The 57,523-nt window shown below is 72.7% G+C and carries 50 protein-coding genes (2 of these 50 only partly in view); 32 read left to right on the plus strand and 18 right to left on the minus strand.

Annotated elements, in window-relative coordinates; translation table 11 throughout:
- The 4 genes in view from alr to rimI are tightly spaced (at most 3 nt apart) and all read left to right on the plus strand, a layout consistent with a single transcriptional unit that may run on beyond the window.
- Positions 1-386: the end of an alanine racemase gene (alr, locus tag ACIB24_RS13930; RefSeq protein WP_398281233.1), read on the plus strand. The gene continues 817 nt to the left of window position 1, outside the view; 386 of the gene's 1,203 nt are visible here — the last part of the coding sequence; its start codon lies beyond the left edge, outside the window; its stop codon occupies positions 384-386.
- The gene (locus tag ACIB24_RS13935; RefSeq protein ID WP_398281236.1) at positions 383-1,687 is read left to right on the plus strand and encodes an alpha/beta fold hydrolase; all 1,305 of its coding nucleotides are present in this window, start codon (positions 383-385) and stop codon (positions 1,685-1,687) included. The genes alr and ACIB24_RS13935 overlap by 4 nt, the downstream gene beginning before the upstream one ends.
- Complete coding sequence (gene tsaE / locus ACIB24_RS13940) at positions 1,684-2,262, plus strand: tRNA (adenosine(37)-N6)-threonylcarbamoyltransferase complex ATPase subunit type 1 TsaE (RefSeq protein WP_398281239.1); 579 nt, start codon at positions 1,684-1,686, stop codon at positions 2,260-2,262. Before ACIB24_RS13935 ends, tsaE begins: the two co-directional genes overlap by 4 nt.
- A gap of 3 nt (positions 2,263-2,265) precedes the next feature.
- Positions 2,266-2,727: a ribosomal protein S18-alanine N-acetyltransferase gene (gene rimI / locus ACIB24_RS13945; RefSeq protein ID WP_398281242.1), complete on the plus strand. Its 462-nt coding sequence runs from the start codon at positions 2,266-2,268 to the stop codon at positions 2,725-2,727.
- A 54-nt stretch (positions 2,728-2,781) separates the two neighbouring features.
- On the opposite strand, the gene ACIB24_RS13950 is transcribed toward rimI, so the two are convergent.
- Entirely contained in the window at positions 2,782-4,143 is a 1,362-nt protein-coding gene (locus ACIB24_RS13950) for a trypsin-like peptidase domain-containing protein (protein ID WP_398281245.1), read from the minus strand.
- Between the two features lie 53 nt (positions 4,144-4,196).
- Complete coding sequence (locus tag ACIB24_RS13955; RefSeq protein WP_398281248.1) at positions 4,197-5,399, minus strand: THUMP-like domain-containing protein; 1,203 nt, start codon at positions 5,397-5,399, stop codon at positions 4,197-4,199.
- Positions 5,400-5,639: 240 nt separating this feature from the next.
- Between ACIB24_RS13955 and groES the strand changes: the two genes are divergently transcribed.
- Positions 5,640-5,939, plus strand: a complete 300-nt coding sequence (groES, locus tag ACIB24_RS13960) for a co-chaperone GroES (protein ID WP_398281894.1) — start codon at positions 5,640-5,642, stop codon at positions 5,937-5,939.
- An 83-nt stretch (positions 5,940-6,022) separates the two neighbouring features.
- The gene (gene groL / locus ACIB24_RS13965) at positions 6,023-7,648 is read left to right on the plus strand and encodes a chaperonin GroEL (protein ID WP_398281251.1); all 1,626 of its coding nucleotides are present in this window, start codon (positions 6,023-6,025) and stop codon (positions 7,646-7,648) included.
- A 169-nt stretch (positions 7,649-7,817) separates the two neighbouring features.
- On the opposite strand, the gene ACIB24_RS13970 is transcribed toward groL, so the two are convergent.
- Positions 7,818-8,126, minus strand: a complete 309-nt coding sequence (locus ACIB24_RS13970) for a WhiB family transcriptional regulator (RefSeq protein WP_398281254.1) — start codon at positions 8,124-8,126, stop codon at positions 7,818-7,820.
- Positions 8,127-8,477: 351 nt separating this feature from the next.
- Between ACIB24_RS13970 and ACIB24_RS13975 the strand changes: the two genes are divergently transcribed.
- From ACIB24_RS13975 to guaB, 5 genes are all read left to right on the plus strand, one after another.
- Positions 8,478-9,701 (plus strand): MerR family transcriptional regulator, encoded by a 1,224-nt coding sequence (locus tag ACIB24_RS13975; RefSeq protein WP_398281257.1) that lies wholly within the window; start codon positions 8,478-8,480, stop codon positions 9,699-9,701.
- A gap of 146 nt (positions 9,702-9,847) precedes the next feature.
- Positions 9,848-10,456, plus strand: coding sequence for a response regulator transcription factor (locus tag ACIB24_RS13980; protein WP_398281260.1), 609 nt, complete (start codon positions 9,848-9,850; stop codon positions 10,454-10,456).
- Positions 10,457-10,520: 64 nt separating this feature from the next.
- Positions 10,521-11,102 (plus strand): RNA polymerase sigma factor ShbA, encoded by a 582-nt coding sequence (gene shbA / locus ACIB24_RS13985; RefSeq protein WP_398281263.1) that lies wholly within the window; start codon positions 10,521-10,523, stop codon positions 11,100-11,102.
- The gene (locus tag ACIB24_RS13990; protein WP_398281266.1) at positions 11,099-12,058 is read left to right on the plus strand and encodes a hypothetical protein; all 960 of its coding nucleotides are present in this window, start codon (positions 11,099-11,101) and stop codon (positions 12,056-12,058) included. Before shbA ends, ACIB24_RS13990 begins: the two co-directional genes overlap by 4 nt.
- A 55-nt stretch (positions 12,059-12,113) precedes the next feature.
- Positions 12,114-13,640, plus strand: a complete 1,527-nt coding sequence (gene guaB, locus ACIB24_RS13995; protein WP_398281896.1) for an IMP dehydrogenase — start codon at positions 12,114-12,116, stop codon at positions 13,638-13,640.
- Here the strand turns inward: guaB and ACIB24_RS14000 are convergent, their stop codons facing one another.
- On the minus strand, positions 13,641-14,555 hold the full coding sequence (locus tag ACIB24_RS14000) for a DUF559 domain-containing protein (protein ID WP_398281269.1): 915 nt from the start codon (positions 14,553-14,555) through the stop codon (positions 13,641-13,643).
- A gap of 211 nt (positions 14,556-14,766) precedes the next feature.
- On the opposite strand from ACIB24_RS14000, the gene ACIB24_RS14005 reads away from it, so the two are divergent.
- A complete protein-coding gene (locus ACIB24_RS14005; protein ID WP_398281272.1) occupies positions 14,767-15,891 on the plus strand; it encodes a GuaB3 family IMP dehydrogenase-related protein in 1,125 nt (374 codons plus the stop codon).
- 7 nt (positions 15,892-15,898) lie between these two features.
- Here ACIB24_RS14005 and ACIB24_RS14010 read toward each other — a convergent pair whose 3' ends face one another.
- Positions 15,899-16,852 (minus strand): cutinase family protein, encoded by a 954-nt coding sequence (locus ACIB24_RS14010; RefSeq protein ID WP_398281275.1) that lies wholly within the window; start codon positions 16,850-16,852, stop codon positions 15,899-15,901.
- Between the two features lie 57 nt (positions 16,853-16,909).
- A complete protein-coding gene (locus tag ACIB24_RS14015) occupies positions 16,910-17,740 on the minus strand; it encodes a cutinase family protein (protein WP_398281278.1) in 831 nt (276 codons plus the stop codon).
- Between the two features lie 183 nt (positions 17,741-17,923).
- Here ACIB24_RS14015 and ACIB24_RS14020 point away from each other — a divergent pair, with 183 nt between their 5' ends.
- The 7 genes from ACIB24_RS14020 (at position 17,924) to ACIB24_RS14050 (ending at position 25,899) form a co-directional block, all read left to right on the plus strand.
- On the plus strand, positions 17,924-19,552 hold the full coding sequence (locus tag ACIB24_RS14020) for a succinic semialdehyde dehydrogenase (RefSeq protein ID WP_398281281.1): 1,629 nt from the start codon (positions 17,924-17,926) through the stop codon (positions 19,550-19,552).
- Between the two features lie 172 nt (positions 19,553-19,724).
- Positions 19,725-20,414 carry an alpha/beta hydrolase gene (locus tag ACIB24_RS14025; protein WP_398281284.1) on the plus strand — a complete coding sequence of 230 codons (690 nt, stop codon included), beginning with the start codon at positions 19,725-19,727 and terminating at the stop codon, positions 20,412-20,414.
- A complete protein-coding gene (locus tag ACIB24_RS14030; RefSeq protein WP_398281287.1) occupies positions 20,411-21,667 on the plus strand; it encodes an NAD(P)/FAD-dependent oxidoreductase in 1,257 nt (418 codons plus the stop codon). The genes ACIB24_RS14025 and ACIB24_RS14030 overlap by 4 nt, the downstream gene beginning before the upstream one ends.
- Complete coding sequence (locus ACIB24_RS14035) at positions 21,664-22,449, plus strand: DUF1365 domain-containing protein (protein WP_398281290.1); 786 nt, start codon at positions 21,664-21,666, stop codon at positions 22,447-22,449. The genes ACIB24_RS14030 and ACIB24_RS14035 overlap by 4 nt, the downstream gene beginning before the upstream one ends.
- Positions 22,446-23,771 carry a class I SAM-dependent methyltransferase gene (locus tag ACIB24_RS14040; protein ID WP_449619056.1) on the plus strand — a complete coding sequence of 442 codons (1,326 nt, stop codon included), beginning with the start codon at positions 22,446-22,448 and terminating at the stop codon, positions 23,769-23,771. The genes ACIB24_RS14035 and ACIB24_RS14040 overlap by 4 nt, the downstream gene beginning before the upstream one ends.
- Positions 23,768-25,084 carry a class I SAM-dependent methyltransferase gene (locus ACIB24_RS14045; protein ID WP_398281292.1) on the plus strand — a complete coding sequence of 439 codons (1,317 nt, stop codon included), beginning with the start codon at positions 23,768-23,770 and terminating at the stop codon, positions 25,082-25,084. Before ACIB24_RS14040 ends, ACIB24_RS14045 begins: the two co-directional genes overlap by 4 nt.
- Complete coding sequence (locus ACIB24_RS14050) at positions 25,081-25,899, plus strand: DUF1295 domain-containing protein (protein ID WP_398281295.1); 819 nt, start codon at positions 25,081-25,083, stop codon at positions 25,897-25,899. The genes ACIB24_RS14045 and ACIB24_RS14050 overlap by 4 nt, the downstream gene beginning before the upstream one ends.
- 49 nt (positions 25,900-25,948) lie before the next feature.
- Here the strand turns inward: ACIB24_RS14050 and ACIB24_RS14055 are convergent, their stop codons facing one another.
- The 4 genes from ACIB24_RS14055 to ACIB24_RS14070 form a co-directional block, all read right to left on the minus strand.
- Entirely contained in the window at positions 25,949-27,706 is a 1,758-nt protein-coding gene (locus ACIB24_RS14055) for an ABC transporter ATP-binding protein (protein ID WP_398281298.1), read from the minus strand.
- The gene (locus tag ACIB24_RS14060; RefSeq protein WP_398281301.1) at positions 27,703-29,442 is read right to left on the minus strand and encodes an ABC transporter transmembrane domain-containing protein; all 1,740 of its coding nucleotides are present in this window, start codon (positions 29,440-29,442) and stop codon (positions 27,703-27,705) included. The genes ACIB24_RS14055 and ACIB24_RS14060 overlap by 4 nt, the downstream gene beginning before the upstream one ends.
- A 101-nt stretch (positions 29,443-29,543) precedes the next feature.
- Positions 29,544-29,831, minus strand: coding sequence for a hypothetical protein (locus ACIB24_RS14065; protein WP_398281304.1), 288 nt, complete (start codon positions 29,829-29,831; stop codon positions 29,544-29,546).
- A gap of 51 nt (positions 29,832-29,882) precedes the next feature.
- On the minus strand, positions 29,883-30,527 hold the full coding sequence (locus tag ACIB24_RS14070; RefSeq protein ID WP_398281307.1) for a hypothetical protein: 645 nt from the start codon (positions 30,525-30,527) through the stop codon (positions 29,883-29,885).
- A gap of 213 nt (positions 30,528-30,740) precedes the next feature.
- Between ACIB24_RS14070 and ACIB24_RS14075 the strand changes: the two genes are divergently transcribed.
- From ACIB24_RS14075 to guaA, 4 genes are read left to right on the plus strand one after another with little or no spacing between them, the layout of a single operon-like run.
- Positions 30,741-31,586, plus strand: a complete 846-nt coding sequence (locus ACIB24_RS14075) for a heme-dependent oxidative N-demethylase family protein (protein ID WP_398281310.1) — start codon at positions 30,741-30,743, stop codon at positions 31,584-31,586.
- Positions 31,587-31,590: 4 nt separating this feature from the next.
- Positions 31,591-32,361, plus strand: coding sequence for an SURF1 family protein (locus tag ACIB24_RS14080; RefSeq protein ID WP_398281313.1), 771 nt, complete (start codon positions 31,591-31,593; stop codon positions 32,359-32,361).
- Positions 32,358-32,756, plus strand: coding sequence for a DUF3817 domain-containing protein (locus ACIB24_RS14085; protein WP_398281316.1), 399 nt, complete (start codon positions 32,358-32,360; stop codon positions 32,754-32,756). The genes ACIB24_RS14080 and ACIB24_RS14085 overlap by 4 nt, the downstream gene beginning before the upstream one ends.
- 19 nt (positions 32,757-32,775) lie before the next feature.
- Positions 32,776-34,386: a glutamine-hydrolyzing GMP synthase gene (gene guaA / locus ACIB24_RS14090; protein ID WP_398281318.1), complete on the plus strand. Its 1,611-nt coding sequence runs from the start codon at positions 32,776-32,778 to the stop codon at positions 34,384-34,386.
- Between the two features lie 510 nt (positions 34,387-34,896).
- Here the strand turns inward: guaA and ACIB24_RS14095 are convergent.
- Positions 34,897-35,784 carry an NAD-dependent epimerase/dehydratase family protein gene (locus ACIB24_RS14095; RefSeq protein WP_398281321.1) on the minus strand — a complete coding sequence of 296 codons (888 nt, stop codon included), beginning with the start codon at positions 35,782-35,784 and terminating at the stop codon, positions 34,897-34,899.
- 101 nt (positions 35,785-35,885) lie between these two features.
- Between ACIB24_RS14095 and ACIB24_RS14100 the strand changes: the two genes are divergently transcribed.
- Positions 35,886-37,943, plus strand: coding sequence for an acyltransferase family protein (locus tag ACIB24_RS14100; protein WP_398281324.1), 2,058 nt, complete (start codon positions 35,886-35,888; stop codon positions 37,941-37,943).
- On the plus strand, positions 37,940-38,626 hold the full coding sequence (locus tag ACIB24_RS14105) for a carbon-nitrogen hydrolase family protein (protein WP_398281327.1): 687 nt from the start codon (positions 37,940-37,942) through the stop codon (positions 38,624-38,626). The genes ACIB24_RS14100 and ACIB24_RS14105 overlap by 4 nt, the downstream gene beginning before the upstream one ends.
- On the opposite strand, the gene ACIB24_RS14110 is transcribed toward ACIB24_RS14105, so the two are convergent.
- Complete coding sequence (locus ACIB24_RS14110) at positions 38,623-39,051, minus strand: DUF2000 family protein (RefSeq protein WP_398281330.1); 429 nt, start codon at positions 39,049-39,051, stop codon at positions 38,623-38,625. The two genes, ACIB24_RS14105 and ACIB24_RS14110, sit on opposite strands and share 4 nt — an antisense overlap.
- Before the next feature lie 19 nt (positions 39,052-39,070).
- On the minus strand, positions 39,071-39,889 hold the full coding sequence (locus tag ACIB24_RS14115; RefSeq protein WP_398281333.1) for an AraC family transcriptional regulator: 819 nt from the start codon (positions 39,887-39,889) through the stop codon (positions 39,071-39,073).
- 130 nt (positions 39,890-40,019) lie between these two features.
- On the opposite strand from ACIB24_RS14115, the gene ACIB24_RS14120 reads away from it, so the two are divergent.
- Both ACIB24_RS14120 and ACIB24_RS14125 read left to right on the plus strand, forming a co-directional pair.
- The gene (locus tag ACIB24_RS14120) at positions 40,020-46,415 is read left to right on the plus strand and encodes a polymorphic toxin-type HINT domain-containing protein (protein ID WP_398281336.1); all 6,396 of its coding nucleotides are present in this window, start codon (positions 40,020-40,022) and stop codon (positions 46,413-46,415) included.
- A gap of 11 nt (positions 46,416-46,426) precedes the next feature.
- Positions 46,427-47,188 (plus strand): hypothetical protein, encoded by a 762-nt coding sequence (locus ACIB24_RS14125; protein WP_398281339.1) that lies wholly within the window; start codon positions 46,427-46,429, stop codon positions 47,186-47,188.
- 70 nt (positions 47,189-47,258) lie between these two features.
- On the opposite strand, the gene ACIB24_RS14130 is transcribed toward ACIB24_RS14125, so the two are convergent.
- Both ACIB24_RS14130 and ACIB24_RS14135 read right to left on the minus strand, forming a co-directional pair.
- Positions 47,259-48,041 (minus strand): sugar phosphate nucleotidyltransferase, encoded by a 783-nt coding sequence (locus ACIB24_RS14130; protein WP_398281342.1) that lies wholly within the window; start codon positions 48,039-48,041, stop codon positions 47,259-47,261.
- A complete protein-coding gene (locus ACIB24_RS14135) occupies positions 48,038-48,568 on the minus strand; it encodes an NUDIX hydrolase (RefSeq protein ID WP_398281345.1) in 531 nt (176 codons plus the stop codon). Before ACIB24_RS14135 ends, ACIB24_RS14130 begins: the two co-directional genes overlap by 4 nt.
- Before the next feature lie 54 nt (positions 48,569-48,622).
- Between ACIB24_RS14135 and ACIB24_RS14140 the strand changes: the two genes are divergently transcribed.
- The 3 genes from ACIB24_RS14140 to ACIB24_RS14150 all read left to right on the plus strand — a co-directional run bounded on the left by ACIB24_RS14140 (position 48,623) and on the right by ACIB24_RS14150 (position 52,818).
- Complete coding sequence (locus tag ACIB24_RS14140; protein ID WP_398281348.1) at positions 48,623-49,621, plus strand: NUDIX hydrolase; 999 nt, start codon at positions 48,623-48,625, stop codon at positions 49,619-49,621.
- Entirely contained in the window at positions 49,603-51,726 is a 2,124-nt protein-coding gene (locus ACIB24_RS14145; RefSeq protein WP_398281351.1) for an N-6 DNA methylase, read from the plus strand. The genes ACIB24_RS14140 and ACIB24_RS14145 overlap by 19 nt, the downstream gene beginning before the upstream one ends.
- Positions 51,727-51,801: 75 nt before the next feature.
- The gene (locus ACIB24_RS14150) at positions 51,802-52,818 is read left to right on the plus strand and encodes a glycerophosphodiester phosphodiesterase family protein (protein WP_398281354.1); all 1,017 of its coding nucleotides are present in this window, start codon (positions 51,802-51,804) and stop codon (positions 52,816-52,818) included.
- Between the two features lie 2 nt (positions 52,819-52,820).
- Here the strand turns inward: ACIB24_RS14150 and ACIB24_RS14155 are convergent, their stop codons facing one another.
- Together ACIB24_RS14155 and ACIB24_RS14160 are read right to left on the minus strand one after the other, a co-directional pair.
- A complete protein-coding gene (locus ACIB24_RS14155) occupies positions 52,821-53,123 on the minus strand; it encodes a hypothetical protein (protein ID WP_398281357.1) in 303 nt (100 codons plus the stop codon).
- Positions 53,120-54,655 (minus strand): PspC domain-containing protein, encoded by a 1,536-nt coding sequence (locus ACIB24_RS14160; protein ID WP_398281360.1) that lies wholly within the window; start codon positions 54,653-54,655, stop codon positions 53,120-53,122. The genes ACIB24_RS14155 and ACIB24_RS14160 overlap by 4 nt, the downstream gene beginning before the upstream one ends.
- 124 nt (positions 54,656-54,779) lie before the next feature.
- Here ACIB24_RS14160 and ACIB24_RS14165 point away from each other — a divergent pair, with 124 nt between their 5' ends.
- Positions 54,780-56,165, plus strand: a complete 1,386-nt coding sequence (locus tag ACIB24_RS14165; protein WP_398281363.1) for an ATP-binding protein — start codon at positions 54,780-54,782, stop codon at positions 56,163-56,165.
- Positions 56,162-56,854: a LuxR C-terminal-related transcriptional regulator gene (locus tag ACIB24_RS14170; protein WP_398281366.1), complete on the plus strand. Its 693-nt coding sequence runs from the start codon at positions 56,162-56,164 to the stop codon at positions 56,852-56,854. The genes ACIB24_RS14165 and ACIB24_RS14170 overlap by 4 nt, the downstream gene beginning before the upstream one ends.
- A 43-nt stretch (positions 56,855-56,897) precedes the next feature.
- Here ACIB24_RS14170 and ACIB24_RS14175 read toward each other — a convergent pair whose 3' ends face one another.
- Positions 56,898-57,523, minus strand: partial view of a hypothetical protein gene (locus ACIB24_RS14175; RefSeq protein ID WP_398281932.1) — the 3' portion only. Its footprint extends 25 nt past the window's final position; the window shows 626 of its 651 coding nt (coding positions 26-651); the start codon falls outside the window, past its right edge; its stop codon occupies positions 56,898-56,900.

Raw genomic sequence — 57,523 nt, forward strand, 5'->3', positions numbered from 1 at the left:
TCGCGGCCGGCGAGGGCATCTCGTACGGGCACGCCTACACGACCACGGCCGACACCCGCGCCGCCCTGCTGCCGGTCGGGTACGCCGACGGGCTGCCCCGGCACGCGGTCAACGAGGGCCCGGCCTGGCTGGGCGGGCGGCGGTACCGGATCGCCGGGCGGGTCTGCATGGACCAGGTCGTGCTCGATCTGGGCCGCGACCATGCCGATACAGCCGAGGTGAGCGTGGGCGACGTGGCGATCCTGTTCGGGGACGGACCCTCCGACGGCACCGGCGTGCCCACCGCCCAGGACTGGGCCGAGGTCTGCGGCACCATCAACTACGAGATCGTCACCCGGATCGGAGCCCGGGTCCCGCGCCTCTACCTGAACGAGGGGGCGAGGTGAGCCACCCGGCGAGCGGAGCGAGTGCTGATCGGCAGCAGCCCGACCCGGCTCCCGTCGTCCGGCCCGTGTCCTCCTGGCGCCCGGACGACGGGCTGGTCGCCCTGGGCGTCGGGATCGCCGCCACCGGGCTCGGCGCCGTGCTCGGCCTGGCCGCCGAGCGGGCCGCGATGGGCCGCACCCGGGCCCCGGCGGTCGACCCGGACGGTGACGGCCGCGGCGGCCCCGCGCTCGGTTCGGTCCATGGCGAGGCCCGCATCGTGATCAGCGACGGTGTGCCGCTGCACGTGGAGGTCGACGAACCGGACGACGCCGTGCACGGCCCCGACGAGAGCCTCGCCGAGGCGCTGGTCGAGAGGCTCGGCAACCTGACCAGGAACCGGCGCCGCCCGACGATCGTGATGAGCCACGGGTACGCGCTGACCCTCGACTCGTGGCACTACCAGCGGCTCGCGCTGCGCGGCCGGTTCCGGCTGGTGCTGTGGGACCAGCGCGGGCACGGGCGGTCCGGTACCGGGCCGGCGGGCGCCTCGACGATCGACCAGATCGGCCGCGACCTGGCCGCCGTCATCGACGCGGTCGAACCGAAGGGCCCGCTGGTCCTGCTCGGGCACTCGATGGGCGGCATGACGGTGATGTCGCTGGCCGCCCAGCGCCCCGACCTGTTCCGCAAGCGGGTCCGTGGCGTCGCGCTGCTGTCCACCAGCGCCGGCGGCCTCGACAAGATGGACCTCGGGCTGGCCGGTTTCGGGCGGTTGGCGATGCGGGCCGCGCCGACCGCGGTGAAGGTGCTGGCCCGCCGGCCGGGGCTGGTCGCGCGCAGCCGCAAGCTCGGTAACGACCTCGAGACGCTGCTGGTGCGGCGCTACTCGTTCGGTTCGACGGTGCCGCCGCAGCTGGTCGCGTTCGCGGCCCGGATGATCGCCGAGACCCGGGTCGAGGTGATCTCCGACTTCCTGCCCACGTTCAGCACCCACGACAAGCGCGAGGCGCTCAGCGCGATGCGCGAGATCGAGGGCCTGGTCATGGTCGGCGACCGCGACCTGCTGATCCCGGCCGAGCAGGGCCGCGAGATCGCCGACCGGCTGCCCGAGGCGGAGTTCGTGCTGGTCCCGGAAGCCGGGCACCTCCTGCCCCTGGAGTATCCGGGACTGGTCAACGGTCACATCGAGGGCCTGCTCGAACGGGCCGGGACCGGCCGTTCGGCGCGCCGTCGGGCCCGGACCCGGCGTACGGTGGCCCCGGCCCCGAGGGGGGCGTCGTTGAAACGGCCCACGAAGCTGACCGGAGGGAAGGCGTCATGACCGGCCGGTTGGACCCGGCGCACCGGCTCGATCCGCTGACCAGCGAGATCCCGGTGCTCGACGCGGGCCTCGTCGTCCCGACCACCGCAGCCATGCAGGAGCTGGGCTTCCGGCTGGCCGCCCGGCTGGGCGCGGGTGACCTGGTGATCCTGTCCGGTGACCTGGGCGCCGGGAAGACGACGCTGTCGCGCGGGATCGGCGCCGGCCTGCACGTGCGCGGTGAGGTGACCAGCCCGACGTTCGAGATCGCCCGGGTGCACCCGCCGCTGCCGCGCCCCGACGGGACGCTCGGCCCGGCGCTCGTGCACGTCGACGCGTACCGGCTGGAGACCCTGGCCGAGGTCGACGACCTGGACCTCGACGCCTCGCTGGCCGAGTCGGTCACCGTCGTCGAATGGGGGGAGGGGCTGGTCGAGGGGCTGGCCACCGACCGCCTGCAGGTCACGGTGCGGCGCCCGTTCGGCGACCTGGGCCCCGACGCGCCCCGGCCCGAGCTCGACGAGGAACGCACCGTGCTGATGACCGGGTACGGCGACCGCTGGGCCGGGGTCGCCCTGCCCCTCGAGTTGGGCTAGGGCGTGGGCCTGGCGCTGCGGCCCATGCGCTGGTGGGACGTGTCGTCGCTGCTGGCCGCCGAGCAGGAGCTGTTCGGGGCCACCGCGTGGAGCGCGGAGACGTTCTGGGGCGAGCTGGCCCATCCCGAGACCCGGCACTACGTGGTCGCCGAGGGGCCGGACGGCGAACTGCTGGGGTACGCGGGCCTGCTGCGACCCGGGCCCGAGGCCGACGTCCAGACCGTCGCCGTGCTGCCCGCCGCGCAGGGTCGGGGCGTCGGGAAAGCCTTACTGGCCGAACTGGTCTCGCAGGCCGCGGCCGGGGGTGCGAACACCCTGATGCTCGAGGTCCGGGCCGACAACGAGCCCGCCGTCGCGCTGTACACGGGCGCCGGTTTCGAGCGGATCGCGGTGCGGCGCAGGTACTACCAGCCGGGCGACCACGACGCCTGGGTGATGCGCCTGCGCCCGCTCCCGCAAAGCTGACCAAGATCACCGTCTGGGTGCGGTGATCGGCGGTGAAACTCCGAATCTCTGCACTCAGTCGGTGATCTTGGCGCCGCACGTCCCGCAGAACGCCTGACCGGCCGGGACCTCGTGACCATTGGGGCACGTGACGGTGGCCGGCGCCTCGGCGGGCATCGGCTGCGTCGGCGTGCTGGCCGGGACCGCTTGCGTCGCAACGGGTTCCGGTTCGGCGATCGGCGCCGGGACGACGGGCGCCGGGGCGGGCGCCGGAGGCGTGACGGGCGTACCGGCGTCCGGCAGCGTGATCACCGCGGGGCCGCCGGGGGCCGCTGCGGCGGGAGCCGGCTTGGCCCGGGTCACCGCGACGACGAGCGCGATCAGCCCGGCCAGCACCACGAGGCCGCCCGCGATCAGCCCGAGCGCGACCCCGGTGGACAGCCCGTCGTCCGAGGCCGTCGACGGCAACCGGGTGGCGGCCGGCGCCACCGCGGCGGGCGGGGTCTTCACGGCGACCAGGGTCAGGTTCTTCGACTGCAGCCAGTCGCGCAGGTCGGTCGTGTCGGTGATGAAGTTGAAGTTCTGGTCCTCGCCGACGATCTTGAACGAGTTGACGCCGAGCACGTTGCCCAGCGGGTCGATGGTCGGGCCGCCGGACATCCCGGGGCTGATGTCGGCGTTCACCTCGGTCTGCGGCACCCCGCCCTCGCTGACCTGCTGGCTGGACGCCGTCCCGCTCTTGAACGAGGCCCGCAGCCGCTCGACGTCCACCACCTTGCCGACGGAGCCCGGGAAGCCGATCGCGGTCAGTTCGCTGCCGGTCTTCGGGTCGACGGTGGCGACGGGCAGCGCGGGGGTGTCCGTGGCCTCGATCTTGAGCAGCGCGGTGTCGCCCTCGTCGAACGGCTTGGTGTCGAGCACCCGGGCGGTCTCGGAGTCGTCGGCCAGCGGCGCCCCGGCCAGCCCCTTCGGCTGGTAGGCGACAACCTTCCGCTCGATCGCCGAACCGTTCTCCAGGCCCTCGGCCTTCCAGTTGATGAGCGCGCCGTCGAGCAGGTCGGCCGCCTCGGAGGAGGTGATCAGCCCCTGGTCGACCTGGTCGCTCAGGAACGTCTCGATCAGCGCCTCGCGCCCGAACTTGCGCTCCACGCAGTGCCCGGCCGTGGTGATGTGCCCGTCGGTCGTGACGAAGAAGCCGGTGCAGCCCGCGTAGGCGGTGACCACGTCCTGCGTCCAGACGTAGCCGTCGACGGTCTCGTAGTAGATGTAGCCCCGCCACCGGATCGCCAGCTGCACGATGCTCGGCTCCGTGGCCGCGTTGACCTCCACGGCCGTGGGGGCCGACGGCGCGGGCGTCGCCGCGAGCGCGGGCGAACCGAGCGCCCCGACGGCGAGCAGGGCGGCTACGGCGAGCAGGCGGCGAACGGTGACAGACATGCGCCGGAAGGTACAGGGGGGTTCACAGACTTAGGAAGCGGCTGTGCCGAAGCTCAGGCGGGCACGCCGGCCCCCGCCCGCCGAAGGGGCCGGACGACGAGCACGGACTGCCGCCCCGACACCCGGGTCAGGATGATGGTCGCCTCGTTGTCGCCCTGCAGCCGCAGCTGCTTGCGCAGCTGGTCGGGGTCGACGGCGGTGCCGCGCTTCTTGATGGTCAGGCGCCCGACGCCGCGGTCGCGCAGCCAGGTGCGCAGCGACTTCAGGCCGAACGGGAAGACCTCCTCGACCGCGAAGCAGGTGGCCAGCGGGGTCTCGACGTACCGGTCGGCGGTCACGAACGCGATCGAGCGGTCCAGCAGCCGGCCCTGCACCTGCACGGCGACCTGCGCGACCAGCCCGGCCCGGATCACCGCGCCGTCGGGTTCGTAGACGTAGGCGCCGACCTCTCCGGGGACGGCGACCGGCATGTCGGCGTCCGTGACCTCGGCGGCCCCGGCGTCCGACAGCACGAGGGCGCAGCGGCGCACGCCCGGGCGGGCGGCCAGCCCGAACCACAGGCCCGCCTCCACCACGTCCCCGTCCACCGAGATCCACTGCGCCTCGCAGCCGTCGGGCAGCAGGTGGTGCGGGATGCCGGGGGCGGTCTTCACGCCGACGGCCGCCATCGTCGCGGCGAGCTCGAGCGCGAAGGACAGGGGCGGCGACCCGGCCCGCGGGTCGAGCAGGCGCTTGCCGGACGACGTGCGCCGGGCCGGGTCGAGGAACGCGGCCTGCAGGTCGCCCAGGTCGGTCGTGGTGGCGTCGCCGTGCCGGACCTCCGCCTCGGCCCAGTGCCGCAGGTTCACGGTGGCCACGGCCGCGGTCAGCTCGTCCCGCTCGACGGCCAGGACGCCCAGTTCGAGCCCGGCCAGGGCCATCGCGTCACCGCCGATGCCACAGCCCAGATCGGCCACCCGGGTGGCCCCGGCGGTCGCGAACCGGGCCGCGTGCCGGGCGGCGACGGGCAACCGGGTGGCCTGTTCCAGGCCCGCGGGGGTGAACAGCATGCCCGCCGCGAACGGCCCGAACTTGCGCTCCCCGGCGGCCCGCAGCCGCGACTGGGTGAGGGCGGCGGAGACCAGCTCGGGGGCGTGCCCGGCCCTGCGCAGCTGCTCGCCGAGGGCCATGGCGCCGTGCTCGTCGTAGGGCGGCAGGGACTCCAGCAGGGCCCACCCCTCCGGGGTGAGCAGTGTCGCGACGGCCTGCTGGTCCACGTCCCCGATCCTGCCACTCCCGACCGGTCCCCGGAGGCTGGCACTCGAGTTGACCGAGTGCTAAAACCCGTTCTAGGGTTCCAGAGGAACTGGCACTCTCCCTGGGAGTCTGCCAGCTCGATGTTCCACCGCCCGGGCTGCGTCCGGCACCGCGACGACGGGTGCGACCTCGGCGGGCAGTTCCAGCAGTACCCGTCCCGCAAGTTCATCTTCGACGTTCCCGAAGGGGAGGTCACCAACGTGTCGGTCTCCATCAAGCCGCTCGAGGACCGCATCGTCGTCAAGCAGCTCGACGCTGAGCAGACGACGGCCTCCGGCCTGGTCATCCCGGACACCGCCAAGGAGAAGCCCCAGGAGGGCCAGGTCCTCGCGGTCGGCCCGGGGCGCTTCGACGACCAGGGCGCCAAGCGGATCCCGCTCGACGTCAAGGTCGGCGACACCGTGCTCTACAGCAAGTACGGCGGCACCGAGGTCAAGTACTCCGGCGAGGAGTACCTGATCCTGTCGGCCCGCGACGTGCTGGCGATCATCGAGAAGTAAGGGGCTCAGGCCCACCGACCCGCCCCGGACGACGACCTCGTTCGGGGCGTGCGTCGTTCTGCACCCAGATACAGAGGGAAGACATGCCGAAGATCCTCTCGTTCGACGAGAACGCCCGCCGGTCGCTGGAGCGGGGCGTCGACGCCCTGGCCAACGCGGTCAAGGTGACGCTCGGCCCCAAGGGCCGCAACGTCGTCATCGACAAGAAGTGGGGCGCGCCGACCATCACCAACGACGGCGTGACCATCGCCAAGGAGGTGGAGCTGGACGACCCGTACGAGAACCTCGGGGCCCAGCTCGCCAAGGAGGTCGCCACCAAGACCAACGACGTCGCGGGGGACGGCACCACCACCGCGACCGTCCTGGCCCAGGCCATGGTCAAGGAGGGCCTGCGCAACGTGGCCGCCGGGGCGGCGCCGTCCGCGCTCAAGCGGGGCATCGACCTGGCCGTCGACGCGGTCAGCGACCAGCTGCTGAAGACGGCCCGCGAGGTCGAGGGCAAGACGGAGATCGCTCACGTCGCCACCATCTCGGCGCAGGACGCGGGCGTCGGTGGCCTGATCGCCGAGGCGTTCGACAAGGTCGGCAAGGACGGCGTGATCACGGTCGAGGAGAGCTCGTCCACCGCCCTGGAGCTCGACTTCTCCGAGGGCATGCAGTTCGACAAGGGTTACCTGTCGCCGTACTTCGTGACCGACCCGGAGCGGATGGAGGCCGTCCTGGAGGACGCCTACATCCTGATCCACCAGAACAAGATCTCCTCGGTCTCGGAGATCCTGCCGCTGCTGGAGAAGGTGCTGCAGGCCGGCAAGCAGCTGTTCATCGTCGCCGAGGACATCGACGGGGAGGCGCTGTCGACCCTGGTCGTGAACAAGATCCGCGGCACGTTCGTCACGGTGGCCGTCAAGGCCCCGGGCTTCGGCGACCGCCGCAAGGCGATCCTGCAGGACCTGGCCACCCTGACCGGCGGCCAGGTGGTCAGCCCCGAGGTCGGGCTGAAGCTCGACCAGGTCGGCCTCGAGGTGCTGGGCCAGGCCCGGCGCATCGTCGTCACCAAGGACGACACCACCGTGGTCGACGGCGCCGGCGAGGCCTCCGAGGTCGCGGCCCGGGTCGCGCAGCTGCGCGGCGAGATCGAGAACACCGACTCCGACTGGGACCGCGAGAAGCTGCAGGAGCGGCTCGCGAAGCTGGCCGGCGGGGTCTGCGTCATCAAGGTCGGCGCGCACACGGAGGTCGAGCTCAAGGAGAAGAAGCACCGCATCGAGGACGCCGTCTCCGCGACGCGCGCCGCGATCGAGGAGGGCATCGTCTCCGGCGGCGGCTCCGCGCTGATCCACGCCGTCTCGGTGCTCGACGGCGGGCTGTCGCTGTCCGGCGACGAGGCGACGGGCGTCGAGATCGTCCGCAAGGCGGCCTCCGAGCCGCTGCGCTGGATCGCCGAGAACGCGGGCCTCGAGGGCTACGTCGTCGTGGACAAGGTGCGCCAGCAGCCGGTCGGCTCCGGGTTCGACGCGGCGGCCGGGGAGTACACCGACCTGGTCGCCAAGGGCATCATCGACCCGGTCAAGGTGACCCGTTCCGCGCTGCGCAACGCGGCCTCCATCGCCTCCATGGTGCTCACCACCGAGACCCTGGTGGTGGACAAGAAGGAGGAGGAGCCGGCGGAGACGACCGGCCACGGGCACGGCCACGGGCACGGCCACTGACCGACCCGCACCCGGCCTACGAACCGGGCATACGAAAGGGCCCCCACCCGAGTGATCGGGTGGGGGCCCTTCCGGCTGTCCGCGACTCCGCAACCGCGGACAGCTTCCCTGGGAGCGGTCGGCCGGGGGAACCGACGCGCGTGAACGTCTGAACGTGTGACGGGAACGTCTAACTGGCCCGGCGGTAGACCTCGTCCTGGGGGCGGGCGCCGACGTAGCGGGCCTGGCGGTCGTCCTCGCTCAGGCCGCCCCAGACCCCGTAGGGCTCCCGGACGGCGAGCGCGTGCTCACGGCACTGGTCCATCACGGGGCACGACGCGCAGACCGCCTTGGCCGCCAGGTCCCGCTCTCTGCGGGCCGGACCGCGCTCACCCTCGGGGTGGAAGAACAGCCGGGGGTCGCTGTCCCGGCAGGCACCCTCGAACTGCCATTCCCACAGGTCGGCCACCGGACCCGGGAGGCGTGAGATCTCGGCCATCGTGAATCAGTCCCAACGTGTGGCGCCGACAGGGGCGCTTTCAGGCAATTGGTCAGGCAATCTGCTGGTGGGCCCACCTCTCGCCGGTTCAGTCGAACCATGCGTGAAGCGATGTCTTCGACACTACACATCGTTTCGAGGGTTGTTCAAGACACCGTTGCAAAACCGATTCATGTGTTGGTCGCCGCAGGACGATGTACCTCATGATCCTTCCGTCGCTACGCTGGCGAAACGCTTGAGGAGTAACGCCCGTGCAGGGTCGGCGCGATTGACGGTCAGGGGGAGTCTGCCGAGGACGCCATGGCGGGCTGGAAGTGCTCGTTCACGGGACGCGACGGAGAATCTGGGGTCATGAGTACTGCGGACGGGTCGGAGGAGGTCGTCGACATCCCTGCGCCGCCTGCACCTGCTCCGAACCTGACCGTGGCCGCTGTCGCCCGCCGGTTGGGCGTGGCGCCGCCGACCCTGCGGACGTGGGACCGCCGTTACGGGCTGGGCCCCTCCGAGCACACCGCCGGCGCCCACCGCCGCTACTCCCCGGGTGACGTGGCCCGCCTGATGGTCATGCGCCGCCTCACGCTGCAGGGCGTGGCCCCGGCCGACGCCGCCAAGATCGCCCTGGCCGCCTCCGTGCCGGGGGCCGCGGCACCCGCGGCCGCGGACGGCGTCCAGCAGGTCGCCGGGCCCGACGGCTCGAACCCCCCGCTCGCCGAGGGCCCCATCACCCCCCGGTCGGGCCTGTCCGAGGCCGAGCAGGAACTCCAGCTCGCCGACGCCGACGACCCCTTCGCCGAGGCCGACCTGTGGTCGGCCCGCCGGGCCGACGAGTCCGACCCGGACGACGGCCTGGGGGTCGCCGAGCCCTGGCGCGAGGAGGGCGGCGAGATCGAGACCGCCTGGCTCGGCGTGCTGCGCCGGGGCGGACGGCGGGCGAGCGGCGGTGGGCGCGTGGTCGCCATGCCCGACGGGACGCCGCGCAGCCGCGGCCTGGCCCGCGCCGCGATGAGCCTGGACACCCCCGCGACCTACCGGATGCTCGCCGAGGCGGTCCGCGCCGACGGCGTGGTCGTGACCTGGAACGACATGATCATGCCCGTGCTGCGGGCCCTGGGGGAGCGCACCAACGCCACGGGCGACGGCATCGACGTCGAGCATGCCTTCAGCGAGGTCGTGCTGAGCGTGTTCCGGGGGCCGGGCGCCTACCTGCCGAACCCGCGCAACCACAGCCCGGTGCTGCTGGCCTGCGCCGACCGCGACTACCACTCGCTGCCCATGCACGCGCTGGCCGCGGCCCTGGCCGAGCGGCAGATCGGCACCCGGTTGCTCGGCACCGGGCTGCCGCCCACCGCGCTGTCCGCGTCCGTGCGCCGCACGGGGCCCTCGGTCGTCGTCCTGTTCGCGCGGATGCCCGGGGCCGACGCCTCCACCACGGAGCAGATGCGTCGCCAGCGGCCGGCGCCCGCCGTCCTGCTGGCCGGGCCGGGCTGGGACCCGGAGACGGTCCCCGCCTTCGCGCTGCGGGCCAACTCCCTGCAGGAGGCCTGCGAGATCGTCCTGCAGGCCGCCCTGACCTGATTGCTGCACCCGGCCCAACGGGGCTGCTCCACGTGGCCCAGCGGTGCACCGAAATCCCAACCGGGAGTTCAGGTTCCCCCGGCCTCGGTCGATACCTCGCACTGGACGCCCTCCATGGATGGGGGGCCGATGTGCAGAGGTGAGCAGTGGCGACCGTTCTCGTGTGTGACGACTCGGCCCTGGTGCGGGAGAACTTCCACCGCGCCCTGTCGGCCGTGCCGGGCATCACCCGGATCGTTGACGCGTCCTCCGGTGAGGAGGCGCTCGCCCGGTGGTCGGTCGAGAGACCGTCCCTGGTGCTGATGGACGTCCGCATGCCCGGCATCGGCGGCGTGGAGGCATCCCGACGGCTGCTGTCCCGCCATCCCGAGGCGATCGTCGTCATGGTGACCGTTGCCGAGGACGCCGAAGGTGTTGCACGATCGGTGGCCGGAGGGGCCAGGGGTTACCTGGTCAAGGACGCGACGCGCGAGGAGGTGGCCGCGACCGTGGTGTACGCCCTGTCCGACGGCCTGTCCCGGCGCGCCGTGCCGGCCCCGCGCAGCGTGGAGGCGTCCGCCCCCACGCTGACCGAGCGCGAGATGCAGGTCCTCACCGGCATGAGCCGGGGGCGCTCGAACGCGGAGATCGGCAAGGAGCTCTACCTGTCCGAGGACACCGTGAAGACCCACGCGAGGCGCCTGTTCCGCAAGCTGGGAGCAGCCGACCGCGCCCAGGCGGTGGCCATCGGCTTCAGGTGGGGTTTGGTACGGTAACGCCGTGGCCGTTCGGGGCGGCAGTGCAGATGTCGCCGGTGTAACGCCAGGGGGCAATCGGGCGATGTCCGGTAACGACGGCATGGACGACATCCAGGCCCTGTCGTCCCGCGCCGCCCAAGGGGACGCCGCGGCCACCGAACGACTGCTGAGGCTGCTTCACCCGATGATTCGCCGCTACTGCCGTGCACGGCTCGGCCGTTTCGCCGGAGCGGACCACACTGCGGACGACGTCGCGCAGGAGGTCTGCCTGGCGGTGCTGTCCGCGCTCGGCCGGTACCGCGACGAGGGGCGTCCCTTCGAGTCGTTCGTCTACCGCATCGCGGCGAACAAGGTGGCCGACGCCCAGCGGGCCGCCTACCGGGCCGCCATCCCGCAGGCCGAGCTGCCCGAGGTGGTCAGCACCGACCGCGGCCCGGAGGAGCACGCCGAGGCGGCCAGCGACGCCGACCAGCTGCGTGAGCTGCTGCTCCAGCTGCCCCCGGCCCAGCGTGAGCTGCTGCTGCTGCGGGTCGCCGCCGGCCTGTCGGCCGAGGAGACCGGGCGCGCCCTGGGGATGACCGCGGGCGCCGTGCGCGTCGCCCAGCACCGGGCCATGCAGAAGCTCCGGGCGCTCCTGCCCGCGACGGCGGTGGGCACGGCATGAGCACCCCGATCGACCCCGCGGACATCGCCGCCGTCCAGGCCACCGACGCCCTGCTCGACCGCCTGGGGCTCGGCACCACCACGTCCGAGGACCGCCAGGACGCACTCGTCGGGGCCCTCGTCGCGCTGCGCACCGACCTCGAGGAGCCGGGCGGCGACCCCGGCGTCGACATGGCGCGCCTGCTCGAGGTGCTCGGCGAGCGCCCGCTCTACCTGGTCGACGGCGAGGAGGCCGACGAGGCCACCGAGCTGCCGATCCACCTGGGCCGCGGCGCCGAGACCGACGGCCGGCTCGTCGTCGACCTGACCGCGCTGGCGGCGTCCAGCCCCGACGGGTTGCCCGAGTCGAACATCGAACCCGTCCCCGAGCCGGTCGGCCTGGCCGCCTTCACCGCCCGGGCCGCCCGGGTGGCCGACCAGCTGCGCGAGAAGGCGCCCGGTCACGCCCTGCTGCCCGCGGCCTCGGTGGTCGCGCTCCTGGTGCTGGGGCTGAGCTCCGGCGTCAGCGGCGTCGTCACGGGCGACCCCATGGCCCCGGTCTCCGGGGTCGGTCGCGTGCTGTCCGCGCTGCCGGGGGTCTCGAGCGACCGCTCCGATGTCCAGGCCTTCCAGGACAAGCTCTCCCAGGCCAAGGACCTCGCGGCCAAGCAGCAGCAGGATGAGGCCAAGACGGTCCTCGACCAGGCTGAGCAGAAGATCGACGAGCTGCCGGCGGCGAAGCAGAGCGATGCGGCCGTCGCTCTCCAGCAGGCCCGGCAGGAGCTCGGCGTCCAGAACCCGACGGCCAGCGCCACCCCGGCGCCGTCGGTCGGGCCCTCCGTGACGACCGACGCCTCACCGACGCCCACCCCGACCGCCCCGAGCGACTCGCCGTCCGCGAGCGTCACGCCCACGCCGTCGGCTCCCGCGACCACCGACTCGTCCGGCTCGGGCTCCTCGTCCGACGCGACATCCTGACGGTGGTACAGGCGACCCGTTCGGGCGCAGTACGATTCGCTGGGTGAGCGACGTCCTGAACTCCGCGCCGTCCCCCTCCGACTTCACCTCCGCCGCGCGTGAGCACGAGCTCCCGCTCGGCCTCACCTACGACGACGTCCTGCTGCTGCCCGGCGAGACGGACGTCAATCCCTCCGCCGCCGACACCGGCTCGTGGGTGTCCCGCCGTATCCGGGTCGCCGTCCCGCTGCTGTCCGCGGCCATGGACACGGTGACCGAGGGGCGGATGGCGATCGCCATGGCCCGCCAGGGCGGTCTGGGCGTCCTGCACCGCAACCTGTCGATCGAGGACCAGGCCCAGCAGGTCGACCTGGTGAAGCGGTCCGAGGCGGGGATGGTCTCGCACCCGGTCACCACGACCGCCGACGCGACGCTCGGCGAGGTGGACGCCCTGTGCGGCCGGTACCGCATCTCGGGGCTGCCCGTGGTGGACGACGAGAACCGGCTGATCGGGATCGTCACCAACCGCGACCTGCGGTTCGAGACCGACATGGACCGCCGGGTCGCCGAGGTGATGACCAGGATGCCGCTGGTCACCGGCCCGGTCGGGATCAGCGCCGACGACGCGATGGCCCTGCTCGCCCAGCACAAGGTCGAGAAGCTGCCGCTGGTCGACGACGCCGGGCGGCTGCGCGGGTTGATCACCGTCAAGGACTTCACCAAGAGCGAGAAATACCCGCTGGCCACCAAGGACGACGCGGGCCGACTGCGGGTCGCCGCCGCGATCGGGTTCTTCGACGACGCCTGGAAGCGCGCGATGGCGCTGGTCGAGGCCGGGGTCGACGCGATCGTCGTCGACACGGCCAACGGGCACGCGCGCGGCGTGCTGGAGATGGTGGCCCGGCTGAAGGCCGATCCGGTGTGCGCGCACGTCGACGTGATCGGCGGCAACGTCGCCACCCGAGCCGGGGCCCAGTCGCTGGTCGAGGCCGGCGCGGACGGCGTGAAGGTCGGCGTCGGGCCGGGGTCGATCTGCACCACCCGGGTCGTGGCCGGAGTCGGCGTCCCGCAGGTCAGCGCCATCATGGAGGCCGCCCGGGCGTGCAAGCCCGCGGGCGTGCCGGTGATCGGCGACGGCGGCCTGCAGTACTCCGGCGACATCGCGAAAGCCCTTGTTGCGGGAGCGGACACGGTGATGCTGGGCTCGCTGCTGGCCGGTTGCGAGGAGAGCCCCGGCGACCTCGTGTTCATCAACGGCAAGCAGTTCAAGCAGTACCGCGGGATGGGTTCGCTGGGTGCCGCGCAGTCGCGGGGCAAGGCGCGCTCGTACTCGAAGGACCGCTACTTCCAGGGTGACGTGTCCGACGACAAGTTCGTCCCCGAGGGCGTCGAGGGTCAGGTGCCCTACCGCGGGCCACTCTCGGCCGTCGCGTACCAGCTGGTCGGGGGCCTGCGGCAGTCGATGTTCTACGTCGGGGCGGCGACCGTGCCGCAGTTGCAGGACAAGGGCCAGTTCGTCCGGATCACCGCGGCGGGGCTGAAGGAGAGCCACCCGCACGACATCCAGATGACCGTCGAGGCGCCGAACTACAGCTCGAAGTGATCACCACGGCTGCCGGGTTCGACCGAGTGAAACTCGCTGGAACCCGGCAGCGGCCGTGATCTCGGCCAGGACTTCGCGGGGTCGGTTCACCAGGTCGTCCCAGGTGAAGCGCAGGACGCGGTAACCGGCGTTCATCAACAGGTTCTGGCGCCGCCGGTCGTTCACGAACGCCTCGCGGCTCCCGTGGGCGGCCCACCCGTCGACCTCGACGACCAGCCGGGCCGCGGCGAACAGGACGTCGGCCACCGCCACGATCACCCCGTTCACCCGGACCGGGACATTGGCCTCCCATCCGGTGATGCGGCCCCGGCGCAGGATGTCGTGCAGTCGGCGTTCGGCCACGCTCGCCGCTCCCGTGCCGCTCAACCCGAGGATCGCCAGGAGGTTGGGCGTACCAGGTCGTCCGAACCGGGCCCTGGCCTCCTGCGCCAAGCGGCTCCGGTCGAGGACGGCACGACTGGACAGCCACCCCCACAACGAGACCGCCCGATCGCGAGGGAGTACGACCAGGCAGTCGAGTGCCGTGTCGAGACGACCGGTGAGGGGTAGCCCCGCGAACCGCACCGTGGGCCGGGGTTGAATCACCCGGTGCCGCACCACGCCGGGCACCGCCGTGCCGACGTCCGTCAGCACGTGTCCGGCCGTTCCGGCGGCCAACTGTTCATGGACGACCGAGGCCAACGGGAACCCGTACAACCAGCCCGCCGTCGTGTGGCTGATCACGCCGCGGGGGTGGCTGAGATGAGTGGCCCAGGCGACCGCGAGTGGCGTCACCGGCGTAGAGCCGCCGACCAACCCCCGCCCGAGCAGCTGCCGCCAGCTCCCGTCGTCCAACCGGCGCCTGATCCGGTAGTCGGACCAGCCCGCCGCGTGGGCCTGGGCTCTCGTGAACACGCCGCTCTGACGCGAGCTCACGGGCGGGGGATCCGAGTGCATGGTCGGAGCCTGGCGTGGCCCGCGCGGCCGCCGGCGCTCGTCGTCCGTGCCCTGTGCACAAACCCCGACTCCTGCCTGCTGTGGACGACAGGACCCTCGCCCGTGATCACCGTCGCTGCCGGATTCGGCCGAGCGAAACTCGCTGAGACCCGGCGCGCACGGTGATCTTGCCGGGTATCGGTAGCCTGACGTGGTGAGCGAGATCGAGATCGGCCGGGGAAAGCGCGGCCGCCGGGCCTACACCTTCGACGACGTGGCGATCGTGCCCAGCCGGCGCACCCGCGACCCGGAAGAGGTGTCCACCGCCTGGCAGATCGACGCGTACCGGTTCGAGCTGCCGATCGTCGCGGCGCCGATGGACTCGGTGATGTCGCCGGCCACCGCGATCGTCCTCGGCGAGCTCGGCGGTCTGGGCGTGCTCGACCTCGAGGGCCTCTGGACCCGCTACGAGGACCCGGAGCCCCTGCTGGCCGAGATCGCCGGCCTCGAACCGGCCGTCGCGACCCGGCGGATGCAGGAGATCTACGCCGAGGAGATCAAGCCGGACCTGGTCGGGCAGCGGATCAAGCAGATCCGCGAGGCCGGGGTCACCGTCGCGGGGGCCCTCACCCCGCAGCGCACCCAGCAGCTGTGGAAGCACGTCGTCGACGCCGGGGTCGACCTCTTCGTGATCCGCGGGACGACGGTCAGCGCCGAGCACGTCTCGGGCAACCAGGAGCCGCTGAACCTGAAGCGGTTCATCTACGAGCTCGACGTCCCGGTGATCGTCGGCGGCTGCGCCACGTACACCGCCGCCCTGCACCTGATGCGCACCGGCGCCGCCGGCGTCCTGGTCGGGTTCGGCGGGGGAGCGACCCACACGACCCGGCAGACGCTGGGCATCCACGCGCCGATGGCCACCGCCATCGCCGACGTCGCGGCCGCCCGCCGCGACTACATGGACGAGTCCGGCGGCCGGTACGTGCACGTGATCGCCGACGGTGGGATGGGCCGCTCCGGCGAGGTGGTCAAGGCCGTCGCGTGCGGGGCGGACGCCGTCATGCTCGGTGCCGCGCTCGCGCGGGCCAGCGATGCGCCGGGTCGCGGCTACCACTGGGGCCCGGAGGCGCACCACCCGCTGGTGCCGCGGGGCACCCGGGCCCACGTGGGCACGGTCGGCACGCTCGAGCAGATCCTGCACGGGCCGGGGCACGTCGCCGACGGCACGAGCAACCTGATCGGGGCGTTGCGCCGGTCGATGGCCACGACGGGTTACTCCGACCTCAAGGAGTTCCAGCGGGTCGAGGTCGTGGTGTCCCCGTACCAGCCCAGCTGAGACGCGGCTAGTCCCAGAACACCAGCACGTCCCACCACGGCTTGCGGGGCGTGGGCGCCGGGTAGTTCGGGGCCGCGCCCTCGCGCCCGGTCACCCAGGCCGCACCGGCGGGCACGGCGCCGGGCAGGGCCGCGGGCGCCGGGATCGTCGAGGGTGTCGGGACGGGCGTGGCGGACGCCGAGGCGCTGGCCCCGGGCTCGGTCCCGGTCGCCGAACTCGGGCCGGACGACGTCCCGCCGGTTCCGGCGCTCGACCTCAGTTGGGCCAGAACGAATGTCGAGGCCGCTGAGGTCTTGTTCCGGCCGTAGAGGTTGTGTGCGTTGCCGTCGGCGCCGTTCTGGCAGACCCAGTCGCCCGTGTCGCAGTACGAGCGGACGCGCGAGGCGTACCTGCCCAGCGCGCCGGTGGCCCGCGGGTACAGCCCGTCGACGCCGGCCCGGAACGAACCCCGGTCGTAGGACTCGGCCGCGTTGAACCGGGGGTCGCCGTAGAGGACGACCGCGGCCACCCGGCGGCCCGCCGCGTTCAGGTTCGGGGAGTCCAGGGCGTCGCCCACGACCCACGCTCCCTGCGAGTACCCGATCAGCACCAGCCGCTGCCTCGGGCAGTCGGCGACGGCCTTCGTGGCCCGCTTCGTCAGCCGGGAGACGCCGTCGGGGACGCTGGTGTCGAAGTCGGTGCTCGCCGGGTAGGGCACCCCGTAGGCGGCCACCTTCTTCGACGTCCCGTTCTGGATTGCCGAGACCAGCCCGCTCAGGCCGGCGCCGACGTTCCCGGGCTCACCCGTGCCGCGGGCGGCGATGATCAGCACGTCGGCGCACCCGGACGACGACGCCTGGACGGCGTGGGCGGGCGCGGCGCCCAGGCCCGTCGCCAGCGCCGCCGCCAGCACCGTCACCAGCGCCGCCGTCGCCCGCGCGAGGAGCCGGGCGGTCGGCCCGAGCGGGCGGCGGGAAGTCACCGCAGAATCCTGGCCCGTCGGACAAATGATGACAACCGGTGCCGCCCCCGGCGTGCCTCAGCCGAAGAGGTTCCACAACCACTGCAGGAGGGTCAACCAGGACGGCGGCTGCGCGGCCTGGTCGGCGACGGGGGCGGCCGGGGCGGCGGCCTCGGCGGGCGCGGCGGCCTCGGCGGGCGCGGCGGGCGCGGTGAGGGGAGCGGCCAGTCGGCCCAGGACGAACTTCGCGGCGGGCGCCGTCTTCCGCGCGCCGTAGCCGACGTGGGCGTCCCCGCTGCTGCCGTTCTGGCAGACCACGTCCCCGGCGTCGCAGTACGAGCGCGTCCGCGAGGAGTACGGGGCCAGCTCGCCGGCGGATCGTGGGATGACGCCGTTCGTCCCGGTGCTGAACGACCCCGCGTCGAAGGACTCCGAGCCGTTGAACCGGGGGTCGCCGAAGAGCACGACGGCGGCCACGCGCGACCCCGAGGAGCCCAGCCCGGCGCCGGCCAGCGCGTCGCCGACGACCCAGGCCCCCTGCGAGTACCCGGCCAGCACCACCTGCTGGCGCGGGCAGTCCCGGGCTTGCTCGGTGACCTTGGCCCGCAGCAGGGAGACGCCCTGCGCGACGCTGTCGAAGAAGTCGTACGTGGCCGGGTAGGGGAGGCTGTAGCCGGCGACGGTCTTCGACGTCCCGTCCCGCACGGCCGAGACCAGGCCGTTCAGCCCGCCGCCGTCCGCCGGTTCGCCCGTGCCGCGGGCGGTGATCACCAGGACGTCGGAGCAGCCCGTCGGCGGGGCGGGGGCGGCGGCCGCGCCCCCGGCCGGCAGGGTCACCACGGCCGCCCCGAGGAGGGTGGCCAGGGTCAGGGACAGGCGGTGCCGGTGCGGTGCACGATGACTCGTCACGCACGGCATGTTCCCCGCTACGTGGTGTCACCGACAAGGCTTGAAATGTCCACGGAACTGTGCTTAACGCCCAGATGACGCATTTCCGCTCAAGCGGGACCGATCGGGAGGGGGAACCCGGCGGGAGGGTCATTCGTTACCTGTGGGTAGCCAGGGGGTGTCCTGCGTTCTACCCTCACAGCCATGACGGCTGATCCGCTCGCCCTGCACGAGCACCCCCTCGACGTTGAGGACCGCCCCGTGGTCGCGCCCGGTCGCCCCGTCCCGTGGGCGCTCGACCACAAGCTGGCCCGCAAGCTCGCCGCCTACGTGGTGGCCTCTCCCGGCGCGGAGCAGGTGCCCATCCACACGCCGCTGACCGGTGCCGTCGTCGCCGAGCTGCCTCGCTCGACGCCCGCGGACGTCGAGCGCGCCTTCGCCATCGCGCGCGCCGCCCAGAAGCAGTGGGCCAAGCGGTCGGCGCGCGAGCGGGCCAAGGTCTTCAAGCGGGTCGCCAAGATCGTCCTGGCCCGCCAGGACGAGGGGCTGGACATCATCCAGCTGGAGAACGGCAAGGCCCGCATCCATGCGTTCGACGAGATCTCCGACGCGGCGATCAACGCCGCCTGGTGCGCCCGCAAGGGGCCGGGCATCCTCGGCGAGAGCCGGCACGTCGGCCTGGTCCCGATCCTCACCAAGGTGCGGGAGGTGCACCACCCCAAGGGCGTCGTCGGCATGATCTCGCCCTGGAACTACCCGCTGGTGCTCACCATCTCCGATGCGGTGCCCGCCCTCCTGGCCGGCAACGCGGTGGTGCTGAAGCCCGACAGCCAGACCCCGTTCACCGCGCTGTGGGCGGCCGACGTGCTGGCCGAGGCCGGGCTGCCGGAGGGCCTGTTCACGATCGTGTACGGCCAGGGCCGGATCGTCGGCACGGAGATCATCAATCGGGCCGACCACGTCTGCTTCACCGGGTCGACCGCGACCGGCACTAGGGTGGCCCAGCAGGCGGCGGCCCGTCTGGTGTCGAGCTCGCTGGAGCTGGGCGGCAAGAACCCGGTCTACGTCGCGGACGACGCGAACCTGAACCGGGCGGCCGAGGGCATCATCCGCGACACGTTCTCCAACTCCGGGCACGCCTGCGTGTCGATGGAGCGGCTCTACGTGCACGACAAGATCGCGGAGAAGTTCCTCGACACGTTCCTCACGAAGGTCAAGGAGATGAAGCTCGGCTCCGGCCTCGACTACAACTCCGACTTCGGCAGCATCGCCAGCCAGTCGCAGCTCGACCTCGTCGAGGCGCACGTGAACGACGCGATCGAGAAGGGGGCCATCGTGCTGGCCGGCGGCAAGGCCCGCCCCGACATCGGCCCGCTGTTCTACGAGCCGACCGTCCTGGCCAACGTCCCGGAGACCGCGACCTGCTTCGCGGAGGAGACGTTCGGCCCGGTCCTGTCGGTCTACCGGGTGGCCAGCGACCAGGAGGCCATCGACGCCTGCAACGACACCGACTACGGCCTGAACGCCTCCGTCTGGGCCACCCGCCGGCGCGGGGCACGCATCGCCCGCGGCATCGAGGCCGGCACGGTCGTGGTGAACGAGGCCTACACCGTCGGCTGGGCCAGCGTCGCCTCGCCCATGGGGGGCCGCAAGCAGTCCGGCATGGGTCGTCGGCACGGTTCGGCGGGCATCCTGCGGTTCACCGAGAGCCAGTCGGTGGCCGTCCAGGCGGTGGGCCTGCGGGTCCTGCTGTTCCGCGGGGGCGACTTCTACAGCAAGGCCTTCACCTTCCTGTTGAGGCTCAGCCGGGCCACACGCTTCCCCTGGCCGTAAGGGCGAAGCCGCGCGATCCGCGCCTGCATCCGTCTCTCGCAGCGCGTTTCGGCGTGCTGATCCGTCCCGCCCGTGATCTTCTCGTGCCGGGGTGGCGCCGCGTCTGCATCCAGTTCACAGCCGACCCCATCCGATCGGGGATCGGCGACGAACGACAGATGTGGACGTGGTCATGCGCACCAGGCATATCGGTAACCCCAGCCCCGGCCGGCCGGTCGGCGACGAGGCGGGCGAATCCGCCCCTGCTCCGCGGCTGAGCGTCGCCCGCCGGTCCGGCCCGGCCCCGGTCGCCGCCGCGCTGGTCCTGCACGGCGGTCGCTCGGACTCGTTCGCGCCCGTGCGACCCACCCAGCTCGCGGTCCTGCGGGTCCGGCTGCTGGCCGCGGCCCTGTACCGCCGGGTCGGCGGTGCGGGGACGGCGGTCTACCGGCTGGAGTTCGCCGTCCGCGGCTGGAACGGCGAGGTGGCCTCGCCGGTGGCCGACGCCCGCTGGGCGCTCGAGCGCATCCGGGCCGACCTCGGCGACGTGCCCGTCGTCCTCGTCGGGCACTCCATGGGCGGCCGGACGGCTTTGCGGGTGGCCGGAGCCCCCCAGGTGCGCGGGGTGGTCGCCCTCGCTCCGTGGACGCCGCCGGGTGAGCCGGTCGCGCAGCTCGCCGGCCGCCGGGTGCTGGTCGCGCACGGCACGGCCGACCGGATCACCTCACCGGCCCAGTCCCGGGAGTTCACTCGCCGCGCGGCCGCGGCGGGGGCCGACGTCGAGTACGTCGCGGTCCCGGGGGAGACGCATGCGCTGCTGCGCCGACCGCGCACCTGGAACGGGCTGGTGGCGCGCGGGGTCGCCGAGGGACTGAACCGGTGAGGCGGGTCGCCGTGGTCGGAGCCGGGGTCTCCGGGCTCACGGCCGCCTACGTGCTGCGCCGCTCGCGCGACGTCACCCTGTACGAGGCGGACGCCCGGCTCGGCGGGCACGCCCACACCCACGACGTGCTCGACCCGACCGCCGGGTCCATCCCGGTCGACACCGGGTTCATCGTGCACAACGGGGTCACCTACCCGACGCTGCTGCGGCTGTTCGGCGAGCTCGGCGTGCAGACCCGGGAGACCGACATGTCGATGTCGGTCTCGTGCTCCGGTTGCGGGCTGGAGTACTCGGGCGGGCAGGGCGCGCGCGGCATCGTGGCCCGGGCCCGGTTCCTCGGCCGGCCGCGGTTCGTCCGGATGCTGACCGAGGTCACCCGCTTCCACCGGGCCGCCCGGGCGCTGCTGTCCGGGGCGGGGACGACGCCGGACGACGTCACGCTCGCCGAGTTCCTCGACGCCGGTGGGTATTCCGCGTACTTCCGCACGCACTTCATGACGCCGCTGGTGGCCGCCGTCTGGTCGAGTGCCCCGGCGACGGCGCTGCAGTACCCGGCCCGCTACCTGTTCGCCTTCCTGGAGAACCACGGGATGCTCTCGGTCGGAGGCTCCCTGCGCTGGCGCACCGTCGTGGGCGGCTCGCGCACGTACGTCGAGGCGGCGGTGAAGGAGCTGGCCCAGGTGCGCACCGGCGTCGGAGTCCGCGCGGTCACCCGCCACGCCGACGGCGTCGAGGTGGTCGACGACGCCGGGGAGGTGGCGCGCTACGACCAGGTCGTCGTGGCCACCCACCCCGACCAGGCCCTGCGGCTGCTCGCCGACGCCACCGCCGACGAACGGCGCGTGCTCGGAACCTTCCGGTACACGCCGAACCCGGCTGTGCTGCACACGGATTCGCGCGTCCTGCCCCGGGCCCCGCGGGCGCATGCCGCGTGGAACTACCGGATGACCTCGTGCACCGCCCCCGCCGAGGCCGTGCAGGTGAGCTACGACCTGACCCGGCTGCAGGGGTTGCCCGGCGGGCGCCGGTACTTCGCCTCGCTCAACACCGGAGTCGACGAGGCGACCGTGATCGCGCGGATGCCGTACGAGCACCCCGCCTACACGCCCGAGTCCGTGGCCGCCCAGGCCGACCTCCCCGCGCTGAACGACGGCCGGACGGCCTTCGCGGGCGCGTACCACGGCTGGGGTTTCCACGAGGACGGCGCCCGCTCCGGCCTGGCCGCGGCCCGCTCGCTCGGGGGCGACTGGTGAACCCCTTCGACCCGCAACCCGCCGCCCTGTACTCCGTCGAGATCGCCCACGCGCGGACCGCCCCGCTGCGCAACGTGTTCCGCTACCGCAGCTACCTGTGGCTGGTCGACCTCGACGCCCTGCCCGTGCTGCCCCGGGCCCTGCGGCCCCTGGCCCGGTTCCGGGCCGCCGACCACTTCGAGGGGGCCGGGACGACGATCCGGGCCCGGCTCGACGCCTACCTCGCGACGCAGGGCGTCGACCTGCGCGGTGGGCGCGTGCTGATGGCCGCGTCGGCCCGGGTGCTGGGGTACGTGTTCAACCCGCTGTCGGTGTTCTGGTGCCACGACCCGTCGGGCGACCTGGTCTGCGTCGTGGCTGAGGTGCACAACACCTACGGCCAGTGTCACCCCTACCTGGTCCGCACCGACGCGCGCGGCGGCGCCGAGACGCCGAAGGCCTTCTACGTATCGCCTTTCGAGCCGGTCGAGGGCACCTACCGGATGTCCCTGCCCGAACCCGGCGAGACCCTCGAGCTCGTCGTCACCCTGCACCGGCCGTCGCCGCCGGACGGCGGTCCGCCCGCGCCGCCGTTCGTCGCCACCGTGCGCGGCCGGCGCCGTCCGGCCACCGCGGGCACTCTGCTGGCGCTCGCCGTCCGGTCGCCGCTGGCGCCGCTCGTGGGCGCCCTGCGCATCCGCCGCCAGGGCATCGCGTTGTGGCTGCGGGGCCTGCCCGTCGTCCCCAGACCCGGGACCACCCGACCCGACCCTTCCGCCGAACGACAGGAGGCCGTCCGTTGACCTCGCTCTCCGAACCCGTCACGCCCGACACCCCCGAGACCCAAGCCCTGACCCAGGCAGACCTGGCCGCCCGCTGGCCCGACGTCGTCCGGGTGCCCAAGGCCCGGCTGCGCGCCGCCGTGACCCGGAAACTGTTGATGGCGGCCACCAACCGGCTGCCGATCCGGGTCGAGCTGCACGACCGGGGCGGGATCGTCCTGAAGGGGGCCGGCGGTCCGGCCGACCCGCTCATGCGGGTGCTGCGGCCCGAGGACTTCTTCGCCCGGGTCGCCACGGGTGGGTTGATCGGCATCGGCGAGGCCTACCTGGCCGGCGACTGGGAGCCGGGACCCTCGACCACCGGGCAGCGCGACGGGCTGGTGGACGTCCTCACCGTGTACGCGGCCGAGCTGCCCCGGCTCATCCCGCAGCGGCTGCAGAAGCTGCGCCGCTTCGCCGTCCGGCGCCAGCCGCACGCCGAACGGAACACCCCGGACGGCGCGCGCAGCAACATCTCCCGGCACTACGACCTGTCGAACGACATGTTCGAGACGTTCCTCGACGAGACGCTGACGTACTCGGCGGCGATGTTCGACCCGGCCAAGCTGGCCCCGGCCTGGGCGGACCTGCCGGCCGCGCAGGGACGCAAGATCGAGCGGCTGCTGGACGCGTGCCGGGTCGGGTCGGGCAGCCGGGTGCTCGAGATCGGCACGGGGTGGGGCGAACTGGCGCTCCGGGCGGCCCGCCGCGGTGCGACCGTGCACTCGATCACGCTGTCCGAGGAGCAGCTGAAGCTGGCCCGCGAGCGGGTGGCCGAGGCCGGGTTCGCCGACGCCGTGACGATCGAGCTGTGCGACTACCGGATGGTCGAGGGCGAGTACGACGCCGTGCTGAGCGTCGAGATGATCGAGGCCGTCGGCGAGCAGTACTGGCCCGTGTACTTCGGCAAGCTGAGCGACGTGCTGGCTCCCGGCGGCCGGGTCGGGCTGCAGGCCATCACCATGCCGCACGACCGGATGGTCGCCTCCCGCACCACGTACACGTGGATCCACAAGTACGTGTTCCCGGGCGGGTTGATCCCGTCGGTGCGCGCCATCCGGGAGGCCGGGGCCGCTGTGGGGCTGGCCGTGGTGGACGACGTCGCGTTCGCCGACGGGTACGCCGAGACACTGCGGCTGTGGCGGGAACGGTTCAACGACCGGGCGGACGACGTCGCGCGGCTGGGCTTCGACCCCCTGTTCCGCCGGATGTGGAACTTCTACCTCGCCTATTCCGAGGCCGGCTTCCGGTCCCGCTACCTCGACGTGCACCAGTTCGTGCTGACCGCGGGCGCCGGGCGATGACGGTCCTCGAGGCCCCCACCGGGACGGGTGTCGCCGCCGAGCTCGCCGCCCTCGCCGAACGCCTGCTCGGCGGCCCGCTGCCCGTCGGCCTCAAGGCCTGGGACGGCAGCCGGGTCGACCCCGTCGACCCGGCCGCGCCCACCCTCGTGATCGCGTCGCCCGACGCGCTGCGCCGGCTGCTGTGGCACCCCGGTGAACTCGGCCTCGCGCAGGCGTACGTCACGGGTGAACTGGACGTCGAGGGCGACCTGGCCGCCGGCTTCCGCACGGTCCGGCGCCTCGACGCCCGGATGCCCGGCCCTCGCGAGCTGGCCGCCCTGGCCCCGCGGCTGTTCGGCACGGTGCGCCGCAGCGGCGCCCTGAGCCGCCTGGTCGCGCTCCCGCCGGCCCCGCCCGACAGCCAGGCCCGACTGCGCGGCCGCCTGCACTCGGGCCGTCGCGACCGGGCCGCGATCGCCCACCACTACGACCTCAGCAACGACTTCTACGCGTTGATCCTCGACGAGCACATGGCCTACTCGTCGGCGTACTTCACCGAACCCGACCAGTCGCTCGAGGCGGCCCAGGCCGCCAAGCTGGCGCTCGTCGTCCGCAAGCTCGGGCTGCAACCCGGTGACACCCTGCTGGACGTCGGGTGCGGGTGGGGTTCGCTCAGCGTCTTCGCCGGGCGCCTCGGGCTGCGGGTCACGGGCATCACGCTGTCGCAGCAACAAGCGGAGTTCGCCCGGGCCCGCGTCGAGCGCGAGGGCCTGACCGGCCGCGTGCAGATCCGGCTGCAGGACTACCGGGAACTCGAATCCTCCGCAGCCGTGGGCTGTTTCGACGGTGTCGCGTCGCTGGAGATGGGCGAGCACGTCGGGCAGGGCAACTATCCGACGTACGCGGGCATCCTGGGCGCGATGGTCAGGCCCGGGGGCCGCGTGCTGGTGCAGCAGATGTCCCGTGGGCTCGGCGCTCCCAACCGCCACCCCGGCGGCGGCCCGTTCATCGAGGCGTACATCGCCCCCGACATGTTCATGCGCCCGGTGGGGGAGACGGTCGCCTTCCTGGAGCGGGCCGGCCTGGAGGTCCGCGACGTGCACGCGCTGCGCGAGCACTACGTGCGTACCGTCGAGCACTGGTACGCGACGTTCGAGCAGAACTGGGACCGGGCGGTGGCGATGGTCGGCGAGGAGGTCGCGCGGGTCTGGCGGCTGTACCTGGTCGGCGGAGGGCTGGCGTTCGAGGAGGGCCGGATGGGCGTCGACCAGATCCTCGCGGTGCGGTCCGGACCGCACGGGTTCAGCGGAATGCCGGAGGTGCGTACCTGGTGAGCGTTCTCGTCGTCCTGCTGGTGACCGCGCTCGCCGCGGTCCTCGTCCAGCTGCTCACCTGGCTCGTCGCGCTGCGCCTCGGCCGGGTGAGCGTGGTGGACGTGACCTGGGGGCCCACCTTCGCGGTGATCGCCCTGGTCGCCTTCCTGGCCACCCCCGACGACGGCGACCCGGCCCGGCGCGTGGCCCTCGTCGTCCTCACCACGGTGTGGGGGTTGCGGCTGGGCACGCACATCGGCCTGCGCCAGCGGGGCGTGCCGCGCGGCCAGGACGGCGAGGACCCGCGCTACACGGAGATGCTGGGCCGGTCGAAGCTGCCGCCGAAGCTCGCGGCGCTGGTGATGGTCTTCCTGCTCCAGGCGGCCAGCGCGTGGTTCATCTCGCTGCCGGTGCAGGTCGGCCTGATCAGCGACGGCAGCCTGATCGGGCCGGCCGGGTTCGGTGTGCTGGCCTGGCTGGGCGTCGCCGTGTGGTCCGTCGGGTTCTTCTTCGAGACGGTCGGCGACTGGCAGCTGCAGCGGTTCCGCGACGACCCGTCGTCGAAGGGCCAGGTGCTGAACACCGGGTTGTGGCGCTACACCCGCCACCCCAACTACTTCGGGGACGCCGCCGTCTGGTGGGGCCTGTTCCTGATCGCCGGGGACGCCGGCTGGCCGCTGCTGGTCTTCCCCGCGACCGCCTTCATGACCTGGCTCCTGGCCGCGAAGACGGGTAAACCGCTGATGGAGAAGGCGCTGTCGAGTTCCCGTCCCGGCTACGCCGAGTACGTCGAGCGCACCAGCGGGTTCATCCCGCTCCCGCCGAAGCGGCGATGATGCGTTTGCGCATGATCACCACGTACTCCGTCGATCATGCGCAAACGCATCATCCGCCGGCGTTCTCGCCGTGCCACGAGCGCCACAGCGCGGCGTAGCGGCCACCCGCGGCGACCAGCTCGTCGTGCGTGCCGAGTTCGGTGATCCGACCCGCCTCGACCACCGCCACCCGGTCGGCGTCGTGCGCGGTGTGCAGCCGGTGCGCCACCGCCACCACGGTGCGCCCGGACAGCACGGCCGACAGCGACCGCTCCAGGTGCCGGGCCGAGCGCGGGTCGAGCAGCGACGTCGCCTCGTCCAGCACCAGCGTGTGCGGACCGGCCAGCACCAACCGGGCCAGGGCCACCTGTTGCGCCTGGGCCGGGGTCAGCGCGTGCCCGCCCGACCCCACGACCGTGTCCAGGCCGGCCGGCAGGGCGGCCGTCCAACGGTCGGCGTCCACCGCCACCAGGGCCGCGACCAGCTCCTCGTCCGACGCGGAAGCTGAAGCCAGCCGTAGGTTCTCGGCCAGCGTCCCGACGAACACGTGGTGCTCCTGGGTGACCAGCAGCACCTCACCGCGCAGGTCGTCGACCGGGAGCCGGGTCAGCGGCACACCGCCGACGCTGACGTCGCCCACCCGCGGCGGGTGGATGCCGGCCAGCAGCCGACCCAGCGTCGACTTGCCCGCCCCCGACGGACCGACCACGGCCAGCCGCTCCCCGGGCCGCAACGCCAGGTCGACGCCGTGCAGCACGTCGCGCTCACCGCGGTAGGCGTAGCGCAAGCCGCGCGCGACGATCTGCTCGCCGTCCGGCGCGTCCGCCCCGGCCGAGCGGTCGGGCGGCACCTCGCCGATGCCGATGATCCGGCCCAGCGCCGCGGCCCCCAGCTGCAGCTGGTCGATCCATTCCAGCAGTTCGCCCAGCGGGTAGGAGATCTGGACGGCCAGCAGCGCCACCGCCGTCACCTGCCCGGCGCTCACGTGCCCGTTCAGGGCCAGCCAGCCGCCCCAGCCGGCGATGACCGCCACCGGCAGCACGAAGTGGAACTCCTGCACCGGGTACCAGACGGAACGCAGCCACAGCGTGTACCGCTCGGTCCGCCACACCTCGGCGAGCGCGGCGTCCATCTCCGCGGCCCGACGAGCCTGCAGGTTCTGGGCCGTGACCGTGCCTGCCGCGTCGATCGTCTCGCTGATCACGCCGTTCATCCGCGCCCAGGCGGCCATCTCGGCCAGGTACCCCGCGCGGGCCCGGCGCAGGTACCAGACCGCCGACACGTACGGCCCCGGCACCGCGACCAGCCACGCGACCGCCACCACCGGTGAGGCCAGCAGCATCGCCCCCGCCGTGATCAGCATCGTCGCGCTCGCCACGATGACCGACGGGACGGCGTAGCGCACGGACTCGCTGATCGTCTCCACGTCGTTGGTGGTCCGCGAGATCAGGTCACCGCTGCCGGCCCGCTCCACCGTGGAGAGGGGAAGCCGGGTGACCTGGTCGACGAAACGTTCACGCAGCCGGGCGAAGACGCGCTCCCCGAGCAGGCCGGCCCGCCGGTTGCCGCGCCAGGTGAGGAGCGCCTGCAGTCCGAGTGCGCTGGCTGAGCCGAGCGCCACCTCGACCAGCGTCGTCCGGGTCGCCGTGCCGTCCTGCAGCGCGTCGACCAGGCGGCCGAGGAGGAACGGCGCGACCAGCCCGGCCAGGGCCACCCCGGCCTGCAGGGTCAGCATCCAGGCCAGCTCGAGCCGGTGCGTGACGAGCAGGTCGACCGTCTCCCGGCGCACGCGGTCGGGGCTGGCGACCGGAAGCGTCTGCGTGCTCACGATCCCTCTCCCTCCTCGGGCTGTGCCTCCAGGTCCCGGACGACGAGTGCCCGGTAGGCGGGGTCCCGCGCCAGCAGCTCGGCGTGGGTCCCGGTCGCGGCCACCCGGGCCGCGCCCAGCCGCACCACCCGGTCGCACCGCTCCAGGACGAGCGGGCTGCCGGTCATGACCAGCGTCGTGCGCCCACCCCGCGCCGCGGCCAGCCGGTCGGCGATCCGGTCCTCGGTGTGGGCGTCGACCGCCGACGTCGGCTCGACCAGGACCAGGACCTCGGGGTCGCGCAGGACGACCCGGGCTAGGGCCAGGCGCTGCCGCTGGCCGCCGGAGAGGCCCCGGCCACGTTCCTCGACGGGGGCGGCCAGGCCCTCGTCGTCCAGGTCGAGCACGTCGAGTGCGTCGGCCGTCTCCAGCGCGGCCAGCACCTCGGCGTCGGTGTGTCGGGCCCACGGGTCGACCGCGGTGCGCACGGTCCCGGTGAACAGGCGCGGTTCGGCCTCGGCCACCAGAACCCGGTCGCGGTAGGCGGCCGGGTCGAGCCGGTCCGCGGACGTCCCGCCCAGGCGCGGCGCCTCGGTTCCGGCGGCACCGGGCAAGCGGGCCAGGCGCTCGGCCAGCGCGACGGCGTCGTCCGGGTCGTCGGTGACCAGGCCGGTCAGCAGCCGCGGGGTGACGGTCAGGCCGCTGGCCGGATCGTGCAGCGGGGCGAAGGCGGCCGGGAGCGCGGCCTTCTCGCTCGGGCCGGGGTCGACCTTGCGGGCCAGCACGGAGAGCACCCGCTGGGCGCCGATGCGGGAGCGGACCGCCTTGCTGAGCAGCTCGGTGAGTGTCTCCATCACCGTCCGCAGGAACGCGGCGTAGCCGAAAACGGTCACCACCTGGCCGGGTTCGAGCCGGCCGGCGATCGCGGCGTCGGCCGCCAACCAGGTCAGCGCGACCACGAAGACGCCGGGCAGCAGCACGTGCGCGGCGTCCAGGAGCGACTGCACGCCGGCCACCCGCACCCCGGCGAGGCGGACCTGCTGGCTGCGCACCCCGTACCGGTTCGAGAACTGCGTCTCGCCGCCGATGCCCTTCAGCACGCGTAACCCGGCCACGGTGTCGGCGCCCAGCGCGGTCAGTTCGCCCTCGACCTGCCGGTGGGCCCGCTGCGCGCCGGTCAGTGGATTGATCAACAACGCGAGAACGCCTACGAGGAGGGGCATCCCGGTCAGCACGCTGATCCCGAGCACCGGTTCGACGCGCCACAGCAGCACCGTCACGAGGGCTCCGCTGACGACCGCCCCCGAGCCGCGGCCGACCAGGTCGAACAGGTCGCCGATGCGAGGGGCGTCGGAAGTGGCCACCGAGACCACCTCGCCGGTGGTCGTCCGGGCCGCGACGGCCGGCCCGTGGTGCGCCGCGTGGTGACCCACCACCTGCTCGGTGCGCAGCGCCGCCTGCAACCAGTTGGCCACCGCGAGCCGGTGCCGGACGACGCCGCTGCCCGCCGTCAGGAGGCCCGCGCCGGCCAGGGTGAGCGCGCCGACCAGGACGTGCCTCGGGTTCCGCGCGAGAACCCCTGCGTCGAGCGTGTTCCCGAGGACGGCCGGGACGGCCGCGCGGCTGGCCATCCAGACCACCCCGACCGCTGCGGCCAGCGCGAGGGTGCGCCACTGCCGCCGGCCGAGCGAGGCCAGGTAGTGACCCGGCGAGCGCTCGTCGGCGGCGTGGACCGCGCGGTCGGGGATGGTGATCACATGTCACCACGCTACGGAACCGCTCAGCTACGGTCGAACGATTTTCGCCGCGATCGGAGTCCGGATACCCCTCATGATGCCCCTCGCGATGGAGCGTCCGCTCAGCGCGGCAAGACCACCGTCGGGTCGCTGGTCTGGGTTATGCCGGCCGAGTTGGGCAGGCCGACCAGATAGGCGGCCAGGGCCCAGGCGGCGATCAGCAGGATGCCGAGCAGAATCGCGGCGACCCGGAACCTGCCGGCGTTTCGTAGCGTGGTGAAGGCGGCTCCGAGCGCGACCGCCAACCCGCCGCCGGGAACCAACATCCCGGCGGCGAGGATGGCGAGAAAGGTCAGGGCCAGAATCAGACCGTTGGTTCCGCCGTTCGTTTCATCGGCCGTGAGGTCCATTTCAATTCCTCTCATTCCGTGAACTGCGGGCGGAATCAAATTCCAGTTACGTCAGTAGGGAATCGTGGCCGTCACTGTGCCATTTCCGTTCGGGTGATAGTTCATTTTATGGGTTGCCGTCGCGGCAGCGGGAACGCTCACCTTGAAGATATCGAAGATGTCCATCCCTGCCGTACGCTCCCCTCGCTTGCCGCACTGCTGGACCGTGATCGTGACCCAAGTGCTGCCACCGAGATCGCAGGTGTGGTAGCCGTTCGTCGTGCCGCGGTAGTTCGCCACCCAGACGGTGTACCCATCATAGTAGAAGCGCCCCTCGTGCACCTCTTTCCAGAAGGTGACTCCAGCCTTCTTCGCGATGTACGACTGGGACCACGAGCGCGAAGAGATTGGACCGGAAGCTGCTGCAGCAGAGAGCTTCTGGCCGGTCGCGGAAGTGAGCGCACCGTCAGTGGCCAGGTCGCCAGCCGACACGGGGGTCGACGGTCCGGTCGTGGTTTCCACCGTGAAGGTGCAGGGTGTCCCGTTCTTGGACGGGTCGCAGGCGGTCTCGGCTCCCGTAATCCGGGTGGTGATGGCTGGCTGCGCCATGACGGAGCTACCACTGGATGCCGCCGCCGCTCCGGTCGCCCCCACACCTCCGGCGACGAACATTGATCCGACCGCGAGCAGGCAGCAGGCAATCTTGGGTAAAGACATGTTTCCCCCCGATGTGATTAATATGTCCGCACCGGGAAATGTAATGAGCGCGCATCCCGATCCGCAAGGCCTAGGCGCAGGAATTCCACGACTACTTTGGGTAATGGGAGTCGCTGTGTCTATGTATGGCGAGATCGCCCTGCCCCGGACGATTCTTGTCACTTGTGATGAGGGGAAGCCGGGCTCCGGCATCGCTCGGCTTAGGCTCACCGCATGCCACTGCCCCCCGCCGTCCGCCGCGCCCTGCGCCTGGACGACGCCTGGTGGCCGCGGCCCGCGCTGAACGCCGCGGGCGAGCACCGGCACACGGTCGGGGCCCGGCCGGTGGACGCCGGGAGCTGGCTCAGGCCCCGCCCCCACGACGAGGCGCTGGTCGAGTGGAAGGACCGCCGCCTGGCTGAACTGGGGCCCCGGGCCTTCCGCGGCGGCCCGGACACCGTCGAGGCCGGGCGGGCCGTGCTCGACCTGCTGGGCCGGCGGCCCCACGACGTGAAGCACCCGCTCGACCTGGCCGCCCGCTACGTCGCCGAGGACCTGTGCCTGGTCGACGTCACTGGCCCGGAACCCGTGCTCGTGGCGGGCAGCGTCGTGATGCCCAGCGGCTGGCTGATCGGCGACAAGGTGGGCCGCCCGATGCTCGCCGTGCACGAGCCGGTGCCGCAGTACGCCGAGCAGATCGGCACCGCCTCGGATCAGCTGCTCCGCAAGCTCACCGCCGACCGCATCGTGGCCCGGGTGAACTGGACCATGCAGGCCGGGGACGCGTTGTTCCGCCCCCCGGGCGACCCGCAACCGCCGGTGAGCGGGCCCGCCGAGGCGGCGGACGTCGTCCACCTGCGCGTCGAGTACCAGACCCTGCGCCGGGTGACCGACGCCCACGTGCTCTTCACCATCCGCACCGCGCTGGAGCCGCTGACCGCGCTCGCCGACCGGCCGGCGCTGCTGGCCACCACGCGGGACGCGCTCGCCAACCTCCCGCCCGACCAGCGCGTCTACAAGGGCATGCAGACCTTCGCCGAGCCCGCCCTGACCTGGCTCTGCGACGCTGCTCTACGGTGATCGGGTGCTCCGCACGGCCTTGAGACCCCGCTGGCTCGCGCTGCTCTTCGTGGTGCTGCTCGCCGCCAGCGGCATGGCCCTGCTCGGGACCTGGCAGCTCGACCGGGCCCGCGCGAACGGCTCGAGCGCCGCGTCCGAGACGGCCGCCGCCGAGGCCGCCCCGAAGCCGATCGGCGCCGTGATCAAGGCCCGCGAGACGTTCCCCAAGGACGCGGTCGGGGTGCGGGTCACCGCCTCCGGGCACTGGGACGGCGCCCGCCGGCTGCTGGTGGCCGGACGCGAGCTGGGCGGGCGGTCGGGGTACTGGGTGCTGCTGCCGCTGGTGCTGGCCGACGGGAGCGCGGTTCCCGTGGTCCGCGGCTGGATCGCCTCGCCGGACGACCCGTCCGCGTCCACGGCCATCGACCAGGAGGTCACGGTCACCGGGTTGCTGCAGCCGTCCGAACCGGCGCAGGACCTCGCCCCCGGCCGGAGCGACGGGCTGCCCGACGGGCAGATCGCCTACGTGTCGATGCCCGACCTGCTGGGGCACTGGACGGCGAATCCGCTGGTCACCGGCTTCGTCGTCCAGCAATCTCAGGCGCCGGCGACCGGGGCGGCGCCCGCCGTCGTCCCGCCGCCCCCGCCCCACCAGGGTTACGACTGGCGCAACCTGTCCTACGCCGTCCAGTGGTGGGTGTTCGCCGGCATCGGGCTGCTGTTCTGGTGGCGCCTGGTCCGCGACGACCACCGGGGGCTTCTGCCCACAAGTCGGGCGGATACGGTGACGCCGTGAAGCAGCTGCAGCCCGCTCTGACCCGCTACCGCGTGATGGCCTGGGCGACCGGCGTCCTGCTGCTCCTCCTGACCCTGCACGTCGTGCTCCAGGTCGTGCAGTTCGACGGGCCGTCGTTCTCGTGGGCCGGGGTCTTCGAGGAGCCGGGGCTGGACGACGCGGTGCCCGGCGCGGGGCACGTGATCCCGATCCTGCACGGCTGGCTCTACCTGATCTACGTGGTGACCGCCGTCGACCTGTGGATGCGGACCCGGCTGCCGTTCGTGCGGACCCTGCTGGTCGTGATCGCGGGGACCGTCCCGGCCATGAGCTTCGTCGCCGAGCGGTGGGTCACCAAGCGCGTGCAGCCCATGATCGACGCCGTGCAGCCGGTCGACGCGTCGGCCGCCCCCTAGCGCCAGTACGCTTTGCGGGGTGAGTGATGAGACGCCCGACCCCGCCGGTGAGCACCGCCCTGTCCTCGTCGTCGACTTCGGCGCCCAGTACGCCCAACTGATCGCCCGCCGGGTGCGCGAGGCGAACGTCTACTCCGAGATCGTCCCCTCGACCATGAGCGTCGAGCGGATCCAGGCCAAGAACCCGGCCGCGATCGTGCTGTCCGGCGGCCCGTCGAGCGTGTACGCCGACGGCGCCCCGCAGGTCGACCCGAAGCTGTTCGACCTCGGCGTCCCCGTGCTGGGCATCTGCTACGGCTTCCAGGCCATGGCCGTCGCGCTCGGCGGCGACGTCGCGAAGACCGGGCTGCGCGAGTACGGCGGCACCCGGGTCGACGTCGTCGGTGACGGCGGGCTCGCGTCGTCCACCCTCCTGCAGGGCACTCCGCAGGAGCAGTCGGTGTGGATGAGCCACGGCGACGCCGTGCACGCCGCGCCCGCCGGCTTCACGGTCATCGCCGAGTCGTCCGGGTCGCCGGTCGCCGCGTTCGAGGACGACGAGCGCGCCTTTTACGGCGTGCAGTGGCACCCCGAGGTCAAGCACACGGCGTTCGGCCAGCAGGTGCTGACCAACTTCCTCTACCACGGCGCCAAGCTGCCTCCGGCCTGGACGATGGGCAACGTCATCGAGGAGCAGGTCGCCAAGGTCCGCGAGCAGGTCGGTTCGGGCCGGGTGATCTGCGCGCTGTCCGGCGGGGTCGACTCCGCCGTGGCGGCGGCCCTCGTGCAGCGGGCCGTCGGCGACCAGCTGACGTGCGTGTTCGTCGACCACGGGCTGCTGCGGGCCGGTGAGGCCGAGCAGGTCGAGCGGGACTTCGTGGCCGCGACCGGCGTGAAGCTGAAGGTCGTCGACGCCGTCGACCGGTTCCTCGGCGCGCTCGAGGGGGTCAGCGACCCGGAGGAGAAGCGGAAGATCATCGGCCGCGAGTTCATCCGGGTCTTCGAGGCCGCGGCCCGCGAGGTCGTCGAGGAGGCGGCCGAGCACGGCGAGGGTGAGCCGGTGCGGTTCCTCGTCCAGGGCACGCTGTACCCCGACGTCGTCGAGTCCGGCGGCGGCGAGGGCGCGGCCAACATCAAGTCGCACCACAACGTGGGCGGTCTGCCCGACGACCTGCAGTTCGAACTCGTCGAGCCGCTGCGCACCCTGTTCAAGGACGAGGTGCGGGCCGTCGGCGCCGAACTGGGGCTGCCCGAGGAGATCGTCCAGCGCCAGCCGTTCCCGGGCCCGGGGTTGGGTATCCGCATCGTGGGCGCGGTCACGCAGGACCGGCTCGAGACGTTGCGGGCCGCCGACGCGATCGCGCGCGAGGAGCTGACCGCGGCCGGGCTGGACCGCGAGATCTGGCAGTGCCCGGTGGTGCTGCTGGCCGACGTCCGGTCCGTGGGTGTGCAGGGCGACGGGCGCACGTACGGCCACCCGATCGTGCTGCGGCCCGTCTCGTCGGAGGACGCCATGACCGCCGACTGGACCCGGTTGCCCTACGACGTGCTGGCCCGGATCTCGACGCGGATCACCAACGAGGTGGCCGAGGTCAACCGCGTGGTCCTCGACGTGACGTCCAAGCCACCGGGCACCATCGAGTGGGAGTGACGTCAGGGCTCACGACGGGTCGCCTGATTCTGATCGGTGATCTGCAGCCTGAAGGCAGCCAACGTGTCGTGATGGCAACCGAAGGCTCCGGCCAGCTCTTGATCTAGCTCTTCATTCGGCTCGGCAAGCGACGACTCACCGGGCTGAGTGCACCGGACGGCACGACGAGATTGGCCTTCACTGCAGAGACGCGGCATGAAGCTGCTGATACCTGCCGGTTCAGGACCGCGGCATTCCTGATGGCATGTGTGGTGGCAGCCAACGCGTCGTGAAAGCGAACGGAAGCTGCCACCACGCCTGTCATCAGTCGAGCCGGCCGCCAATTCGTGAAGGTCGTGACGATCGTCGAATGAAACGGACGGCCTGCGGCAACCTCATTCGACGCTCAGATGGAGCCAAACTGCTGCCCAGCGCCGTCAGGATCTGCCAGCGCCGGTCGACTCTCTCGTGAATCACGAGCCGAATCGAAGATCTGGTGCAGCGATACCGCTGGATCTTTCCGCTCCGTCCTCAGTTCGACGGCGGGTCGTCCGGCGGCTCGGCGGACGGGCGTGGATGGGAGAAGCCGCTGCTCAAGCCGCCCAGCGGCATCAGGGTGAACAGGCCACCCACCCGCTCGGGCGCCGGCGGCACCGGCGTCCCGGTCCGCGGCACCCGCGGCGCCGGCTCGGGCGGGACGCGGTCGGCGAACGACTCCGAGTCGTCCTCGGGTTCGTAGCCCAGCGCTCGCGCGCTCGAAAGGTCCCACCAGCCGCGGGTGTTCGCGGAGATGCCGTACGCGATCACGTGCCCGACGACCGGCCCGGTGAGCGCGGCCGCGACCAGGCGGGCGGCGTCCCCGGGGCTCAACCACGTCGACAGTTCGCGCACCGCGGTCGGTTCCGGCAGGCACGTGCCGATCCGCAACGACACGACCTCGAGCCCGAACCGGTCGGAGTAGAGCTGCCCGAGCGCCTCCACGGCGACCTTCGACATCCCGTAGAACGTGTCCGGGCGCACCGGCACGTCGACCGGCAACGAACCCGACTCGGGCCGGGCGCAGAAACCCACCGCGTGGTTGGAGCTGGCCAGGACCACCCGCCGGATGCCCCGCCGCAACGCCGCGTCGAGCACCGCCTGGGTGCCCTCGACGTTCGCGCGCAGGATGTCGGGCAGCGGCGCCTCCCGCGCGATCCCCGCCAGGTGCACGACGGCCCCGCAGCCCACGGTCGCGGCGTCCAGGCCTTCGCCGTCCAGCACGTCGAGCTCCTGCACGGCCGCGTCACCGCCCGGGGCGACGTCCACGCACGTGACGTCCCACCCGGCGTCGGCCAACAGCGGCCGGATCATCCGCCCGATCCGGCCCGCGGCCCCGGTGATCAGCACCGGCACCTCCTGGGAGCCGGGCAAGGTGGTCACACTCGCGACGATATCCGCGCCGTGCGCCTCGTGGGGGTGGTTCGTACCGGTGAGTAACGGTTGCTGTCGGTGAGCACGACGGGTCGGGGTAGCGTGAGCGGGTGACAGCGCCCCCCGAACCGACGGCCGCGCCGGTCGCCGGACGGGAGGTCACAGGAGCGGCCCAGCCCCCGTCGTCCCAGGCCAGAGCCACGGGACGACGCCCCGCGCTCGACGGCGTGCGCGCCCTCGCGGTGGCCTCGGTGGCCGTCTACCACTTCGGGGGCGGCGATTCCTCGTGGCTGCCGGGCGGGTTCCTCGGCGTCGACGTCTTCTTCGTGCTGTCGGGCTACCTGATCACCAGCCTGCTGCTGGCCGAGCACGCCCGGACGGGCACGATCAGCCTGGCCGGGTTCTGGGCCCGCCGGGTGAAGCGGCTCGCGCCGGCGTTGATGCTGATGCTCCTGGTCGTGTGCGGCTGGCTCTGGTGGGCCGGGTCGCCGGCCGACTGGCCCGACCGTCGGTACGACGTCTTCTGGACCCTCGGATACCTGGCCAACTGGCACCTGGCCGGCGCCGACTCGTACTTCGCGGCCTACGGCACCGCGTCGCCGCTGCGGCACACCTGGTCGCTCGCGGTCGAGGAACAGTTCTACTTCGTCTGGCCCGCGCTGACGCTGGGCCTGCTGTGGGCGGGCGGCCGGGTCGCGCGGGCCACCCGGGACTGGCCGGTGATGCTGACCGGACGGCGGATGCTGGCCGGGGTGGCCCTGCTCGGCGCGCTCGCCTCGGCCGGCGCGATGGCCTGGCTGTACTCGCCGGACGACGCATCGCTGGCCTACTACTCGACCCGCGGCCGGGTGCAGGAACTGTTCGCGGGCGTGCTGCTGGCGATCGTGCTGGCGGCCCGGCCGCTGCGGCCCCGGCGGTGGGTGACGGGCGCCGCGACGGTGGGGCTCGTCGTCCTGGCGGGCGCGTTCCTGACCCTGCCCGACACCGCCCCGCTGTACTACCGGGGCGGTGCGCTGGGCGTCAGCGTCGCCGTCGCCCTGCTGATCGCCGGGTTGGAGCGGGAGCCCGAGGGGCGGCTCGCCCGGGCCTTCTCGTGGGGGCCGGCCGCCTGGCTGGGGCGGATCAGCTACGGCGTCTACCTGTGGCACTGGCCGGTCGTGGTGGCGGTGCCCCTGCAGGGGTCGTTCGGCGAGGAGGTCGCGCGGCAGGCGCTGCGGGTGGCGCTGACCGTCGGGTTGTCGGTGGCCAGCTACTACGGGCTCGAGCGGCCGGTGCAGCGCAGCGTCCGGCTGCGCGGGCGCCCGGGGCGGGTGCTGGCGGCGATGGTCGCCTCGATCGCCCTGGTCGTGGCCGTGGCGATCCCCGCGACCGCGCTACCCGGCACGATCGCGGCGCAGCTGACCACCCCCAGCGACCGGGGGTGCCCGGGGGAGACCGTCTCCCACCTGACCTACTGCGTGTGGCCCGACCAGTCGGTGGCCCCCACCGTGGCCGTGCTCGGCGACTCGACCGCCCGGGCACTGAGCCCCGGCCTCGACGCATGGGCCTCGGCCAACGACGCCACCTGGATCGAGGCGGCCTGGAAACGCTGCACCGCCACGGGTCTGCTCGTGCGGGCCACCGTGCCGGTGGACGAACCGGCCAAGGTCTGCGCGGCTCAGGCGCGCGCCCGGATCACCTCGATGCTCAACCTGTATCACCCGGAAACCGTTCTGGTGGCCGAGTTCTGGCCGAACCACCAGCCGCTGATCGTGAACGGCCGGACGTTGATGCCGGGCACGGCCGAGCACGATGCGGCGCTGCGGGCCGGGTATACCGAGATCGTCGACGAGGTGGCGGCCCACGGCGGGCGCGTCGTGTTCCTGGAGCTGCCGCCGCCGGGGGACGGCATCGGCGCGCAGGTCGCCGCCGGCCGCCCCGCCGCCACCGCCCAACCGAAGGTCCCGGGCCGCTACGTCGACGACTACAACGCCGTGCTGCGCTCCGTGGCCGAGGCCCGCCCCGACGCCGCGTCGACGGTGTCGGTCACCGACGTGATCTGCCCCGGCGGGTCGTGTGCGGCCATCCGGGACGGGCTGCTGATCCGCGGTGACGGGGTGCACTACTCGGTCGGGTTCTCGAAGCAGTTGGTGCCGGTGTTGATGCGCCGCGCGGGCGTCGCGTCGTGAGACTGGCCGTCGCACAACCGTCCTGCGTCGCTCTGGACGTGGTCGCCAACGTCGCCGCGCACGCCGCGCTGGTGACCGAGGCGCAGGCCCGGGTCGTGGTGTTCCCCGAGTTGTCGCTCACCGGGTACGAACTCGGGGCTGCGCCCGTGTCGCCGGACGACGCCCGCCTCGCCCCGCTGGTCGCGGCCTGCGGCCGCTCCGGTTCCGTCGCGCTGGTGGGGGCACCCGTGACCGAGGGCGGCGCCCGGTACATCGGGATGCTGGCCGTCGACGGTTGCGGGGCGTCGGTGGTGTACCGGAAGGTGTACTGCGACGAGTCGGAGGCGTCGTTCACCGACGGACCCGGGCCGGTGGCCCTCGAGGTGGACGGGCGGCGGCTGGGCCTGGCCATCTGTCGCGACACCCGGTTCGGCGAACACCGTTCCCGCACGGCCGCTCTGGGGATCGACGCCTACGTGGCCGGCATCCTGATGCACGTCGACGAGTCGCAGATGCAGGCCCGGCGCGGCGTGCAGATCGCCCGTGAGTTGCAGGTGCCGGTGGCGTTCGCCGGGTACGCAGCACCGACGGGGGAGGGGTACACCGACCCGGCCGGTCGCTCTGCGATCTGGGCCGGCGACGGGACCGTTCTGGCCCAGGCGGGTACGTCGGTCGGCGAGGCGGTCGTCGCCGAGCTGTTCTAAGGGTGCAGGTGGGCGCCCTTCATCACCTTGTCGACGGCGTTCTTCGGGCCGTGCAGGGCGACGCCGACCAGGTCGAGTTCGGCGCCGGGTACGGCGGCGACCACCGCCCGGTTGGCGGCGTCGAACCCGGTGCCGAACATCTCGCGGGTGTAGACCGCCAGGGGTAGTTCGCGCTGCAGGGCGCGGGTTCTCGCGTTCGTGAGGTTCTCGGCGCTGCCCTCGAAGACGAGGACCGGACGGCCGAGCAGGCTGAGGTACTTCTGGCCGTCGGCGTCCGCGTAGGGCTGCCCCACGAGTTCCGGGTGGGCCGCGGTGATGCCGCTGACCAGGAAGGCCGTCACGTTGAGCCGTTGCCACGACTCGAGGTCGTCGCGGACCAGGACGGCGATCTTGGTGTCGAAGGGCGGGGTCAAGGGGTCGTCCACACCCGCAGCCTGGGCCGCGCTAACCGGCTCGGTCTTGTACGACGTTGATGCCCCGCTGGTAGCGGCCCGGGGTGGTGGCCAGCAGGCGCTTGAAGTGGCGGGTCAGGTGGGCCTGGTCGTAGAAGCCGGTGCCCAGGGCGACCTGGGTGATGTCTTCGCCGTCTCGCAGTCGTCGCCGGGCCAGGTCGAGGCGCCGGCCCAGCAGGTACCGGTGGGGCGGGATGCCGTAGCTGCGGGTGAACGACCGCACCAGGTGGGCCGTGCTGACCTCGAGCCGGGCCGCGACCTCGGCGACGCTCGTCGTCCCGGCCGGGTCGGCGTCCAGCAGGTCGCGGGCCCGCCCCGCGACCACGGCGACCGGCGGCAGGTTCGGTGCGGGGCGTCGTCCGGTCAGGTGCCAGGCGAGCCGCTCGGCGACGAGCGCCAGCCGCGACTCGGCCTCGAGGTCGTCGCGCGCCGTCAGGGCCCGGTCGAGGCGTGAGACCTGTTCCCGCAGAGCGGGATCCGTGAGCAGGGGAGTGTCGACGGCGGCGCCGATCAGTGCTTCGCCGAGTACGTCCTCCTCGAGGTATACGACCCGTTTGCGGAACCCGCGGGACGTCGCCGGCCGGCCGTCGTGGACGACGTGCGGCGGCAGCAGCGTGACCCCGCCGCGGGGTGCGGCGTGGCGGTGGTGCCGGTCGAGTTCATAGCCGATCAGCCCGTCGTCGACGATCAGCAGCGTCCAGGTGTCGTGTGTGTGGGCCGGGTAGGCGTGATCGCGCCACTCGGCGTGCAGCACCTCGGCGACCCCGGCCACGCGGGGTCGCCACGCGCGCACCCGGTCGGTGTCCACCATGCCGTCGAGTCTGCCACCCGCGGTCCTCAGTGACCCAGATCACATAGATCTGTCACAGCTAACGCTCTAGCGTCATGCACGGCAGGGGGCCGATTCGGGGGGTTCTAGGATGTTTCGTCCTATCCGGTTTTTGTCGTTCCAGGTGTCGGTCGTCGCGCGGCTGACGGTGCTCGCGGTACTGGCGTCGCTGGTCACCGCGATAGCCATCTCGGCGCCGGCGGAGGCCGCCCAGGTGCGGGCCGCGCGCAATGTGGCGGCCCCGGCCGCCCAGCCCCTGCCGAAGGAGCTCAGGCCGAACCGGGGTCTGCCCGCCGGGGTGAAGCCCGCGTCCGAACCGCCACGGCTGAAGGCGGACGGCAAGCCCGTCTCCCGGGCGAAGGCCGCGGCCCTCGACAGCGCCGAGGGCGTGACGAAGGCCCGCATCGGCGCGGCCGCCGTCGGGCCGCAGGCGGTCGACGAGGCTCCCCTCGACAAGCTCCGGGTCCGCCCCGGATACCTGCTCGGTACGACGTCCATCCAGGTCTTCTTCGCCGACGACGTGGCCGGCGACCCGAACTGGACCAGCTGGTACGGCACCGCCGTCGACGAGGAGACCGGCGCCGAGCAGCGCAGCATCACGACCACGAAGGCGAACACCGGGCCGTGCGTGAAGCCGCTGGCCTACTGCCAGACGTTGGGTGCGACCGACGGCTGGGTGCTGTCGGACGCCAAGCAGTACCGGGTCAAGCTGACGATGATCTACGCGGACGGTCGCCAGGTCGAGACCGCGCTGTCCAAGCCCGTCACCCCGCGGTTCTACAACGTCACCCCGGCCGTGCCGGACGCGCAGGCCGCCGGGTGCGCCTGCCCGAACGCGTTCACCCGTGACCCCGGGCCGCAGGCGCTGCGCGGCGGTCTCGTCAACACGGCCACGGGTGCGATGGTCCGGACCGAGTCCGACCTGGCGATGACCTCGTTCGGGCTGCCCTTCGAGGCCAATCGGATCTACAGCTCACGCAATTCGCAGCCGGGCATGTTCGGCCCGGGCTGGAGCTGGACGTACGACGTCCGGGTGGTGTCGTCGGCCGGTCCGGACGTCCGGATCCAGGCGGAGGACGGCGCGCAGGCCGTGTTCAACGCCGACGGGGCGGGCGGGTTCACGCGGCCGGCGGGCGTCGACTCCACGCTCACCAAGGTCGGGACCGGGTGGCAGCTGCACACCGCCGACCAGCGTGACTACCTGTTCAACGCGGCCGGTCGGCTGCTGTCGGTGAAGAACAAGCGCGGGTACGGCATCACGCTGGCGTACAGCACGGCGGGCGCCCTGACGTCGCTGAAGGATGCGGCCGGGCGCACCGTTCAGGTGGCCACCAACGCGAACCAGCGGATCACGAGACTCACCCTCCCGGACGGGCGTTCGGTCGCCTACACGTACAACGCCGACGGTCGCCTGGTCAGCTACCGTGACGCTGCGCTGTTCACCTGGCAGTACGGCTACAACGCGGCCGGCCAGCTGGCCACCGTGACCGACCCGCTCGGTCGCCCCGAGATCACGGTCACCTACGCCGCCAACCGGGTGACGTCGCAGGCCGATGCGTTGGGGAACACCACGACCTTCGCCTGGAACGCGACGACGCAGCAGGCCACCACCACCGATGCGGACGGCGTCAAGTACCTCGACGAGTACCGGGCGAACGTGCTGCAGCGCAGCTCGGTCCTGGACCCGACGGGGCGCGACGACAACGTGGTGACCGCGCGGTACGACGGGCGCCTGCACCGCAACCTCACGGTCGACGCCGAGTTCAACCAGACCCGGACCACCGTCGACGACGACGGCAACGTCGTGGCGACGCAGGCCGACGACGACAACCCCGTCACGGAGACCAACACCTACGACGCACGCAACAACCTGACCGCGCACAAGGACCGCAACGGCAACACGTGGACCTACACCTGGAACGACCAGAACGAGTTGACCGGGCAGGAGGACGCGAACAAGCAGGGTGGGTACACCTACACGCGCGACAGCCGCGGCCTGGTCACCGCGCGCACCGACCCGATGGGTCACAAGACGACGTACGAGTACGACTCCGCCGGCAACCGGACCGCCGAGATCACCGCGACCGGGCGGCGCACCGAGTTCCAGTACGACTCGACCGGCCGCCGGGTCGGCGTCACCGACCCCCGGGGCACGGGTGCGGACAAGCTGATCCAGGGCCCGCTGCACACGGTGCGGACGACGTACGACGCCCTCGACCGGGTGGTTCGGGTCTACGAGCCGGGCAACCTGCTGCCCTCGGAGGTCACCTACGACGCGGCCGGGCAGCAGATCCTCGCGTCCGACCCGCTCAAGCGCACCACCCGCAACGAGTACGACCGGGCCGGGCGGCTGACGGCCACGTTCGACGCGGCGCTGAACCGGACCCGGTACGCCTACACCGCAGCCGGTCGCGACCGGTCGGTCACCGATGCCCAGGACAACGTCCTCTCCTGGACCTACGACGGTTTCGGTCGCCAGGCCACGGAGACCACGCCCCGCGGAAATCAACTGGGCGGTGTGAACGCCGCGGCCGCCGCGCCCTACGTCACCAGGTTCACCTACGACAAGCGCGGTAACCGGCGTGTGTCGTCGCGCCCGAACCCCGGCGGGGGCGGGGCCGAGGTGGTCACCACCTACGACGCGCTCGGGCGCCCGGTCACGCAGCAGGACCAGCTGCAGCACAGCTCCACGCTCGAGTACGACGGCAACGGCAACATCACGAACATCACCAACGAGAAGGGCCAGGAGCTCAAGTACGCCTACGACGCCGCCGGCCGGCGGACGGGCGCCGACGACGGCACGGGCCCCGAGAGCGCTGCGCGGATCGAGTACAACAAGATCGGCGACCCCACCCGGCAGACGCTGCCGGGCGGTGGGATCGTCACCTGGAAGTACGACGACGACGGCCGGACGACGGCCATCACCGAGCCGCGCGGCAACGTCGCCGGCGCGACGGCCGCCGACTTCACCACGACCTACACGTACGACAAGCCCGGCAACCTGACGAGCACGCGAGACCCGTTGGGCAACACCACGTCCTACGAGTACGACGCCCAGGACCGGGTCATCAGGAAGACCAACCCCGACGACTCGATCGTCCGGTACGCCTACGACGACGCCGACCAGGTGTTCGCCGTGGCCGGGCCGGTGAAGGGCGCGGTCGCCGACGCGCTGAGTCAGTTGTTCCTGGCCAAGGTCAACCTCATCAGCGGCAAGGGTCCGGTGAACGGGACCATCCTGACCCTGAGCGGCCTCGACGCCCCGGTGACCTTCGCGCTCGGCCAGATCACCGGCGTCCCCATGACCCGCTACGGGTACGACCTGAACGGCAACCTGCTGGTCACCAGCGACCAGCTGGGCCGCATCGACCGCACGCTGTACGACAACCTGAACCGCCCGTCGGCCAGCGCCGACCCGCTCGGCCGGGCGCGGGCCTACGGCTACGACGCCGACTCGAACCTGACCACGCTGCAGACCGCGTCGAACGTGCCGGGGCTCGCCCTGACCGACGCCGACCGCGAGCGCCGCACCATCACCAACACGTACGACGGGCTGGGGCGGTTGACCCGGCGGGCCCTGGGCGCCGACGGCCCGCGCTACACGTACGGGTACGACGCGAACAGCCGGTTGGTCAACGCGACCGACCCCGGTGGCGCCAGCACCTACACCTACGACGACTCCGGGCTGCTGACGAACACCACACGCAACGGCCGCACGTTCGGCTACCAGTACGACGACGACGACAACGTCACGAAGCGCACGTACCCCGACGGCACCGTCGTCGACGCGAAGTACGACTCCTCGAACCGGATGTCCGAGTCGACGACCACCCGCAACGGCAGCGCGCAGAAGTACACCTTCGGCTACGACGTCTCGAACAACCTGGTCAGGACGACGTTCCCGGCGTCGGTCGGCGGCCAGGAGACGCGCGCCTACGACCGGGCCGGCCGGCTGGCGCAGGTCGCGGCCACGACGGGGGCCGGGGTCGAGACCGGTTACGCGCTGACCCGGGACTCCATGGGCAACCCGACCCGCGTCGACACCACCCGCCGGACGTCGGCCGCGACCCCGCGCACCCAGGAGACCGTGTCGTACGCCTACGACGAGTCGCAGCGCCTGACGGCCGCCTGCTACGGGTCGACCACGTGCGGCACCCCGCTGCTGGACCGCTCGGCCGAGCGCTACGACTACACCTACGACCAGGTCGGCAACCGGACCACGCAGACCCACACCGTCGGTGCGGACCTGACCAAGAAGAGCGTCACCACCTACGGCTACGACCTGGCCGACCAGCTGCTGACGAAGACCACGGTCGGCGCCGGGGCCGGCGTGACCCTGTACGGCTACGACGGCGAGGGCAACCAGACCCGTGACGGCGCCGACCGCTCCGTCTACAACCTCGATCACACGCTGGCCAGCGCCACCACGACCGGTCAGACCACCGAGTTCACGTACGACCCGATGGGTAACCGGGTCACGGGCAGTGGTGGCACGCCCGGGACGACGCGAAACTACGACTGGGACATCAACAACTCGCTCCCGATGCTCGCCGTCGAGACCGGGGCCGGTGCTCTGAACGGCCGGGCGTACTCGTACGGGCAGGACGGCGCCACGCTCGGTCTGTACGACGGCGGCGGGGCTGCCGGGCACCCCTACCTGCACGACTGGCTGGGCGGCACGGCGGCGCTCGTGGGCTCGAACGGGGCCGCCGAATGGTCCTACAACTACGACCCGTTCGGAAACGCCCGCGGGACAGGCGGTCCGACCGCCGGGCTGAAGCTGGCCGCGAACGCCCCGGACAACCCGTTGCAGTTCGCCGGTGGTTACAACGATGCGGGCGCCGGCGGCCAGGCCGGTAACTACCACCTCCGGGCCCGTGACTACGACACGGAGACCGGGCGTTTCACCGGCACCGACCCCAAGGCCCGCAGCGTCGGCAACCCGAACGCCAACAACTACGGTTACGTCGACAACCGGTCGACGGCCTTCACCGACCCCTCGGGCATGGACCAGCCGTCGACGGCCGACATGACCGAGCCCCGCATCCAGTTCCTCGAGAACCAGCAGGAGCAGGAAGGTCTCTCCAAGGCCGAGCGGGCGCAGATCGACCAGCTCCAGGCCCAGCAGGCTGCCGCGGAGCAGTCCGTGAACGAGGCTGAGTCGTTCACCAAGCAACTGGGCGACGAGATCATCAGCCTGGTGATGGACCTCATCGGGGTCACCGACGCGGTCAACTGCGTCAAGAACGGTGACGTCGGGGCGTGCCTCAACACGGTGTTGACCGCAGTGCCCTGGGGCAAGATGTTCAAGGCCGCCAAGGTGCTGATCAAGTCGGTCGGGCTGGCCAAGCGATTGGTCGAGGGCTACAGCCGGTTGAAGGCGGCGGTCGCCGCCCTCGGGAAGGTCCGCGACGCGACCAACGCCACGATCGACGCGATCCGGATCGGTGCCAAGGAACGCAAGGCGGAAGCACTCCGCCAGACCGAGGCCGCGCTGGCTAAGACCCGCGACGCGGTCCAGGCCGGGAAGAACAACGCCCGACATGCCACCGACAAGGTCGACGACCTCAAAGAGGTCAAACCCAAGCGGCCGGTTCGCGACCGCATGACGGCCGGTTGTCCACCGGCCCAGTCGTTCACGGACTCGGCGCGGGTCGTGATGGCCGACGGTTCGACCAAGCCGATCGCGAAGGTCAAGCCGGGCGACCAGGTGCTGTCGGCTCCGCAGGACGGTGCGGAACAGGGGCCGTCGGTGAGCGAGCCGGAGGGCCGCGCCGTGACGGTGCGGATCACCAGCCACGCCAAGAAGCAGCTGATCGACCTGAAGCTGGTCGGTGCCGGCGCAGGTGGCGGAGGACCCCCGGAGACCCTGTCGGTGACCTCAGGCCACCCGATGTTCGTCGCGGGCCAGGGCTGGGTCGGCGCCGATGAGCTGAAGGTCGGCGACCGCCTGGTCGACTCGGCCGGACGCCCGGTGAAGGTGCTGTCCGCTGAACGCCGTGAAGCCGTGGCCTCGGTCTACAACTTCACGATCGCCGACCGTCATACCTACTACGTCAAGGTCGGCAAGAGTCCCGCGGTCCTGGTTCACAACTCGTCGATCCAGGTCATGCAGGGCGCGATCGCGGCACCGGCCGCAGGCGAGGCCTGCAAGGTCGCCTTCAAGGAGTCGCAACAACTCGTTCAGCAGGCGGCCCGAGAGCAGGCGGCTCAGGGGGCTGATGTACTGCTCGGTTCCTTGTCGCAGGCTTCGCAGGAGGCGGTCGCACGTGAAGGTTGGCTGCGTTCACCGATGTTGGGCCACGCTGTCCACGACGGAACCGCCGCGAGACTGAACGAACTCTTCAAGGGCCGCTTCACGTACAACCGATCTCGTGGGCCCGACTTCACGGACACCTGGACCGGGGCCGTAGTCGAGTTGACGACCCCCGGCCAGGTGGGCGCCCACCTGGCCAGAGGTGGTGCCTACGAGACGGTGACGTACGCTACCTACGCCTTGCCGAAGTAGAAGGAGGCTCGGTGCAGGACTGGAATCCGGATGATGTGCGGGCTGAGGTCACGGGTTCTCGCCGGCCGAGCGATTCCCGGCTGGTGCTGGACGAGGTGATCGTCGAGGACGGGGACTACTCGGGCCTCAAGCTCGACGAGTTCGTCACCGCCGGCTGCCGCTTCTCGAACTCACGGTTTGAAGACATGCGGATCCGGATGGCGACCTTCGGCGCCGGTTCGGTGGCCACGGACTTCGTGGGCTGCTCGTTCGACGGCAGCCGCTTGGAGTTCAGCCCCGGAGGCATCGTCAACTTCGTGAACTGCACGTTCCGTGACGCGGCACTCTCCCACTGGACGATCGCCGCCGGAGACGTCATCGGCTGCACGTTCTCCGGGACGATCAAGAAGTCCATCTTCCGCGGGTCGGTCGAGCCTCTCTGGCAGAGCGCGTTCCATCGAGTGGACAACCGCTACGAGGGCAATGACTTCTCGCGGGCCCGGATGGTCGAGGTCGAGTTCCGAGGTGGGGTAGACCTGCGCAAACAGAAGCTCCCGGAAGGGCCCGAGTACCTCTATCTAGAGGACGCACAGGCGGCGGTCGAGCGGGCCAGGCCGATCGTGGCGCAATGGACCGACGAGAAGGACAAGAGCCAGGCCGACTTTCTGCTGCAATTCATCGAGAAGCAACGTGCGGCCGGACAGCGTCAGGTGTTCCAGCAGAGCGGTACCGGAAGGAACGCCCGGATCTGGCCGCAGCTCTGCGCCGCCCTTCGTGGGGATCCGTACCCCTGAGTTCGTCCATGACCACGGTTTCGCGAAGCCCGGGGCTCGACCAGGTCCGGCCCGTGATTCCGCTCATCCTTCAGTCGCTCCCTCGAGCCGTCACCGGCTGGTCCCGCGTACCCGCTCGGACGACGTCGGTCAGCTTCTCGTCAGGGCCCACCCAGGCGCCGTCCCAGACCACGCTGCGCTGCACCGAACCCAGCACCGTCGCACCGGCTCCGATCACCGAATCCCCGCCCGAGGCGTGAAGATTCGCGGCCAGGTAGTCGGTCACCGTGCCGCAGTCGATCGCCACCGCATCCGCCCCGAGCGCGACCAGGTCGACCGAAGCGTCCCGCCACAGCACCTCGTACAACCCCGACGGCACCGCCTCGAGCGTGCCCACCGAACGACCTGGCAGCAGGCACGTACCGACGTATCGCACCGGCGCACCGGCCGGCGTCAGGAAGTCAGCCCGACGGGAACCGGCAGGTACGCACAGCAGCCGGCTGCGCTCGCCGTCCCAGCCCTCCACGAACCCCGAGGGCAGTCCGCCCGGCAGGTACACGTCGGCGTTCGTCACGAGCACGTCCCGCCCGTCCAGCCAGGGCCGCAGGAGGCCCAGGGCGCCCGCCGTCCCCAACGCCTCGGGTGACTCCACCGAGACGTGCACGCCCCCACCCAGGTGGGCGACGAGCTGGGCGGCGTGGTGGTGCACGTTGACCGCGACGTCGTCCGGCCCGGACACCGGTAGCCGCGCCAGGGCCAGATCCACCAGCGGCACCCCGCCCACCGGGCACAGCGCCTTCGGGCGCAGGTCCGTCAACGGCCGCAGCCGCGTCCCCGCCCCGGCCGCCAGCACGACTCCGGCCAGGGACGTCACAGGGTGCCCAGCACGCGGCCCTCGTGTGCCACCCCGCCGCGGAACCGCGCCCACTCGGCGAGCGTGTGCCGGGTCGGGATGTCGACCTCGCCCATGTCGTCGACCGGCACCCACGCCGCGCGCAGCGCCTCACCGGCGGCCTCGACGTCCGGGGCCGACGACGCCGACACCCAGAACAGGATGTCGACCCGCCGCGGCCCCGGGTCGACCACGGTCGCGAACGGCAGCCCGACCTCGACGTGCAGCCCGGTCTCCTCGGCCACCTCGCGGACCACGGCCTCGGCCGCGTTCTCGCCGCGGTTGATCAGCCCGCCGGGGAACGTCCAGCCCTTGCGGTGCCGCTGGGCCAGCATCAGCAACCGACCCTCGTGCTCGATCAGCGCGAGGGCGCCGACGGTGTGCCCCGGCGCGACCATCCGGATGATGAAGAGGCGCAGGAACCGGGGCAGGCGCCGGTAGAGGCTCAGCGCCAGCGCGTACGGTCGGCGCACCACCTGGCGCCGCAACCCCGTCCCGTCCGTGGTCATGCATCAACCCTATGTGGCCCGTGGGTGTCCGCACCTGCCGGTACCGTGCTCGTGATGCCTCCCCTGACCGGTCCCGAGCCCGACGGGCTGCACCCCGTGCTGCGCACCGCGGCGTACGCCGTCGTGCGCCAGGGCGAGTCGGTGCTGCTGGCGCGCGCCTCGGAGCGGTCCGACTTCGAGGGCCGCTGGTTCCTGCCCGGCGGCGGCGTCCGGCACGGGGAGCACCCCCGGGACGGCGTGCTGCGTGAACTGCTGGAGGAGACGGGCGTCGTGGGGGCCCGGCCCCGCGCGCTGCTGGCCGACTCCGACGTGATCGACCTGCCGCACCGCGGCGCCCGGGTGCACACGCTGCGCCTGCTCTACGACGTCACGACCAAGGAGCCGCCGGTGCTGCGCGCCGAGGCTGACGACACCACCGACGAGGCTCGCTTCGTCACCCCCGAGGAGCTCCGCCGCCTGCCCCTGATGCCTTTCGTGGCGCGGGTTCTCGGGCTGCCGGCGGACGAGGTCGAGGCGAGCGAGCCGAAGCGCCCGCTGCCGCTGGTCGACCTGCCGCGGACCACGATCGTCCCCGACCCCGGTGGGGGTGAGCCCGGGGTCGCGGCCACGGGCGATGCCGAGCGCCCCGTCGTCGTCCAGCGCCCGGCCGCCTACGCCGCGCTGTTCCAGGACGAGCGCGTCCTGCTGGCGCACGTGACCGGGTCGAACGGCACCTGGACGCTGCCCGGCGGCGGCATCGACTTCGGCGAGCACCCGGTCGACGCGCTGATCCGGGAGATGTACGAGGAGACCGGCCTGCCGTTCACGCCCGGCCCGCTCCTCGACGTGATCAGCCGGCACTTCACCGGTCGTGCCCCGACCGGCCGGCTCGAGGACTTCCACGGCATCTCACTGGTCTACTCAGGGTCCGTCCCGGTCGGGCTCGAACCCCGGGTCACCGAGGTCGACGGCTCGACCGACGCCGTCGCCTGGCACCACGTCGACGAACTCGACCGCATCCGGGCCGTGGCCACCGTGCACGAGGCGGTCCGCCGGTGGCGGCAGAGACGCTGAAGCCTCGGCTGCTCGCCGCCGCCGCGCGGGTGCCGGTCGAGCAGCGGGGGGAGGGGTGGCGGGCGGCCGCGGTGCTCGACGAGCTGCGCCGGGCGCAGGAGCAGGGGCAGTGGGACGACGTCCGCTCGCTCGCATCCGGGTACGACGCGCTGCTGCTGGTCACCCCGGTCGAGACCGCCGAGGGCGGGGTGGCGCTCGTGGCCGCCGGTTCGGGCGAGCGTCGCCGCCGCGGCGCGTTCAGCACCCCACCCGGTTACGCGGCGGAGCTCGCCGCCCGCGCCCTCCCTGCGGTGATCATGGAAACTTCTACTGCTCCCGCGGCTGGTGTGGCGCGGGCGCAGAGTAGAAGTTTCCATGATCACCGCGAGAGGGTGGTCGTGGACCCGGCGTGCGGGGCCGGGGCGCTGCTGCGGGCGGCGCTGGCCCGGTTGCTGGCCCTCGGCGTCGCCCCGGCCGACGCGGCCCGGGCCGTGCACGGGGTGGACGACGACCCGGTGGCGGTCGCGCTGTGCCGAGCCGCGCTGCGGGCCGACCTTGCGGTGGCGGGCTTCGACTGTCCCGCAGAGGCTTTCGACGACCAGGTGGTGGTCGGCGACGCGTTGCTCGGCCTCGACTGGGCCGCGACGTTCCCGCACGTGCTGGACCGGCCCGACGTGCCGCCCGCGGAAGTCACCGGCTGGCGGGGCGGTTTCGACGCGGTCGTCGCCAACCCGCCGTGGGAGCGGATGAAGGTGCACGCCCGCGACTGGTCCGGTGAGCCGCCGCCCGGCCTGCGCACCGAACGGGCCGAGGCGGCGCGCGCCGTCCGGGCCGCCGGCCGGCACCCGCTGACCGGGGCCGGTGAACTGAACGCCTACCTGCCCTTCGTCGAGACCTGTTGGCGCCTGCTGGGTCCCGGTGGTCGGGCCGCCGTCCTGGTCCCGGCCGGGATCGCCTCCGACCGGTCCGCCGCCCGCCTGATCGAGGGGCTGGTCGCGGCCGGGGGGCTGGGCCGGCTGGACCTGATCGAGCCCGTGGAGCCCATCTTCGCGGGGGTCAGCGCCCGGATCGGGGTGGCGGTGATGGAGCTGGCGGCCGTGGGGGAGGCGCCCGGGGCGCGGATGGCGGTCGGCCTGCGCGACCCCGCCGAGCGCCCGGCGGACCGCGAGTTCCCCCTGACCGCCGACCTTCTGCGCACGGTGAACCCGAACACGGCCACCGCCCCGCTGTTCACGTCGACGGTGGACGCGCGGCTGGTCACCCGCGTGCACCGGGAGGTGCCGGTGCTGGCCCGGCGGGTGGCGTTCGACGGCGCGCCCCTCGACCCGCTGGTCGACGAGAACGGTTGGCAGGTGCGCCTGGTCACCTCGCTGCACATGACCCGCGACGCGCGCTGGTTCGCGACGGCCCCCGGTCCGGGGCTCGTCCCGCTCGTCGAGGCCAAGCACTGCGGCCTGCTCGACCCGCGCGGCGGCAGCACTCCCGCGCCCCGGTACTGGGTGCCCGAGAACCTGATGCACGACCGCTACGGCGAACTGACCGCGCGCGGCTGGCTGGCCGGGTACCGCAACGTCGCCACCACCGACTCACCGCGCACGCTGCTGCCCACCCCGCTGCCGGTGACCGGGGTGGGCAACTCGATGCCCCTCGTGCACGCCCCCCGGCTGCCCCTCCTGCTGGCCGCGCTGGCCAGCCTGCCCGTCGACTACCTCCTGCGGCAGAAGCACACCGGCGCCAACGTGAACTTCTTCAAGCTGGAGCAGGTGCCGGTCCCGCCACCGGCCGCCTACGACGCCGAGGCCCCCTGGGCGCGGGGCCGCACGGTGGGCGAGTGGGTCACCGAACGGCTCGTCGCGGCCGTGCACTGGCCGGACGACGGGAGCCTGGCCGGTCTCGCGGCCGAGCTGGGCGTGCGGCCGGGTCCCTCCACCGCGGCGACCCGCGCCCAGGCGCGGGCCGAACTCGACGCCGCCCACGCCGTCCTGCTGGGCTTCTCCCGGGCCGACCTGACCCACGCGATCGGCACGTTCGGTGCGTTACGGGCGCGAGAAGTGGCGGCCACCGGGCGGTTCGGTACGGCTGAACGGGTCACCGCCGCGTTCTCGACCCTGTGCCCGGACGGCTGAGCGTTCACCGCCGGGTCGTCGGCCCGTCATGTCGATTCGACCGGCTGCCCGTCTGCGCCCGCCACGCTGCCGCGCATGGTTGTCGTGATCGGACACCGGGGGGCCAGCGGCTACCGCCCGGAGCACACTTTGGCGGGGTACGAGCTGGCGGCCCGGCTGGGCGCCGACTACCTCGAACCGGACCTCGTGGTGACCGCGGACGGTGAGCTGGTCTGCCGGCACGAGCCCGAGCTGAGCGGCACCACCGACGTGGCCGCCCACCGCCGCTTCGCCGACCGTCGCCGCACGACCGAGATCGACGGCACGGAGGTGAGCGGCTGGTTCGTGCACGACTTCACGCTCGACGAGCTGCGCACCCTGCGGGTCAAGGAGCGGCTGCCGCACCTGCGACCCGGGAACACCACGTACGACGGCCGGTTCGCGATCCCGACGTTCGAGGAGCTGCTGCAGCTGCGGGTGTCGCTGTCGGTCGAGCTGGACCGCGAGATCGGCGTCTACCCCGAGACCAAGCACCCGTCGCTGTTCCGCGAGCTGGGCCTGCCGCAGGAGCAGCGCCTGGTCGACCTGCTGGAGACGTACGGGCTGAACGCCGCCCAGGCGCCGGTCTGCGTCCAGTCGTTCGAGCCGGGCAGCCTGCGCCGGCTGCGCGAGCTGGGGCTGCTGGCCACCGGCGTGCAGCTGCTGAGCAGCGCCGGGGCGCCGTGGGAGGTCGAGGTGGCCGGGGGGCGGCACGGTTACCCGGAGATGGTGACCCCGGCCGGGCTGCGCGAGATCTCGACCTACGCGCAGGCGATCGGGCCGGCCAAGGGGCAGCTGCTGAGGCGCTCCAGCATCGGGCTGGGCGCCTCGACGGGCCTCGTCGGGGCCGCCCACGACGCCGGGCTGCTGGTGCACGCCTACACGTTCCGGGCCGAGAACACGTTCCTGCCGGTCGGCCTGCGCCGCGGGGAGGACCCGGCGGGGGAGGGTGACGCGCTGGGCGAACTGCTGGCCTACCTGCGGATCGGGGTGGACGGCGTGTTCGCCGACCACCCCGACCTCGCCCTGCGCGCGGTGGCGCTGCTGCAGCTGGAGCGCAGCGCCGCCGTGTGAAGTCAGTCCCGCCGGGCGCCGACGATCAGCAGCACCCCGCAGCCGATCATCAGGGCCAGCACCGTCGTGCCCAGGTCGACGTTCATCGACGTGGTGGTGTCGATCAGGCTGAGCGTCGCGATGGCCAGGAGGATGACCCCCAGGACCACGGTCCGCATCCGCAGCGGCCGGGTGACGGGTTCGACGATCGCCGAGTGCGTCGGCGGGACAACCGTTTCCGCGGGCGGAGGGGCGGTCGACGGGTCGGTCGACGGGTCGATCGACGGCAGTTCGCTGGTCGGCTGGTCACTCGTCGGCTGGCTCATTTCGCACTCTCCGATGCGCTCGGGGTGGTCGTGGCGGTCGGCGTCGCGGCCGCCGTGGACGTCTGCAGTTCGATCTGCCCGCCGCCCTGACGGATCGCCACCCGTAGGCGCGGCTCGCCGTCCGGCCCGGAGGTGTACCTGAGGTGCACGCGACCGGCGCCCTGGCTGTCGTGCGTCTTCCCGGCGAAGTCGACGACCTCGCCGCCGCCCTGGTCGACGGTCACCTCGGCCGGCACGTCCGCGGGGAGGACGACGACCATGTGCCCGGCGCCCATCCGGATCGGCACGGCCAGGGCCCCGGTGCCGACCGCCTTCACGAGGGCCGGGTCGTCCAGGCTCACGGTCAGCTCACCGAAGCCCATCGTCAGGCCGTCGCGGGCCTCGGCGGCCGTGGTCGGCGCCCAGTCGCGGTCGCCGGCGAAGATCACCGTCTGGTCCGAGCGGATGCCCTCGTGGTGCACGCCCGTGCCGATCAGCACGCCGAAGGCCATGAGGACGGCGGCGAAGCTCAGGAAGCCCGCCCGGCGGCCGTTCAGCCCGGCGATCACGACGCCCACGGCCAGCGTGGCCAGCGCGGCGCCGGCCGCGACGAGGGCCTGCTCACCGCCCGTGTGGTCTCCCGTTCCGGCCAGCGCGAAACCGGCCACGGCGGCCAGCAGCGCCAGCCCCAGGAAGGCCCGGGTGATCCGGCCCGAGGGCGCGCTGGCCGCGCGGCGGCCCGGCGTGAACGGGGGGAGCGGGGCCGCCGGCCGGGTGAGGGTCGCCGTGCCACCCACGCCGCCGGGATGACTGGCACTCGCCGGGTGACCGGCCGACCCGTAGGCCTGGGCGTAGGTCTGCCCGTAGGGCTGGGTGCGGCTGGAGCCGAACGGCTCGGACGGCGGGGGCACCGGGCCGGTGCCGGGCGTGCCGGGCGTGCCGGTAGTGCCGGGAGTGCCGGTGGCGTCGGGGGTTCCGGGGGGCGGGGTGGTCGGGCCGCCCCAGCCGCCGGGCAGGCCGCCCGGCCGGTTGCGGGACCACAGGACGACGCCGCCCACGATCAGCGCGGCGACCAGCAGGCCGCCGGGGAACCAGAAGGCGTCGTGGCGGCCCCACCACCACGGGCCGGGCCCGCCGCCGGACAGGCCGAGCACGGTGACGATCGAGGCGCCGACGAAGCCGGCCGTGACGTCACCGCTGAGGACCTGCTGGGCGTGGATGCGGCCGTCGGGCTCGGGCAGGAAGAGCCAGGCCAGGCCGTAGAGCAGGACGCCGACGCCGAAGAACAGCGTGAGCGCGACGAAGACGCCGCGCACCAGCAGCGGGTCGAGCGCCCAGCGCCGGGCGATCCCGGCGGCCGCGCCGGAGAGCCAGCGACCGTCGTCCGGGCGGTAGATGCCCAGCTCCCGGATGCTGGCGAAGAACCCGGCCCCCGGGGATTCCGGACCGGGCGGTCCGGCGGGTGGCCCGGGGGGGCTCCCGTAGGGCGGGGGCGGCGGCGGGGTGGCCGCGGTCTCGTCGTGTCCCCCCTCGGGGGGCAGGTTCGTGGTCATGGCATCGATCCTGCTGTCACGTGGCTGTCCGAGGCGATCCGGTAACACCCCGAGGTCACCCTGATCCTGTTCCGGGGTCACACCCTGAGGCCAGGGGCCAAGGTCCCGTGCCACCCTGGACGCGATGAGCAGCACCGCCTTCCCCTCAGGCCCGGGCGCGCCCTTCCAGGTGCCGGTCCGGCCTCCACTGCTGCGCCCGACCGCCGACCGCAAGCTGGCCGGCGTCGCGGCCGGGGTGGCCGACCACCTCGAGCTGCCCGTGCGGGCCGTGCGGATCGCCTTCGTCGTCGCCGCCCTGCTGGGCGGGCCGGGGGTCGTGCTCTACGCCTGGCTGTGGGCCCTCGTCCCCTCCAGCCGCAACTACGACCCGGCCCGGCGGGTGGTGCCCGCGCCGGTGGTACCGGCCCCGGCGGCGGCCGCCCCACCGGCCGGCGCCCCCGCCGTCCCGCCGGTGAGCACCGCGGGCCCCGCGCCCGTCCCGCCCCCGCCGGCGGACGTCGTCCCGCCGCCGGCCCTGGACGAGGCCCGCCCGGTGCGCTGGCGGGCCCGGACCGACCTGTTGGCCGGCGTGTTCCTGCTCGCCGCGGGAGCGGTGCTGCTGGCCAACCGGCTCGACGTGAACGTGAAACCCGGTCTGACGCTGCCCCTCCTGATCGTCGCGGCCGGGGCGGTGATCGCCTACGCGCAGCTCGACGAGTCCGACCGGGCCCGCTGGTTCGGCACGGGCGTAGGCAGCCGTGCCGCGACGTTGCGACTGGGGCTCGGGCTGGTGCTGGTGATCGCCGGGATCCTGCTGCTCGTCGTCCAGGACACGGACGTCGTGGTCCTGACCCGCACGGTGCTGGCCGCGGTCGCGGTGCTGGGCGGGGTGGTCGTGGTACTGGCCCCGTGGGGGGTGCGGCTGTGGCGCGACCTCGACCGCGAGCGGGCCGCCGCGGCGCGGGAGGCGGAGCGCGCCGACATCGCCGCCCACCTGCACGACTCGGTGCTGCAGACGCTGGCGCTGATCCAGCGCCGCTCCGACAGCCCCACGGAGGTGGCTCGCCTCGCCCGAGCCCAGGAACGCGACCTGCGGGGCTGGATCTACGGCGGCGTGAACGCCGGCACCGGCACGGTCGCGGCCCGGGTCGCCGAGCTGGCCGCGGTGGCCGAGGACCTGTACGGCGCCGTGGTCGACGTGGTGACGGTCGGCGACCGGGACGTCGACGAGCGGCTCGAAGCCCTGCTCGCCGCGCTGCGGGAGGCGATCGCCAACGCGGCCCGGCACGCGGGGACGCCGGTTCAGGTGTACGTGGAGTTCGGGCCCTCCGAGGTCGAGGCCTTCGTCCGCGACCGGGGGCCCGGGTTCGTGGTGGACGACGTCGGCGAGGACCGGTTGGGTGTGCGGGAGTCGATCATCGGCAGGATGGAGCGGCACGGCGGGTCGGCCCGGGTGGTCAGCACGCCGGGCGAGGGCACCGAGGTGCGGCTGCTCATGCCGTGCGTCGCTGAGGGCGAGGAGGCGCGATGACCGGCGTGGGCGCGGTGCGCGTGGCGATCGTGGACGACCACCGGGTGTTCCGCAGCGGCGTGCGCGCCGAGCTGGCCTCGGCCGTGACCGCCGGGCGGCTGGCCGTCGTGGGTGAGGCCGGGGACGTCGAGGAGGCGGTGGCGCTGGTCGCGTCCACCCGGCCCGACGTGGTGCTCCTGGACGTGCACCTGCCGGGCGGGCTGGAGCGCCCGGGTGGCCGAGAGGTGTTGCAGCGCGCGGGTTCCACGACGACCGAGGCCGGGGGGCCGGTGCGGTTCCTGGCGTTGTCGGTGTCGGACGCCGCCGAGGACGTCATCGCCGTGATCCGGGCCGGGGCGCGGGGCTACGTCACCAAGACGATCAGCGGTGACGAGCTGGTGGAGGCCATCCTCAAGGTCGCGGGCGGGGACGCCGTGTTCTCGCCCCGGCTGGCCGGTTTCGTGCTCGACGCCTTCGGTACCGGCGCCGGTGAGGTGGCCGCGGTGGACGACGAACTGGACCGGCTGTCGGCCCGCGAGCGCGAGGTGATGCGCCTGATCGCCCGCGGCTACGCCTACAAGGAGGTGGCCAAGGAGCTGTACATCTCCGTGAAGACCGTCGAGACCCACGTCTCCGCGGTGCTGCGGAAGCTGCAGCTGTCGTCGCGGCACGAACTCACCCGCTGGGCCGCCGACCGCCGGTTGCTCTGAGGTCTGGTCCCCGAATCGGTTGCCACCGCCGGGCGAGCGGGCCTCATGGCAACCGAAACGGGGGCACCATGACGGGCACCGGCCCCAGCTGGGTCGCACTGAGACGCCCGCGGGCCAGCGCACGGTCGTACCGGCGCAGCCACGGCTCCTGATGGTGGTGGTCGGCCATCGTGAACCGGACGACCTCGATCTGCAGGTCGCGGATGTCGTCCTCCCGCAGCTTCTCTTTCCACACCGCCGGGAACTCGCCGTACTTGATCCTGCCGTCGGCCTCCAGCACGAGCCGGTTCGCCCGGTCGAGCAGGTCGACGCGAACCCAGCCGCGGGCCGTGCGCAACCAGCCTTGCGGCTCAGTCTGAGGCCGTCCGGCGAGCAGGAGGTCCGCCCGTCCCAGGGATTCGAGTGGCGATTCCGGGCTCGAACGTGCGTGTTCCACGACCCACCGCGCCTTGGTGAGCCCCTCCGCCCGAGGGGCATCAGTCAGCTCGGCCACGAGTTGTGCGTGGTCGACCAGGCCCGCGTGCAGGGCGGCGTCGGCGACGGCCAGTCCCCAGGGGCGGTCGAGGCACCGTGCGCAGTCGACGACCGTCCGTTCCGGGGTGGTGATCACGAGGGGGCCCACCCGTCGGGCCCGGGTCACCGTCAACCGGCGCCAGAGGACACCGGAGC

The organism is Spongisporangium articulatum, assembly GCF_044465595.1.
Classification (GTDB): domain Bacteria; phylum Actinomycetota; class Actinomycetes; order Actinomycetales; family Kineosporiaceae; genus Spongisporangium; species Spongisporangium articulatum.

Excerpts from the sequence above, each read along its gene's own strand:
- groL (WP_398281251.1), top strand. The coding sequence starts at position 6,023 with ATGCCGAAGATCCTCTCGTTCGACGAGAACGCCCGCCGGTCGCTGGAG.
- ACIB24_RS14065 (WP_398281304.1), bottom strand. The coding sequence starts at position 29,831 with ATGGACCTCACGGCCGATGAAACGAACGGCGGAACCAACGGTCTGATT.
- ACIB24_RS14045 (WP_398281292.1), top strand. The coding sequence starts at position 23,768 with ATGACGGTCCTCGAGGCCCCCACCGGGACGGGTGTCGCCGCCGAGCTC.
- ACIB24_RS14150 (WP_398281354.1), top strand. The coding sequence starts at position 51,802 with ATGGTTGTCGTGATCGGACACCGGGGGGCCAGCGGCTACCGCCCGGAG.
- ACIB24_RS13950 (WP_398281245.1), bottom strand. The coding sequence starts at position 4,143 with ATGTCTGTCACCGTTCGCCGCCTGCTCGCCGTAGCCGCCCTGCTCGCC.
- ACIB24_RS14170 (WP_398281366.1), top strand. The coding sequence starts at position 56,162 with ATGACCGGCGTGGGCGCGGTGCGCGTGGCGATCGTGGACGACCACCGG.
- ACIB24_RS14160 (WP_398281360.1), bottom strand. The coding sequence starts at position 54,655 with ATGACCACGAACCTGCCCCCCGAGGGGGGACACGACGAGACCGCGGCC.
- ACIB24_RS14075 (WP_398281310.1), top strand. The coding sequence starts at position 30,741 with ATGCCACTGCCCCCCGCCGTCCGCCGCGCCCTGCGCCTGGACGACGCC.
- ACIB24_RS13970 (WP_398281254.1), bottom strand. The coding sequence starts at position 8,126 with ATGGCCGAGATCTCACGCCTCCCGGGTCCGGTGGCCGACCTGTGGGAA.
- tsaE (WP_398281239.1), top strand. The coding sequence starts at position 1,684 with ATGACCGGCCGGTTGGACCCGGCGCACCGGCTCGATCCGCTGACCAGC.
- ACIB24_RS14135 (WP_398281345.1), bottom strand. The coding sequence starts at position 48,568 with ATGACCACGGACGGGACGGGGTTGCGGCGCCAGGTGGTGCGCCGACCG.
- ACIB24_RS13975 (WP_398281257.1), top strand. The coding sequence starts at position 8,478 with ATGAGTACTGCGGACGGGTCGGAGGAGGTCGTCGACATCCCTGCGCCG.
- ACIB24_RS13990 (WP_398281266.1), top strand. The coding sequence starts at position 11,099 with ATGAGCACCCCGATCGACCCCGCGGACATCGCCGCCGTCCAGGCCACC.
- ACIB24_RS14025 (WP_398281284.1), top strand. The coding sequence starts at position 19,725 with ATGCGCACCAGGCATATCGGTAACCCCAGCCCCGGCCGGCCGGTCGGC.
- shbA (WP_398281263.1), top strand. The coding sequence starts at position 10,521 with ATGTCCGGTAACGACGGCATGGACGACATCCAGGCCCTGTCGTCCCGC.
- ACIB24_RS14020 (WP_398281281.1), top strand. The coding sequence starts at position 17,924 with ATGACGGCTGATCCGCTCGCCCTGCACGAGCACCCCCTCGACGTTGAG.
- ACIB24_RS14140 (WP_398281348.1), top strand. The coding sequence starts at position 48,623 with ATGCCTCCCCTGACCGGTCCCGAGCCCGACGGGCTGCACCCCGTGCTG.
- ACIB24_RS14165 (WP_398281363.1), top strand. The coding sequence starts at position 54,780 with ATGAGCAGCACCGCCTTCCCCTCAGGCCCGGGCGCGCCCTTCCAGGTG.
- ACIB24_RS14115 (WP_398281333.1), bottom strand. The coding sequence starts at position 39,889 with ATGGTGGACACCGACCGGGTGCGCGCGTGGCGACCCCGCGTGGCCGGG.
- ACIB24_RS14070 (WP_398281307.1), bottom strand. The coding sequence starts at position 30,527 with ATGTCTTTACCCAAGATTGCCTGCTGCCTGCTCGCGGTCGGATCAATG.
- ACIB24_RS14155 (WP_398281357.1), bottom strand. The coding sequence starts at position 53,123 with ATGAGCCAGCCGACGAGTGACCAGCCGACCAGCGAACTGCCGTCGATC.